The organism is Bacillus sp. FSL W8-0640, from assembly GCF_038007725.1.
Classification (GTDB): Bacteria; Bacillota; Bacilli; order Bacillales; family Bacillaceae_G; genus Bacillus_A; species Bacillus_A cereus.
Genome location: NZ_JBBOXT010000001.1, coordinates 898,959 through 956,629 on the forward strand (window position 1 = coordinate 898,959; position 57,671 = coordinate 956,629).

Sequence of the window (57,671 nt, forward strand, 5' to 3'; positions counted from 1 at the left end):
TGTTGTTTCATTTCATTATGGAACTCCATAGGTACTATTATTTAAGGAAGCATATAGAAGATGGGGGTAGAACACATGAAACCATTTAAAGAGTCTGTATTGAATTTTAAGTATATAATCGTGGTTCTCCTATAGTCAGTAAAGAATGCGGAAAAGAAAAGGGAGAAGCAACATCATGAATATAGAATTACATTTAGATAAAGCAAGGATAGGGAATTATGCAATTTTTTAAAGAAAAGTTTTTACCAAATGGCTCTATTGTTCTCTTAAAAGGAGGGACAAAAAAGGTTGTAATTTACGGAAGAAAACAACTACTTATGGTTGAAGAACCTGTATAACTACATAGGCTGTTTTTATTCAGAAGGATTATAAAACTAATCCACTTAACGAGGGTAGAACAGCTCCTAAGATTGTTGACAAGGGTACTTTTGATAAAAATGAATTTGAAGGTATTGCATACGAATTACCTGACCCCACTAGTCGGTGGTTAGTAGAATATGGACGAAATGCTAAACTTATTAAGTAAGAGAGGAGAACGAGTTAAATGATTAAGCCTTTATACGCCGAAAATATTATAGTGGGTGTAAAATATAAAAATAAGCTCAATTGGTATATAACTGAATCAGATTTATGGTGTTTAGATTATAATCAAGCTGGTTATCCTCCTAGTGAATATCCAGAAGAAAGAAAAGGCATTAGTATTTTAAATGAGACTACAATAGCTAACTTTTTAGAAAGAATAGAAAAATATAAAAGATTTACAGAAGATATTAGGTTAGAATTTTTAAGAGAACTAAGAACTAATAGAGAAGAAGCCTATTATGATTATAATCCATGTTTCCTAATAGATTTTGAGCGTTTAACTTTTTATTCTAATTATCCGGAATCAATATCTTTTGAAGAATATATTCCGAATAACTGGAGAGGTTATTTACAGCGATTTGATGAACAAGTACCCTATGAATATAGATACTGGGAAGATAAGAATAAAAGCTATTTAGTTAGAGAGGATTAGGTCATTGAAGAAAATAAATTAATTATGATAAAAGAAACATTTAAGAATGAAGAAATTGGTGGTGTAAAAGTAGCAGCTATTGCAGCTGGATCGGGGCAGTTAATTGCTAATATAATTCTTAGCATTGCAACACAACAGATGGGTGCGATTGTATTTATGTGTGCATGCACAGTGTTTTCGTTTGGTTTGTTTTATATGATTATAGAACTCCATAAGTATTATTATTTACGGAAGCATATAGAAGATGGAGGGAAAATACGTATAGGCTTTTAAAGAGAATTTGTTGCATTTCAAGTATATAATCGCATTCTTCTTATGGAAGCCATTCACGAGGCTTATAGCAATAAAAGATGTATAAGTGGAAGATTATATTGTGGTAAAACATCTGAAGGAATGGAAATTAGGTTTGTTCTTATTAATGATAAGATTATAGCTGTTTATCCCGTGTATTAAAGAATGTGAGGTACTCAAAAATGAAAGTAACTAATCAGCCCATAGTTAAAAATGTAAGAAAATATAGAGGTAATTGCTAAGAAGCACTCCCCCTAAGTTTCAGATGAAATTAAATGATTGAATATTTACATTTAAATAATCGACTATTTATGCTTTAATATTTATATGTACATAATTGGGATAATTAGGGATTTAAATTTAATATGTTTTAAGAAAGGGGAATGTTTTTTATATGGAAACTCCAGAAAATCAATTTAAACGTGCGCTTAATCCTTGGTTCTCCATTTGGACAAAACCACGTGATACAATGAAAGAAATTTTTATATCCAAACCAAAGAATGTGTTTTTACTCATTTTACTAGGCTCATTCGTACAGACTTTAGATCGAGCATCTTCTAAAAATATGGCGGATTCAATAAGTAGTCCAGTTTCATTAATCTCAATGGTTATATTCGGTACCTTCGTTGCCTTCTTAATTTATTATTTTTTGCTACCAGCGTTATTTAATTGGGTGGCAAAAAAACTTGGTGGACAAGGTACCTTTGAAAAAACACGTTACTCAGTTGCCTATTCTTATATCCCTTACGTTTACTCTCTTATATTAGTTTGGGTGCCTTCATTTTTCTTGTTTGGGATAGAAAACTTTACGAGTGAGACACCGAAAATGGAGAGTAGCATAACTTTAACGATTTTGTTTCTTATTTTTGCCATAATTGATATAGTTATTGGAATTTGGACAATCATTATTTCCTTAAAATGTTTAGGAGAAGCACACCAATTTTCAGCATGGAAAGCATTATTAACAATAATAATATCCTTTATGATTATCATTCTTCCTTTGGTAATAATAGTATTTCTTATAGTAGGGGTTACAACTTTTTAATCATTTATTTGCCTCTTATTTATCCAAATGTTTTCTACGCGCTGTTAGTAATTGTTACAGGGTGAACAACCACATGATTCGGATGTTCCACTTGGCGAAGCGTATGACCTATATGATCAAATTGATCGCCCGTTTTACGGCCTGTTCTTCTTATTATTAGTGTTAACAGGAATTTGTGAAGGCAAACTTGAAAATCAAATATTAAACTATTAAAACCTTAGGAGAGCTGAGTAGATTGTCTTTGTTCGTCTCTTATTTTCCAATTGGAGGCTAATTATTACCAATTGGTTCTGTAGCTCTTATAGAAGAAATTAATCAACCTCTTATGATTTATGGAAGAAAGCAACAACAAGCTGATAATAAATTATGCGATTATGTTTCTTGTCCATATCCTCATGGTAATTTATCAAAAGAATATAATGTGTTTTTTAATCATAATCAAATAATTCATTTATTATTTAAGGGTTTCGAAACAGAGGATGAATTAGAATTAAGAAGTGAATTATCTGAGTTTTAGTGAAAATGGAGAAAATATAATATGGTTTTAGGAATTTCATATTCTGATATTTTTCATATCATAATTATTGTTTTGGTTTTTTTCATTTTTTGGAGATTGAATACTTGGTATAATAAAAAATATAATGTTCCTAAGGTTTTTCAATGGTTTCCTAGAAGATGGGGAAAAAGAAAAGTTTCAGAGCATTTGTCTCAACTAGATAAAAAGTTAGAAGCTGAAGGTAAAGGTATCTGGGTTACAATCTATGCTATAGATTTGTACATTGTAACTATTCCTTGTACAGTAAAAAAATATAAATCTTAATACATATATGTGTATAAAAAAGACCTTTTATTTTAAAATAAAAGGTCTTTTTTATGATGATTGAAATAGTAATTTTAAGTGAATTAAATTTGAAATGTATCAAGAATATTATCTTTTTCTTCTTTGTTAATTCCAATATATTCCATATGGATGTGTGGTGTGCTATGATTAAGAATTTCTTGTAACATAGCAACATCTTTTGTTTGTTTATAGAACCAATAGCCGAAGGTTTTTCGCATGGTGTGAGTACCAATGGATTCTACATTGGCAAAATCTCCGGCTTTTTGCAATTGTCGATAATACGTGTTTTTTCGTCATACAAAAACCCCTACATATAAGTAGAGGTTTTTAAATTATATCTTAATGAATTATGCCTTCTTAGATAAAGTAAATCGAGTTCAGATAAACGAAGATTATAGAATACATCATTTTAACTAGATTTATTATTAACTAATGTATCCCCACTACCAAGCTCCGCCTCAATTTGCGAAGTCTTCGATGACTCATCCATACGCCAATACGTAATAAAGCTGATTGCGATACATCCAGCTACATAAAAGTAGAATAGTGATTCCATCCCAATACTCTTTAGCCATAATGCGATGAACTCAGCTGTTCCGCCAAATATCGCAACTGTTAGTGCATATGGTAAACCTACGCCAAGTGCGCGAATTTCAGTTGGGAAGAGTTCTGCTTTTACAATTGCGTTAATGGAAGTGTAACCAGTAACGATAATGAGACCGACCATCATGAGTAAAAATGCTACGATTGGTTCTGTCGTTTTTTCCATGAAGAAGAAGATCGGCGCTGTTAGTAATGTTCCGAGAATACCGAAAGCCATTAATAGTGGGCGTCGTCCGATTTTATCGGATAGTAGCCCTGCAATCGGTTGAAGTACGACGAAAATAAGTAGTGCGACAAAGTTAATCCAGCTTACAACTTCTTTCGGAAGGCCGACTGTGTTTACCATGAACTTTTGTAAATATGTTGTGTACGTATAAAATGCAACAGTGCCTCCTAATGTTAGGCCGACTACTGTTAATACTGCTTTCGGGTGTTTCATAAGTGCACGAACGGTTCCTGCGCTTTCGCGTTTTTGTGATTTTATGTTTGAGAACTGCTCCGACTCATCCATCGTGCGGCGAAGCCATAATACAGCTACTGCGCCCATCGCTCCAATAATGAATGGAATACGCCATCCCCAAGCTTTCATATCTGGTTCGCTTAGTAATTGCTGAAGAACAATTTGAACACCTAACGCAACCATCTGTCCAGCAACGAGGGTTACATATTGGAAACTTGAATAAAAACCACGGCGTCCACTACTAGCCATTTCAGATAAATACGTTGCGGAAGTTCCATACTCTCCGCCGAGTGACAACCCTTGAAGTAAACGAGCAAGAACTAAAATAATAGGGGCCATAATACCGATACTTTCGTAACTCGGTGTACAGGCAATAATTAAAGAACCACCGGCCATAACTGTAATGGAAAGCGTTAATGCTGCCCGGCGTCCGTGCCGATCCGCATAGCGTCCCATTAATAAACTTCCGATAGGGCGCATTAAAAATCCAACTGCGAAAATAGCTGCTGTGTTCAGTAACTGACTCGTTGGATCTCCTTTAGGAAAGAACTCTGCTGAAAAATAAACGGCGAAAGCAGAGTAAACGTACCAGTCGTACCATTCAATTAAATTACCGACAGAACCTTTAAAGATATTGCCGGCGACTCGGTTTGATTTTACTTGAGCCATACTAATTCCTCCTCTTGCTTATAAATAAAATGATAATTATGAAAGCGTGTTCATCATAGTTGAATTGTACTGTCTGTAGAATAAAATCTCAATATTATGACAATTTTATTCTTTTTGTACTTTATGTACATGGAGAGTTTTAATAGTTGCTTCCTTATTCGTTTTGTCATAATAATAGAAAAAGGAGATTGATAGTTTAGAATATTTTATCAAAGGATATGAAGTATGAAGAAATCACGCAAAGTGTCATTGCAAACGAAAATAGTAAGCTTAATTATTACGTTAATTTTATTTGTTGTTCTCCTATTAGCGGGAATATTTGTTTACATTCAGTCCGTTGATACGAAGCACCAAGTGGAACAGTTAGCGCTGCAAACAGCTAAATCTCTTTCTTTTATGCCAGCTATAAAAGAGGCTTTTCAAAATAACGAACATAAAAGTACTATCCAATCCATTGCGGAACAAGTTCGTGAGCAAGCTGGTGTGGATTATGTAATTGTGGAAGATCGCTATGGGGTTATGTATTCCCATTCTAATTCTGAGTTGATTGGAACAAAGAGTAACAACCCGTATAACTATGAAGCACTCACTTTTGGTGGTTATTATACGCTCGAAGGGAATGGTACAAGCGGTCCAGCTTTAATGGCGAAAGCACCTATTATTGTTCATAACGGAGATTACGATCAAGTAGTAGGCGTTGTGACAGTAGAGTTTTTAATAAAAGGCATTGAATCTAACATATTGAGTAGAACGAAAGAAATTATCCTCTTCTCCTTAGCGGTATTAATAGCCGGCATTGTTGGTGGAATTCTTTTAGCGCGTAGCATTCGTAAAGATACACTTGGTTTAGAGCCGAATGAAATTGCAGCGTTATACCGGGAGCGAAGTGCGATATTACTATCTATAAAAGAAGGAATTATCGCCATTGATCAAAATGGTTTTATTACGATGATGAACACCTCGGCAGAAGAAATGCTTCATGTACATGATAATTATATGCAGCAGCACATTTCAAAAGTTTTACCAGAATTTCATATGGAAAGAGTGCTAGAAAACGATCAAGAAATTGCGTTTCAAGATAAAGTGTTTATTTTAAACATGACGCCGATACTCGAAAATAACAGTACGGTAGGTGTTGTATGTAGTTTTAGAGATAAAACAGAACTGCAAAATCTAGTGAACACAATATCAGAGGTAAGAAAGTATTCAGAGGACTTACGTGCTCAAACGCATGAATTTACAAATAAACTTTTCGTTTTATCAGGATTACTTCAGTTAGGGCATTACAAAGAAGCAATTGAATTTATCCAGCAAGAATCTAATATTCATCAAAGCCAAAATCATATTTTATTCCATCAAATTCACGATGCGAAAGTACAAGCTATTTTATTAGGAAAACTCGCAACAGCTTCTGAAAAGAAAATCGATTTTCATATTGAAGGAGATAGCGCGCTTCATCCGTTACCAGACCATATAAAGGTTTCGCATCTTATTACGATTCTTGGAAACATAATCGACAATGCATTTGATGCGGTGAATGAACGAGAGGAAAAGAGTGTTTCCTTCTTTGTTACGGATATTGGACACGATATTGTATTTGAAGTGATAGATAGCGGGATAGGGATACCGGCAGAAAAAATAACGACCATTTTTCAAAAAGGATTTTCAACGAAAGGAACTGATCGTGGTTACGGGCTAGCAAACGTGAAAGAAATGGTAGATCTACTAGGGGGAACAATTGAAATTCAAAACGAGAAAAATGGGGGAGCTATTTTTACAATTTACCTTCCGAAAACATTGAAAGAGAGTACATAACAAACAGGGGGATGGACATATGTTGAAGGTTGCAATTGCAGAAGATGATTTCCGCGTCGCACAAATTCAAGAGGAATTTTTATTAAAAATAAAGGATGTAAAAGTGATCGGAAAAGCATTGAACGCGAAAGAAACGATGGAACTACTACAAAAGGAAGAAATCGATTTACTTCTATTAGATAACTATTTACCAGACGGAATTGGCACAGACTTATTACCGAAAATTCATGCAGACTTTCCAAACGTTGACGTCATTATGGTTACTGCGGCAAATGAAAATCATATGTTAGAAAAAGCAATTCGAAATGGCGTAAGCAACTACCTTATAAAACCGGTCACGTTAGAAAAATTCGTTCGCACAATTGAAGACTATAAAAGAAAGAAACAATTATTACATAGTAACAATGAAGTGAATCAAGCACTCATCGATAATTTCTTCGGGACTTCGCAAACACAAGACATAAAAAACTTACCGACAGGTGTGGATCCGTTAACACTACAAAAAGTGAAGGGGATTATAAAAGGGTTCGAAGAGGGCATTACAATAGAAGAAATGGGAGAACAAATGGGTGCCTCCAGAACAACCGCAAGAAGATATTTAGAATACTTAGTAGCGACCGGCGAATGCACAGTAGAGTACACATACGGCATTATCGGACGACCAGAACGAAAGTACCGAATAGGACGAGGACTATGAAAAAACGATTATTACTATGTATGTGGATCATGATAGGAGTAATAGCTGGTTGTTCCTCGGAAAAATCCCATATGAATAAAGTGAACATCGACAAAGTAGAAATCGTTGCGCCGAACGTTCAAGGAGCAGGCTGGGACTTAACAGCACGGGCGATGCAAAAAACACTAACAGAAGAAAAAATCTTCATAAAACCAATCACTGTTACAAACAAAGTAGGTGGCAGCGGTGACGTCGGATGGAAATATACGAAACAAAAAGGCGGTCACGTACTGGCGATTAACTCAAGCTTACTCATAACGAACAACCTACTAGGACACAGTAAACTAACATATAAAGACTTCACACCGCTCGCAACACTTGCATCGGACTGGGAAGTCGTTGTTGTATCAAAAGACTCAAACATAGAAAATGCAAATGAACTAATGGAACAACTAAAACAAGACAAGAAAAACTTCAAAATCGGCGTTGCCCCAGGCCTAGGAAACGACGATCACCTATCCTTCGTACAAATAAGCAAAGCATTTGGCATAAACCCTGCCGAACTACAATTCTTCGTCTACGAAAACAAAGAAAAAATCATAAATGCCCTAACGAACAAACAAATAGGCGCCGCAACCATGACCCTATCCGAAGCCGAAAAACAATACAAAGCCGGCAAAATAAAAATACTAGCCGTATCCGCACCAAAACGACTAGACCGCCTACCAGAAATCCCAACATGGAAAGAACAAGGAATCAACGTCATCTTCCAACACTGGAAAGGAATTATGGGCCCGAAAGATATGACGGAGGAAGAGGTTGCTTATTGGGATGGTGTTATTAAGAGGATGGTGGAGAGTGATAGTTGGAAGGGGGTTTTGAGGGAGCGGGGTTGGGAGGGTTTTTATAAGGGGAGTGGGGAGACTAGGGGGTTTTTGGAGGAGAGATATGATTGGTATGGGGGTATAGTTGGTGGAACTAAAGTTGATGAGTAAATTTAGCAACCTCAACTCATGAAATATTGATATCATTCTTAGAATGTTTATTTAGAATTTTAAATAGAGAGTATTTAGTTCAATAAGTTTTTATATATGTTTTTCCTTTTATAATAATAATAAATTATTATGGTTTTATAGTTTAAGATAGAAAGGGAAATCTAAAGAGGAGTATAATTGAACTGAATGATAAAACATTAAAGGTGTAGGACGGGGGAATTATGATGATACATACTTTAGTAAGGGGACAAAAGATAGACGTCACAAAGAATCATCCAGAGATGAAAGGATTATTGGTAGATTTAACTTGGAATGCCCCGATGAATATGGGTGTAGATGCATCAGCTTTTTTAGTAGGTTTTAATGGGAAAATTACTAAAGAAGAGGATTTCGTTTTTTATGGACAATCTTATTCTAGTTGTCGATCTGTTCAATTAAATCAAAATATCACAAATGGAAGTAAACAAAGATTTTCGATAGATTTTACTCATATAAAAGATGAGGTACAAAAGGTTGTATTTTCGATTACAATTCATAATGCTGAAGAGAAGAAACAGGCGCTACGAGATGTTTCCCATATTCAATTGAAAATAAACAACGCACAATCAGGATTAGAAATTATTCATTTTCCTATCACGTATCCATTTACAGATGAAAGTGCCATTATTGTTGGAGAGCTATATCGACATGGAGGAGGATGGAAGTTCAATCCTATTGGAGCTGGCTATTTTGGTGGGTTAGCTGCATTGTGTACAAATTTTGGAATAGAAATCGCAGAGGATGAAAAACAATTTGTTCCTCCTGTAGAGAAGAAAATAGTTCCTACTCCGCCTCCAGTACAAAAAACTATTAATGCAGTGAAGGTTGAATTAAAGAAAAAACAATCTATAAATATACAAAAATCTAAAATGGTAACAGCTACTTTAGAATGGGAAACAAATAAAGATTTAGACTTATACTGTTTTTACGTAACAACTAATGGAGAAATAGGAAAGGTTTATTATAAAAATCTAGGTTCGTCTAAAGTGTCGCCGTATATTGTGTTGGACGGTGATTCGCAAGAACCAGGAAAAGAAACAATTCGTATTTATCGACCAGAAGCTTTAAAATATGTTTTATTTGCTGCGTATAGTGCTGTCGGCAATGGGGTAGGTAGTTTTTATTCTATGAGGGCTAAGGCTGTTGTCGATAATCATATAGGAAGCGTTGTAACAGCACCGTTATTAGAAATAAATGACCATGCTTATTGGGTGTGTATTGCTCATATTGATTTCACGAATTCAAATGAGATGAAAATTTCACATGTAGAAAGTTACTCAAAAGACCATTCAGAGGCTTCACCACTGTTGTACGAGAACGGGAAATTCCGAATGGATGTAGGGCCGATTGAATTTAAAAATGAAGAGGACTATCAGAAGTATTTTAAATAATAGAGTATAAAATCATACATCATATTGTATGATTTTTCTTTTATACATAGTTTGGTAAAATAGTAGTAATTGTAATTAATTGTAACGGTGGGGATGAAAATGTTAGAGAAACTCATTATTGAATTGGCTAAATTAACGAAGCAGGTTGAAGAAATGAATGGTGATAAAACTTATCTGGCTATAAATAAAGATGATGAAGGATTATACGTTGAAGCTAAATTTTCACGTGAGCAATATGAAGAGGAAGCATCACCTTATTTTAAAGTGAGTTTTGAAATTCTTAAGGATGCTTGGAGAAAATTTATCGCTATGCGTACAGTAAAGAGTGAAGATTTTGGACAAGCGGGTGAATGTAATACTTTCTTGGTAGCTTTCTTTTCACAGCTTCCATTTGTGGATGTAAAGGAATCGGGAGCTATTACATTTAAAGAATTCAAAACCGATAATCTACCAAGCGAAAAATACGATAAAGTCATGCTCTTTTTAGAAGAGATCATGAATGGTACATATAATCCAAGTACGTTACGTGAACAAACGGATGAAAATTTATATAGAATGAAATCTAATGCGCGCCAAGATTTAAGATTGTTGGGCTTTTTGAATGAATCTCATGAAATAAATCAGTTGCTATTAAGCGAATGTGTTCAATCGGAAGATAAGAAAAACTACATGGCACAGTTAGTTTTAAAACAAGAATATTTCTGTCATGCTTTATTTGTTCTTGGATTGTTAGAGAAGTATTCAAAGGATGAAAAGAAAGCAGCTCTAGTTGATTTGGGAATGACAATTGTCCGAAATTCATTAGGGGATAATTTGATGGTTGAATCGGTAGCGAGGCGGCGTACGAATAATTTACTAGATTGGCTTGAACAAGTGGGACTAGTTAATGATGAATGGATTTCTGTTGAACAATATGTAAAAGATGATGGGGAAAAGGGCGGTAGTATGAACAGTAATTTGCGTGAAGGATTTTTAAGGGTAATGGACGGTTATCTAGATGCAAAAAAGGGGAGTGCAAAAGGGCATAAATTGGCTGAATTGGTTCGAAAGGACATAACAACAGAAATTAAGTGTTTACCTTTTATGAATGACAGTAAGTACATCGTTACTGGCTCGGTTGGACAAGGGAATTGGGCATCTATTCCGTGGATTGCTATTATGAATAAGGATATTACTAAATCGACTCAGAGGGGATACTATATCGTTTATTTATTTAGTGAAGATATGAAAAGATTGTATCTAACTATAGGACAAGGGGTAAAAGATACGCCTAACGAAGAAATAGAGAAGATTAAGCAAGAAGTTCGTCAACATATATATATGTCTAAAAAGGTGAAGAAAGACGATAATATTTTCCTTGGTACAAGTTCAAGAGCGATGGATTATGCAAATTCAACAGCTGCCTATATTGTATACGATGTGAACAAAATGCCAGTTGAGGTTGAGTTAGTAGAAGATTTAAAAGAAATGCTTCACTACTATGAGGGATTCATTAACTATAAAGAGAAAGGTATTAAGTATGAAGCAAGTTCTGAGAGGAAAGAAGTCCATTTAGATCAGCAATCCATTATTGATCATGTGTCTTCCTATATTCAAAGTAAGGGTTTCTTTTATGAGAAAAAGGATCTTATTAACTTTTTCCTTTCATTAAAGACGAAACCGTTTGTAATTTTATCTGGTATTTCAGGTACAGGGAAAACGAAAATTGTGCAGTGGTTTGCGGAGAGTTTAGGGGCAACAGAAGAGAATGGACAATTTACGCTTATTCCGGTTCGACCTGATTGGAGTGATAGCTCTGATTTACTTGGTTATGTGAACCTTCAAGGGGAGTTTCAAGAAAGACCGTTAATTAACGTTCTTGAAAACGCAGCTGCAAATCCAAATAGGCCGTATTTTGTAGTGTTGGATGAGATGAACTTAGCTCGAGTGGAATACTACTTTAGTGACTTTTTAAGTGTAATTGAAAGTCGTAAGTGGAAAGATGGAAAAATTGTTACGTCACCAGTACTTCCAGAATCAATTACGAATAAGCATATTACAATTCCATCAAATGTATATATTATCGGAACGGTAAATATGGATGAAACGACACATCCGTTAAGTAAGAAAGTATTAGATCGTGCGAATACAATTGAGTTTAATACTGTTAACTTAGATTATTTTAATTTTTTAATGGATGTAGAAGAGAAGGAAGCTGAAATTGCTTCAAATCGCTCTTTAGAAACCGAGTATCTTCATCTAAAAGAATGTTTTAAAGAAAACGAAGATCTTGTGAGAAATATATCGAACGTTTTAATAAAAATAAATAAAATACTTGAATCAGTTGGAGCTCAAGTTGGGTATCGTATACGAGATGAAATTTGCTTCTATATGGCATATAACGAACAAGGGAAGTTATTATCGTTCGATGAGGCGCTTGATTATCAAATATATCAAAAGATTTTACCGCGTCTTGCAGGAAGTGATGGAAGAACGGAAGAGGTATTAAAGCAATTGTATGTATTATGTGCAAATGAAGAATATGATAGTGGTAATAATGACGCTTCATATGCTAAGTATTCTCGTTCAGCTAACAAGCTGTCTCATATGTTAAGGAGGTTCGAGTATGATGGTTTCACCTCTTTCTGGATCTAATAATGAGATAGAGCTAGTTAAGATTGAAACAGAGGAGCTATCATTGACGATTAAGGGAAATCCTTATCATGAAAAATACGAGAGTTTAAAAGAATATCACGCTATGAATGCAGATGAAATGATGTATTTTCATGTAGATGGGAAGACGGAATCCGTTTCTGTATTTGATGCGAGATTGCAGAGGCTAGATGAATGGAACGAACATCCGCCAATCTTTTTTGAAAATAGAAGTTATCAGCTTGTTGTTGTTCCGAAAAATAACAAGCAGCTCTCTTTTTATCATGAACATCCGGGATTTCGAAAACAAGTTAGTTCCATTCAAATGGGTTCACTTCATGTGTTGATGGGGAATCTTTCATTTCCAAATGAAGTAGGAAATACAACGTTTGAAATTAAAGATGATCAAAATACTTTATTAACTGTTACATTTGAAGTTTTCCCGGTAAAACTGGATTATAAGGATGATTACAGAGCCTTATTAGATGAAGTAAATGATGAAATTTATAATTTAGCGTTTCATCTATTGAAAAGAACTTACTTAGGGGCATCTGCAATTTACGCTACAAATCCATCGAAGAGTGAGTTCTATCGTATTTTAAATGATTCCTTTGAGCGATTTATGAGGTCGATTTCTCATATCAAAAGGCAACCGCATCATACGCTTATGACTAGGCATCAACTTGTAAGAGGAGAAAAAATTCGTAAATTGGATTCTGTCGGAATGAACTATTTGCGAAAGCGACCACACTTGCTGCAAGGAGAAAACAGTATACCGACTAAAGGGATTACAGCTTATAAGGAAGTTTCTTATAATACGCTGGAAAATCGATTCGTTAAATGGATGATTCAAAGAGTCATACATAAAATAGATGATTTACTTAAGACGCTAGAGAAAAAGTCTAGATATGCACGTGGTGAAACTGATGAAGATTTGCTAGAGCGTGTAAAAAATATGAAGTATCGAATGAAAAATGAATTGAACGATCCATTTTGGAGAGGAATCGGAAAATTAGATCGCTCAGTCTTTTCACTCGTTATCCAAATGGCAGCAGGCTATAGAGATGCGTATCAAATCTTCTTAATGCTATCGCGAGGTTTAACATTACGAGGACAAATTTTTAAAATGTCTGTAAAAGATGTCGCAAGGTTATACGAATACTGGACGTATTTAAAACTCGGACAAATTCTATCTAAAAAATATATACCGCTTCATCAAGATGTTATTCAAGTTAAACAAGATGGTTTATACGTAACGCTTGATGAAAGTAAAACTGCAAAAAGAACGTTCAAGCATCCAGTCACTGGTGAAGTAATAGAACTGTATTTCCAGAAAAGGAACGGTAGACTGCCAACAGTTACACAAAAGCCAGATACGATGCTCGCTATTGAGAAAAAGGGAAAGAACTATCAATATCAATACATCTTTGATGCGAAATACCGAATTGATTTTGCTGAAAGGTCTCATTATAAAAAGAAGTATGGTACTCCTGGCCCAATAGAAGAAGACATTAATACAATGCACCGCTACAGAGATGCCTTAGTTGTGGAACAAGATGGACCTTTTGAGCGAGCAGCTTACGGAGCGTACGTATTATTCCCATGGAACCAAGAGGAAGCGTACGAAAACCATCCATTTTATAAAAGTATAGAAAAAGTAAATATCGGTGGATTCCCGTTCTTACCAAACGCAACAAGACTAGTCGAACAATTTCTAGATCATCTCATTGAAAAAAGCCCAGAAGAAATTATAAGAGAAGGCATCCTTCCACGAGGAACAAAAGAAGAATGGCACTCCTCATTAGAAGAAAAAGTGTTAGTGGGCAGCGTGAAAACTGAAGCCGACTATGAAACATATAGAAAAGAAGGCTTATACCAGTTACCAGTCACACAGTTAAAAGCAGGATGGCAAGAAGCAAAGTACATAGCATTATATGCACCGAAAAAATGGCACGGAGAAAAAGGCGGAATCCAATACGTAGCCAAAATCAAACACATTCAAATGCAACAAAACGATGAGTATGTACATTTCAAACTAGAGCCATGGAAAAAACTAGACCACCTCATCCGCCCAGTAGGATATGGCATTCAAACATACACAATAACAACTATGTCACTATTAAAAGAAGTACAAGAACTCCCAGAACTCTTTATGAAATCAAAAGAAGAACGAATTCTTTGGAAAACGCTGCGCCGTTTTACGAAGCAAGTTAAGGTGGAACTGGATCATAACAACTTAGATGAGGCTTCTTCTATTAAGAGTTATTATGTGCAGGATGTTCAGATTTGGGTTGATTATGAGAATGGGGTTGTTATGGTGGGGAGAGATGGGCGAGTTAAGGAAGTTCCTTTGGAGTTGGTTGTTGGGAGAGGTTCGGTGTTGTTTAGGGAAGTTTTAGAAGTATTACATGTTGAGGAATAGTGCTTAGATACAAAGGGGATTAAGAAATGGATAAGAGACCTAATTTATTTTCACATGGAACAAGTGAGTTTACGTAAATTGTAGGAATTGTTAACAATGATGGTTGTTCAATAGTAGATGCTATTAAATTATAGATGTAATTGTTAAGTATATTAGATAAATATTAGTTGGATAAAGTGTATTGTTAGCTATGCTCTTATTTTTATTTGTAAATAAAGTTTACGTGAAATTTAAATGATGACCGCGGCCCTATCAAGATAAGAAACATATATTTTACGGTTCGGTAATCTCAAGCGGAAAGGTAGTTATATCAAGGGTTTATGGGGTATTCTGTATTTTCCTATGCAAATCCTGTAACGTAGAAAAATGAAATTTTTTGACCAGAATCTTGATTAAGTTTCAATAAGTTATGACAAGTCTAAAAGTAGTTTTTGACTGATATAGAAATAATATATTAAGAAGGTTGTTTGAATTGAATGAAATTTATATAAAAACTCTTATTTATTTTTTATTGGCGAATCCTGAAGTAGTATTCGCTTGTTTTTTTGTTTATTTTACAATTTTTTTGGGGAATTTGTTTAATAGTAGAGAAAATTTAGTATAATTTTGGTAAATGATTCTATCGATTGAGTCGGAATTATGAATTCAATTTACAGATATTTTAGAGTAATATTGGAGCTATTGTGTTTTTAAGAAAGAATATTTCAAGATTGGGCAAAAGATAGTTTTGAGATAAATTGGCTTTTTGTCGGATAGTGAAGTAGTAAAGAGTAAGCTAGTGAATAAAATGTTAATAGAATAACAGAAGAATAGGAGAAGACTTTATGTATTTAAAAAGTTTAAAAATCTACAACTTTAGAAAATTTGGAATAGATAACAATAAGATAGAATTTGTTGATGCTAAAAGCTTTCAAGAACAAAAAAATAAAAAAGAGATAAACATTGCTCCTACAACCACTTTAATTGTAGGGAAAAATAACTGTGGAAAAACAACTATTATTAAAGCGTTAGATAATCTTATTAATAATAAAGACGCTTTTAAAGCAAATGATTTTAATTTTTTGTACTTAAAAAAACTACTAGATCAGTATGAACAAACAATTCTAAAGTTAGATGATGAATCAAAAGAGAAAATTGAAACACCGTATCTTCAATTTAACATTGGTATTGGAATTGAAGATAATAGTAATGATTTAGTTACCAATCTGGTTCGTTTTATGAAACTAGATGATATTAATAATTCTGAATTAGAAATTGGTATAAAAGTAGAACTGGAAAATGAAGAAGTCTTTATTAGAGATGTGAAAAAACTATTAGAGAAAAATCACAATTCAAGTATTCGGTTTAGTGGCTTTTTGGAATTGATAAATAATTCCGTCTTTAAATTGAACTACTATAATGCAGATAATGATAAAATAGAAAATTTTAACATAAAAAATTTAATTGAATTGAGACCAATTAAAGCAAATAACATTGAGAGTGAAAAATGTCTTTCAAAAGCTTTTAGTAAAATAATTGAATACCGTTACAAGTCCTTATTTGGAGAAGAAGGCAATGACCTTAATTCGAAAATCAGTGATATTAATGAGGAACTTACTAAATTAATTAGTGAAAAACATACACATAGTATAAACGAGTCTTTAGGAGAAATTGAATCAAACGAAAAACTTAAGGTACTTTTAAGGGCAGATTTGAGCTTTCAAAAGGTGATGAATAATTTAATCAAATATGAATATGTCGAACGTGATATGAACATACCTGAGAATCAATTTGGTTTAGGCTATACAAATTTGATGATGATAATAGCAGATTTAATTGATTATATGGAAAAATACCCAGAAAACTCATTTAACAGTAAAGTTAATTTAATTTCAATTGAAGAGCCTGAAACATTTATGCACCCACAAATGCAGGAGTTATTTATAAAAAATATAAATGAAGCGATTGCTTCTTTATTAAAAAGTAAAAATAAGAACGTAAACAGTCAGTTGGTAATTACAACACATTCCTCACATATACTGAACAGTAAAATACATAGTGGCAATACTTTTAATAATATAAATTACGTTACTACAAAAAATAATTATACTCATGTAGTGAATTTGCGTGATGATATAATTATCCCTAAAAGTGAAACCAACGCTCATAAAAGAGAGGATGATCTTAAATTTCTAAAAAAGCATGTTAAGTATAAAGTTTCTGAATTGTTCTTTTCAGATGCCATTATTTTTGTTGAAGGTGTGACGGAAGAAACGCTTCTTAAATATTATATTGATAATAGGGATAAGCTTAATAAAAACTATATATCAGTTTTCAATATTGATGGAGCTCATGGAATAGTTTATCACGATTTAATTAAAGCCTTAAAAGTACCAGCCCTAATAATTACGGATTTAGATATAAAAAGAGCTACTAAAGAAAAGGAAAATTTTAAACAAATCTCTGACTTAAAAGACAGGTTAACAACTAATGAAACAATCAAAAAGTATAATGGAGGTTCTGATAGGTTAGAGGAACTACGACATGAGAAGTTTGAAGTCGAGAATGTGTATATTGCATATCAGGGTAAAATTAAAGGATATTATGCAACAAGCTTTGAAGAGGCATTTATCTTAACCAATTACGAAAATAAAATTTTAAATAGTGTACTAGAAAAAATGAAACCTAAGATTTATGAAGACATCATAGGCGAAAATAAAAATTTAGATAATATTAAGGAAAATTCGTATAAGCTTCAAAAAAAGTTATCGAATAATAAAAGCGATTTTGCTAATGAGCTACTTTACAAGTTTATAACTGAAACTGAAGCACCAGGAGTTCCTTCCCTGCCACAATATATTGATAGTGGACTTTTATGGTTAACCAAAAAATTAGAAGGGGAGAAATAAGAATGAGTTTATCTAAGGTAGCTCTATCTAATAGGGAAGAAGAGCAAAAGTCATTAAATGCAATTTTTTATTCTATTGATAAAAGTGAAAGTATCATTTTTAATGCTGGAGCTGGAGCTGGAAAAACATATGCTCTTATTGAAAGTTTGAAATATGTAATCAGAAATTATGAGAAGAACTTAAAAAAACATAATCAACAAATTATTTGTATCACATATACGAATGTTGCAACTAAAGAAGTAAAAGAAAGACTAGGAAACACAGATTTAGTATTAGTGTCTACAATACATGAAAGAATTTGGGGACTTATTAAAGAGTATCAAAAAGAATTAGTTGAAATACATAAAGAAAAATTGGAAGATGAAATTTCAAATTTAAAACAAAAATTAAAAATAGCTAGAGAATATAGTAAATACCGAGAATTGGAAGATGATTTAAAGGAAAAGTTTGAAAAAATAATGATTGAGAATAAAGAATTATTCTTTCAAAATTATAGTGTTACAGCAGCAGAGTTGAAAAAATCATTTAAAACAATCTTAAATGATTACCCTGATATACTAAAGAATGTTAGCAATTTCAAAAAAATAGTAAACACTATCTACAAATTAGATAGGTATAGAAAATGCTATGAAAATATAATTTCGAATAAAAAAGGGTATAAATCTGTAGAATACAATTCGATTTATAATAATGATCAACTTCATAAAATGCGAATAAGCCACGATACCTTGTTAGATTATGGTTTGAAAATAATTGAGAAATATGACTTGTTAAAGCAGATAATCATTGATAAATATCCTTTTGTTTTTATTGATGAATATCAGGATACCGATGAAAAAGTTGTGTTAATAATGAGTTATTTAGAGCAATATGCAAAAAAAATTAGTCATAACATTTTTATAAGTTATTTTGGCGACACTGCTCAAAATATTTATGATGGTGGAGTAGGAAGTAAAATAACAAAGATTCACTCAGGTTTAAAGTCAATAAATAAAGTATTTAATAGAAGATCTACAAAAGAAGTCATTGAGGTTATAAATAAAATTAGAAATGACAACATTCAGCAAATATCAATTTATGATGATTGTGAAGGGGGCAGTGTAAAGTTTTATACAGGGACTTCAGATAATGTTAAGGACTTACTAGATAAGTATATACATGAATGGAAAATAACTACGAAAAATCAACTACATTGTCTAGTTTTAACTAATAAGATTGTTGCAGAATATAGTGGTTTTAAAAATATATATGAAGCTTTTAAAGAGACAGATAAATATAAAGGTATCAATTATAATCAACTTAATACGGAGCTTTTTAGTAATGATTTGTCTAAGCTTGGTGAAATCCCTAAGTTATTATTTAATATAGTTAGGTTACAAAATAACCTTTTAAATAAAACGACTTCAGTCATGGATATTTCGCCTAAAGAAAGTTTATTTGATGATATGAGTATAGAAGGTTTGAAAAAGTTAATTAAATCATTAAAAGAACACAAAGGGAAAACATTAGGTGAATATATAGAATCAATATCAACTGTCTATTCTCAAGTTAATGACGAGAATTATAAAAAAATAATAGATTGGACTTTTGGTTTTGAAAATATCACATTCGAACTATTTAAAAATTATCTTATAGGAAAGTTATTCAACCAAACATCAGATGATGATATTGATCATGCAAACACAACTATACAAAAAATGCTAAAGGTTGATATTGCTGAGTATGGCTTGTGGTATAAATTTATTATGGATAAACAGGAAGAGAAGGTCATTTATCATACCTATCACGGTACAAAGGGTCGCGAATTTGATAATGTTATTATTATTATGGAAAATGCCTTTGGAAGAAATCGAGATTATTTTAATTTCTTTTTTGAAAATTCCTTGCATTCAGATGGATTGGAAGATGAGAGGGAGCGGAATCTGGAAAAAATAAAGAATTTGTTATATGTTTCTTGTTCTAGAGCTATTAAGAATTTAAGAGTTATATATATTGATGATGTCACTAGTTTCGAAAGTGGAATAAAGGAAATATTTGGGGAGATATATCTTTTTAGTAATAATTAAATGAAGATATTTTTTATGAATTAAAATTATTGTTTGGAATTGTCATAACAAACTCCTAACCCTTTTATAAAGAAACATCTCACTCGCTAGACTTAATTATTAAATTTATATATTATTTTATTATTTAAAGCCTTAATTTTGCTATTGATTAGTCGCTCATAATATTTAATTATGAGCGGTTTTATAAACTCCGAGCAAGAGTTTTGAAAATGAAAATCAGAGACGGAGTTTATTATTCACAATACTGTTCACATGTAATTTTAGGTGTTAAAAAATAATTAAAGTAGTATAAGTAATGGTGATAGTTTAGTTTGTTAACCTTCTATAAGAAAAAAGTCTCTATTGACCTTTTACTTATTCAATAATCGTCCTTGTGAAACAAGAAAAGTTTGTTCTTTGATATAGAAGATAATTGGAGTATCTAGTTCATTATTAGTTATTTTGTATAAGTAAACGTTCTAAATTAGGTGCATAAGCATAATCATGAAATGGGTGATGAGTTGGCTTTTGGATTTTATATTTGGAGGTTAATGATTTTGCTATCATTTCATTCCCCCTAAATATCGTCTTGTTTTGGTGTTCATTTACTTGATAAACAATTTTTTCGATTAGACCTGTTTTTTTATCAAACTCAATTTGTATTACTTTGTATATTTGACCAAATATTTTTATTTTTGGTTGTTTCATTATGCCACTCCTTTCAAATATAGCACATAAAATTACTATTTCATCAAACTATTCATTGGCTATTCAAAAAATTACCTGTCTTACATGCTCTACAAGGAGTTTGGTAGTTGTAGGCTTTTATACTTCAATTTCAATTTTTATTTATATCTGTTTTAAACTCTTTCAGTTTTGATAAGGTAATCAAAACCGAAAGAGTTTATAGTGATTAATTAAATCTCAAACACTAAAATAATTAAAAAGGTATTTTGAAATTTCTTCCTCTTCCCTTTCTATACAAATTAGATCTAATACAACATTATTAAGAAGTTTCTTGAAAAATTCCAATTTCAATCTAGAAAAGAAAACATTGTAAAATTGTTTACACTGCATATGCATGAAATCTGGTGTGTATTGTAGGCTGTTTTAGAATAAGAAGCAGGAACTCAATGTTTTTTCATCTATTTCGGATGAATAGATATGAACCTTGTCTTCTTTATGGAAAATTTAAGGGGAATCAAATGTAATACCCTCTTGATTTCCCTTCATAATAAGAATATTTTGGATATGTTTGTTTAATGAGTTAAGGTTTCATGTAACGAGATTAAACTATTTATAAATTGGCCAATTTTACTATTCATTGCGGGTTTGTCCCATATTGTTAAGTTTTCTCAAGTTTTTACACAGAATACAACTTTTTTGTTTTTGTATGTTTATTTATACAAGAAGGGTTGCTTTTCAGATGAAGAGCAATCCTTTTCTTATGATTGGATGAATAAAAATGGATACAGTAATACAAGATGTAACTTTTTCATCTTTGGATCATATCGATTGCTGTTCACTTTTGGTGAGAAAAATTAGTAAGTTCATGTAGCAAGAAATGATAAAAAAGTACCTCAAAAGGTACTTATGTGTCTTTTGGGGTAAATAAGCTATTGATGTAGTCGTATTGTGATTAACAGTATTGAAGTATAACATTTATAAATAAGCGATCATTTTATTGTATCTTATTGTTTATCTGTGCTTATGATACAATATTGACTATACATTATGAGTAATAAAAGAAGAAATACTGTAGAAATAAAGGATGATTAAAGATGCCATCATTGAATTGGATTGGAAAAGATGCGGTTATCAAGCATCATAAAGAAATACCGTTTCACTTGTTACAGCAGGTAGATAAATACTCATTCGGGGATTTAAGTAGTAATAACTTATTGATAAATGCAGATAACATTATGGCTCTAAAGGCGTTATTACCGCATTATGCAGGAAAAATAAAATGTATCTATATTGATCCCCCTTATAATACGGGTAATGAACATTGGGTTTACAATGACAATGTTAACAGTAAAGAGATAACAGAATGGTTAGGGAAGGTAGTAGGTAAAGAACTTGAAGATCTTTCTCGGCATGATAAATGGTTATGTATGATGTATCCTAGATTGCTATTAGCAAGGGAGTTCCTAACAGAGGATGGAATTATATTCATATCAATTGATGATAATGAGCAACCGCTACTTAGAATAATAATGGATGAGATCTTTCATGCGAAAAACATGCTAGCTAATTTCATTTGGCAGACAGAGGGGAATTTTGATAATCAGGCTAAAGTTAAGATTTGTCATGAATATATTTTAGCCTACTGTAAGGATATATCTTCGTTTCCTGCTCCTCCAGTAATTGATCCAAATATAAAAGATAATAGTAAATTATTTAAACAATATATTCGGAATACAGTTGTTAAAAATGGACCGAAAAACCCAGTTAGTGAAATCGCACTACCTGCAGGATTTCCTGCAGAGTTTAAGAGTGGCGTTATTTCAAAAAGGGATGATGTTTGGCCTCATTACGAAAGCGACCTTATTATTGAAGACTATAAACTTCAAGTAGCAGTTAAGGCAAAGAGTGGTTGGAGTTCAAAAAAGATTCTACAAGAGTTTATTGACTCGGATTTTGAAGTTGTGAAAGATAGTAAGGGGCAAGAAACAAAGTTTGTCCTTACCAAAACTGGAGCAATTGAAGGGATTAAAAAGCGTTCAAGTTCACAAAGTCATGTTATTAGTGTACTAAGAGAAGTGGGGAGTACACAACAAGCAAGTGCGTATTTAGATTCAAATGGAATGAAGTTTGACTATCCAAAGCCAGTAGGTCTAATAAAATATCTCTTATCGATGATCGGGGAGAAGAATTTTACTGTATTAGATTTCTTTGGTGGGAGTGGGACTACGGCCCAAGCTGTTATGGAGTTAAATCATAAGGATAATGGTAATCGTCAATATATTGTTATCGAGTGGGACAATAACGTTTGTTTAAATATTGCTGCGAAAAGGCTTTCTAATGAAATTAATAAAGCCAATGTCGAGGATAGTAACTTAGTGAATTTTGAACAGAAGTTAGGTTTTAAATATTTAACATTAGGTCCAACGCTATTTAATGAACATAATTTAGTTAATGAAAATGTTCAGTTTGAACAGTTAGCTAGACACATTTATTATATGGAGACCGGAAATGCTCTTTCAATAAGTTTAGACAATACCCCAACGAGCTTTCTAGGGGTGGAAAATGGATTAGGAGTTTACTTGTTATATAATAATGAAAATCCAGTAGAAAGTTTACCATTAACAATTGAAAGTTTACGCAGTCTCCCAAAATATGAGGGGCCGAAAGTCGTTTATGGTACTACTTGTAAGTTAAGTAGTACAAGATTACAACAGGAACAAATAACCTTTAAACAAATACCATATGAAGTGAAGGTGAAATAAATGTTTAATTTAAAGGATTATCAACAACGTACACTAGATTCTTTGACAAATTACTTTAACGAATGTAATAAGATTGATGACGCAAATACTGCATTCTATAAAGTGACTAAAAAATCATCTGGTACAGGCGTATCCTATACACCAGTGAAAGGTTTAGAGGGAATACCTTATGTATGCCTTAGAGTACCCACGGGTGGAGGAAAAACCATCATGGCGTGTCACTCAATAGAAATAGTGCGAAATCAACTTCTGCAGACTGATCATTCTGTTGTTTTATGGTTAGTACCGTCTAATGCAATAAAAGAACAAACCATTAATGCATTAAAAGATCCATCTCATCCCTATAGAAGGGCATTAGATGGATCTTTAGGATCTGTAAATGTTTTAGATACTGTAGATGCTCTGTATATTAAAAGGGCAACTTTAGATACAACAACTACTATCATAGTTTCAACTATGCAAGCATTTAGGGTAGAGGATACCCAAGGTAGAAAGGTTTATGAATCGTCTGGATCATTGATGGATCATTTCAGTGGAATTAGTAATGAAATTTTAGAAAGATTAGAGAAAAATGAACAGGGTATTTATAAAAAATCACTAGCAAATGTGTTACATATGAGAAGGCCAATATTAATAGTTGATGAAGCACACAATGCACGTACGGAACTCTCTTTTGATACTTTATCTCGCTTTAATCCATCTTGTATTATAGAATTTACAGCTACACCTGATACTGAAGATAACCCAAGTAACGTCTTATATAGTGTATCGGCTGCTGAACTAAAAGCAGAGGAAATGATTAAGATACCTATCTATCTTGAAACGAGAAGCGATTGGAAAGAAATTATATCTATCTCAGTAGCAAAAAGAAATGCTTTAGAAAAAGTGGCTAGACTTGAGAAACAGAAGACTGGAGAATATATAAGACCAGTTGCTCTAATTCAAGCTCAGCCAAATAGAAAAGGGAGGATTTCTGTTACCGCTGAGGTAATTGAGAAATATCTTTGTGAAGAATTAAAAATTTCTAAGGAAGAAATTGCTGTTGAGACAGGTAATAGAAGAGACTTAGAAGGTGTTAATATTTTATCAGATAGATGCCCAATTAAATATGTAATTACTGTACAAGCTCTAAAAGAGGGATGGGATTGTCCTTTTGCATATGTACTTTGTTCAGTTGCAGAAATGAGGTCTTCAACGGCTATAGAGCAGCTTCTAGGTCGTATAATGAGAATGCCTAAAGCTAAGTTTAAAAAGCAAGCGGAGCTAAATAGAGCATACGCATTTGCTACTTCGCAAAATTTCTTTGAAGCAGCAAATGCATTAACAGATGCACTTGTCCAAAATGGTTTTAACAAACAAGAAGCAAAAGAATTTGTTAGAAGATCTAATAGTGAACAACAAGAGCTTGAGTTGGACGGGGCAGCTGAAGAAGACAATGATCTATATCATTTACTTGGATCTTACAGCGTCAAGCTACCTGAAAGACCCAACTTGGAGAATTTGCCAAACATGATCGCGGAAAAATTAGCTTATGATGAAGAAACTAGTACTATAACAATTTATGGTGAAATAGATGATCAAGATAAGCGGGAGTTAGAAAATTGTTTTGAAACTGATACGGGAAAAAAAGTTATTAAGCAGGTATGTGAAAAGCTTAATAGCTTATCAATGCATAATAGCCTAGCACCGTCAGAAAGAGGAGAGAAATTTGAAGTTCCAGCTTTAGCTATAAAACAAGGGGACTTATTTGAAATATTCGAGGAAACGCATTTCTTAGAACACACTTGGAAATTAACAGACTATGATGCGTTACTTACAAGAGAAGAATATTCAGGAAGTGGTAATTCAGGACAGGTTGGGGAAATTACTGTGACGGATAAAGGAAGGGTACAGGCTAAGTTTGTTACTGAATTGCAACAACAATTACATGCGTTTAATATTGAAACTGGCTGGACAGCCATAGACTTATCCGTATGGCTAGATAGAAATATTTCTCATCCCGACATTTCACCAGCTGAAACAAGCATTTATTTTTCTAGGGTAATTAGAACCTTAATTGATGAGAGAGGAATTAGTTTAGAAAAGTTAGTTATTGATAGATATAAGCTTAAAAATGCAATGGTGAAAAAAATTGATTTGTTTAGGGAAAAAGCAAAGCAAGATAGTTTTCAGCAATGTTTGTTTAATGATTTAGAAGATCAAATTATTGTAACACCAGAAGTTTGTTTTTCTTTTAATCCTATACAATACCCATGTAGTACTTATTATAAAGGCTCTTATAAGTTTCAAAAGCATTTTTATCCACAGGTTGGTGAATTAAATGAAAGAGGAGAAGAGGTAGAATGTGCCCAGTTTATAGACACTCTACCAGAAGTTAAGTTTTGGGTAAGAAACCTAGAAAGAAAGGGGAAATACTCATTTTGGCTTCAAACCTCTACAGATAAATTTTACCCTGATTTTGTATGCTTATTGACTGACGGGAGATATCTAGTTATTGAATATAAAGGTGAAGATCGTTGGAGTAACGACGATTCAAAAGAGAAAAGAGATATAGGCCTTCTTTGGGAATCAAAGAGTAATGGTAAATGTTTATTTATCATGCCTAAGGGAAAGGATATGGATGCAATCAGGGCAAAAATATCAAAAAAATAACTGTGAAGTTTTGGTTGATTTTAATGATATATGAGATTACATAAGTGGAAATTTTTGTTGGCAATTAAGATTTATTAGAGGAACAGAGTGGATTTTTTTGAATGGATAAGGTGCTCTTTTCTATTTTTTTATGTAATTAATTAGTCTTTATTTAGCTTCTATGCAGGTATAAGAGGTAAAAGTTAAAATAATAAGCATTGACCAAAAGGAACAGTTATTGACGAAATCTTGACCAGTAGACAAAAAATTATCCTTTAAGAAAGTATATTGATTGCGCTACATAAAGAAAACCCCTTGATTATCAAGGGGTTTTTCGTATGATCCCGACTGGTCTCGAATCAGCAACCTCCACCCTGTCAAGGTAAAAGCCTTATTTTATCTCTATATTAGTGATACCAAACTTTTTCTATACATTCCCCTTGCACCTCCCCCAACGTCACCCCCTAACCTACAAATCAAAAAGGGGGGACCAAACCACTCATGAAAACCATCACAAAAGAAAAAAGAAACACCATCATCATGCTACTACTCTCAGCCGCAATAGGAATCTTTTCGCCACAATTCATGTACATCACGCTGGCACGTAAAAATGAAGTGTATAAATACCATTTCCGAAAAGCATTCAATTTTCATTTGTTAATCTTTCTTCTATTTAATATTAGTTCGCGTGTTAGTGATGTTTTTTTGGGGGATCGTATGAGGTCGTTCAAGTGATCATTGTTACGTGGAAAGTAATACGAGATGAGCCATATCGTTATTTTATTCGAATTCCGTTGTTTAAAGAAGATAGATATGCGGTGGAAGGAGAATAGGTGATGAAACAAGAAGTGGAGATAAGGGGAAAGCGAATTTTGGTTATGATTGCCGTGTTGTTTATTGCTATTTATATTGTTTTACGAGAAAGAAAGTATGAGTACTTTTATGATGGTATTAGCGGGTATGAAAATCGTTATAGAGGGAATGTTCCTTTTTTATTGCTTATTGTAGGTTTGTTTCAATATTATGGGCAGAATGAGATGAGTTTTTCTCATATGCTTCAGTATGTGAAAGAGAAGTTAGCGGAGTAGGTGATGGTATGGCGTGGATGATTAGTGAGTTCGCCAGTGTTGGGGATGTTACGGTGCGGACGCTTCGTTATTATGACAAGATTAAATTATTAAAACCGAGCGATTATAATGAGGGTGGACATCGATTATATACGAAAGATGATTTGTATGTGCTGCAACAAATTCAATCGTTTAAGCATCTCGGTTTTTCGCTTGGAGAGATTCAAAATATTCTATTACAGCGTGATATAGAGACTAAAGATTTTTTAAGACAAATACATCTTCAAAGGGAATTGCTTTTGGCAGAACAAGAAAGAATTGCGAAGGTGCTTTCGCATATGGATGAGATGACGAAGAAGTTTCAAAAGGAAGAGAGAGTAGATGTTGCTTTGTTTTCTTCATTTTTGCAAACTTTTATATGGGAGAAAGAAAATAAAGAATGGTTAGAGGAATACTTTTCAACTGATAGTGTTCAAACTTTTTATAATAATAAGGAACTAAAAGAAAAGTTTGATCGGCGATTTATGCATGTGATAGGAAAGTTGAAAAAGTATAAGGAAGAGGGGAAGGAGCCAGATAATCTTGATGTTCATGTTGCCTTAAGAGAATTTTTCAAACTGATTAAAGAGATGATGGGATATCTTCATATTTCTCATGAGGAGTTAACGAATATAATTAAACAATCTAAAAGTGGAGTTCCTTTGGCTGAATTTCCAGCACTCTTCACAAGTGAGGAAGAAGAGTATATAAAGAAGGTGGTAGATACATTGGATAAGCCAGAGGTTTTTAATGATAATAGATAAAACTTGTATAAAAATTTTTCAGGTAAAAAATGTAAAAAATCGGATGAAAATAGTACTTGTTTAATAGAAAGAAGGTTCTGGATGTAGAACCTTCTTTTATGTTTAGTAGAGAGTTGGTTATTTGTTTGCCTTATTAAATATTTCGTTATTGTGATAGTCGATAAACTCTTTAGATATGTTATGAACCTTAACGTTTTTTAACATCGAATAATTTAATGGGATGGCTCCGTAATCACATAGAGCATGATGATTAGGGCACAAAACAATAATGTTTTCACTTATATCTGGACCATTATGAGGACTACCTAATGGCTTAATATGATGAGCTTCAGAGTAATGTTTATCTGTAGATAATTCAAGTCTTTCACCACAGATTTGACATGTGTGATTATGTAATCTTTTTAAATCGCGGGTTAAACTTGTATCTCTTAGAATTCTATATACTTCAGTTTTAATTTTTTCAGGTGGAGTTGTGATATCGGTAGCTTCAATTAAGCCTTCTTCATTTCGAAGTGCCCAAGTACCTTCTCCTAATCCATTTACTGAGTAAAATAAATCTTTTTTTTCATTAAAGATTTTAGAATGGGATGAATGTGTTTCGATAGTATTTCTTATAATGCTTCTCCAGGAGTTTGGTAATGGTTCAGTTCTAACTCTTTTTACTTCTTCATAAAGTTCGTCATAATGGCTGACACCATCTAAATTATTAAAAGCTGTTATAATGTCTTCTAACCAAGTTGTCATAATGTATCTCCTATTCTTTTGAAAATATATTAATATAATTTATATATTCTTCCTATTATTGGAATATCCTCTTTTAAGAATGGAAAATTAAAAAATAAATTGGATTTAATTATAACTAGCCCCTCCTAAGCCCCTTACAAGCCCCTACCAAGTAATAAATCACTAAGAAAAAACATAACAAAACAAAAACACCAACAAACACCGTAGTAGGAGTCGAAAAAATTTTTGAAATAACACGCCAAAAACCCTGCCATCCTCCCATATATATTATGAAGGGGCTTTTACTTTTGAACGGAGACGGGAGGAACTTTGATGGCGGTGTATCGTAATGTGCAGGTGAATTTTTGGCAGGATGATTTTGTTTTGGATTTGACGCCGGAGGAGCGGTATTTTTATGTGTATTTGTTAACTTGTTCGAAGACGACGCAGTGTGGGATTTTTCCTTTTCCGAAGCGGTTAGCTGAGATGGAGACGGGTTATAATCGGGAGACTGTTGATAAGCTTGTGCAGCGCTTCATTGATTATGGGAAGATTCTTTATGATGCGGATACGCGGGAGTTATTCGTTTTAAATTGGCTTCGTTATAATCCTGTGACGAATACGAATGTGGAGAAGTGTGTGCTTCGTGAGCTTAAGGGTGTGAAGAATAAGGAGTTTGTACATATGTTTCTTCAGAAGTGCGCTGAGGAAGAGCTAAGTGTTCCGATGCTTTTAGCGCATTTCGGTATGCCTGATGATTTGACTGTGGATGATGTTGAGCCGATTTGTGAGGAGACAGAGGAAGAAGAGGTTGTAGAGGAAGAAACGGGAAGTCGTGTGTTTTCTTTTTATGAGCAACATTTCGGTAGTTTGTCTCCGTTTGCGGTGGAGGAATTGAGTGCGTGGATGGAAGATTTGTCAGAGGAGCTTGTGCTGAAGGCGCTTCAAATTGCATTTGAGAATAATAAGCGGACGGTTGCTTATGTGAAGGGGATTCTGCGTGGGTGGCACGGGAAAGGGTTTACGAAAGTGTGTGAGGTTGAGGCAGATACGGCTAAGTTTCGGAAGAAGGAGTCGTCTGTTAGTACGGGGGAGACGGAGGAGTTTTTGGCGAGGTGTGAGGAGTGGGAGAAGAATGCGCCATCTGAGGAGGAGTTGCAGCGCTTTTTAGCGGAGCGCGGGTGGCGGCCATGAGTATTCAAAATGTGGAGGCGGAGAAGACGGTGTTAGGTTCTCTACTAATTGATGGAGAGCTTATTAAGGAGTGCCGTTTGACGGAGCAGTATTTTTCTATGCCAGTACATAAGTCTATATTTCAGTTAATGCGAAAGATGGAAGGCGAGGGGCAACCGATTGATCTTGTGACTTTCACTTCTAGGTTGGACCCGAATTTTTTGAAGGGCATCGGGGGAATGGAGTATTTTATAGGGTTAATGGATGGTGTGCCTACAACTGCCAACTTCTCTTATTATGAGGGGCTTGTTCGAGGTGCGTGGAAAATGTATCAGGCTGGTGTTCTCGGGCACAAGATGGGGGAGCGTCTTATTGCGGAGAAGAGTGAGAAAGTTATCGGTGAAACGATTACGGCACTTTGTGAGTTAGAGGAGAAAGACTCTGTATGTGAGTTTGATTTGAAGGATGCGTTAGTTGATTTGTATGAGGAGCTTCATCAAGATGTGAAAGAGATTACTGGTATTGAGACTGGTTATACATCGCTAAATAAAATGACGTGCGGATTGCAGGAGGGTGATTTTGTCGTCCTTGGTGCACGCCCTTCTATGGGGAAGACTGCGTTTGCGCTAAATGTTGGACTGCATGCGGCGAAGGCTGGAGCGGCAGTTGGATTGTTTTCGTTAGAGATGAGTAGTAAGCAATTGTTAAAAAGGATGGCGTCTTGCGTGGGCGAAGTGTCAGGAGGTAGGCTGAAAAATCCGAAGCATCGTTTTGCGATAGAGGACTGGGAAAAGGTGAGTAAGGCGTTTGCGGAGATTGGTGAGTTGCCATTTGAGATTTACGACAATGCAGGCGTTACAGTGCAAGATATTTGGATGCAAACTCGTAAGTTAAAGAGGAAGCACGGTGATAAAAAGATTTTAATTATTGTAGATTACTTGCAGCTTATTACGGGCGACCCGAAGCATAAGGGCAATCGATTTCAAGAGATTAGTGAAATTTCTCGTAAGCTTAAGGTATTGGCGCGTGAATTAAATGTTTGTGTAGTAGCATTGTCACAATTATCTCGTTCTGTAGAAGCACGGCAAGATAAGCGTCCACTTTTATCTGATTTAAGAGAGACCGGACAAATTGAGCAAGATGCGGATGTCATTATGCTTATGTACCGCGAAGATTATTACGATAAGGAAACGAAGCAGAAAGAGATGACGGAGATTCATGTGGCGAAGCACCGGAATGGGCCTGTGGGGAGTTTTAAGCTGAGATTTTTGAAAGAGTTTGGGCGGTTTGTGGAGGGGAAATAGTGAAAAGGCTGGAGCATCACTTTGCAAATAAAATAAAGCATAAGTGTTCTATTTCATTCACTTATGCTTTATTTTTTGATTCTTTCAATATGCTTCTCATTTCCCCATAAAGAAAGACTTTCTCTCTGCAGTAATCCATTGCTGCAAATCATCTTGGCTACGTCGGACAAGTCGATTGACTAAAACATCATGCCATACATAATCCTCTAATAAGTATATATGAACGGGGTCATCTGTATAAAAAGCAATATTACGCTCTTCAAGTGATGGTCCATAAATCATCTCTTTAGAATCTATTGATACAATAAACCAATGTTCTGTAGACAAGGTCTCTGTATAAGGTGTTATACGGTGAGCTTCTAGATTTTTAATGGGATTTTCAACATGCAGGGTAATACCTTGTATTGTAACTTTATCAGCTACTTCAGATAGATCTTCTTTTAACGCTTCATACATCTCATCCCACATTGAAATGACAATACGCCGTTCTGCTTTTTTTATTAATGCCTGACAATAGCTAATGATTGTTTTATTGTCTTTTAAAGTAATCACTCGATTATCCGTTTTTTCCTCGGAAGTTTCTAGTTTTTTTAATGAATCACTTATTCCTTCATAAGTAGACTGCCATTCTGATTGCGCCTTCTGTAAAAAGATTTCAACAGGTAGAGGTGAATAGCGAGTGGTGTCATTTATTTCTTCCTTCATGACAATTCCTTTTTCTACAAGGTTACCTAAAATCTCATAAATTCGCGCTCTTGGGACCCCTGAATCCTTACTTACTTGGTAGGCTGTAGCAGGCCCCTGTTTCACAAGAGATACATAAGATTTAGCTTCATATTCATTAAAACCAATTTTTTTAAGCTGTTGTACTATGTAGTCCACTTTTTTCGTCCTCCGATGTTTGCTGTTATATTTCAACGTTACAATAACTCTTTACATTTAGCAAATTGATAGTTACTATTACAATAGTGACTAAAGGGGAGGCTACTAGTATGGATTTGTATTTAGACCCATCCGTATTAATTATTTTGATTGTTTTTGGGTTTGTGGCTGCATTTATTGATTCAGTTGTAGGCGGTGGTGGATTGATTGCCTTACCAGCTTTATTGTTTACAGGGCTGAATCCAGCAAGTGCAGTAGCTACGAATAAACTAGCATCGACAATGGGAAGTGCAACTAGTAATATTGTGTTTTATCGTTCTGGTAATCTTGATTTGAAATCGGCGTTTAAATTAGTTCCGCTCACTTTCATAGGTTCCATAATAGGGGCATGGACCGTTCATTTAATGAATCCAGAAGTACTGAAGCCGTTGATGCTGATTATGCTTGGTGCGGTCGCTATTTATACGATATTCAAAAAGGATTGGGGTAGTATTTCCACTCATAAGAAATTGTCTGGTCGACACGTCATTATTTTTACTTTCTTTGTTTTTGCTATTGGTTTTTATGATGGATTTCTAGGTCCTGGAACAGGTTCGTTTTTAATGTTTTCTCTTTTATTTATTGGGTATGATTTTTTAAAAGCAGCAGGTAATGCGAAGCTTCTTAATTTAGGAAGTAATGTTGGTGCATTGTTAATGTTTATGTATGTAGGGCAAGTAAACTATGCATATGGTTTTATAATGGGGATTGCTCAAATTGCTGGAGGGATTGTTGGCTCCAAATTCGCTATAAAAAAAGGAAGTGGGTATGTTCGTGCCCTTTTCATTACAGTGACTTGTTTGTTGTTAGCGAAAAATCTGTATGACTATGTGCAGTAAGTAATGTAGAAAAGGTTAACTATGTAGGCTACATAAATATAATAATTCCTTGTAACATATTTTAGATGCTACCTTATTCGAAGGCAGCATCTAAAAAAATTAAGGTAAGAGGGTGAAAATAATACAAAAGAATATTTTCGGGGTATGTTTATGTAATTTGGCGAAATAACTATTCCATATTCTTCTTATAATTAACCCGCAACAATCCTTTAAAATCCAACTCAGCAATCAACACACTAACTAATATAAGCGTAGCCCCTAAGTATCCTTTTCCTGTCAGCGTTTCACCTGTGAAGACGAAAGCAAAGCCTGCGGAAAAGACAGGTTCTAATGAAAAAATAAGACCTGTATGGGTAGGCGTCGTGTATTGCTGGGCGATAACTTGCACGATGAATGCGACTGCAGTGCAAAATATGCTTAAGGCTAAGATGATGAGCCATGAGTTGGTTGTGCTAGGCAGTTTTGGCGTTTCGATAATGAATGAAAAAATAAGACTAAATAGGCCGACGAAACCGAGTTGTATGACTCCAAGTGCAATGGAGTTCACATGTTTCGTTACGCTGCCAGTGATGATGACGTGAATCGCATAAAATAAGGCTGACAGTATGCAAAATATATCGCCGTTACCGATCTTGAATTCGCTAGTTAATGTTAATAAGCCGATTCCTATTATCGTTAAAATGATTCCTACTATCACTTTCTTTTCAGGAATGTGTTTTAAAAATATAGCTGATAATATCGGAATGAAAATGACTGTGAGACATAGTAAGAAACCAGCATTAGAAACACTCGTATACTTTGTGCCGAAAGTCGCGAAAATGTAAACGATAAATAAGACAGAAGCGAGTATAAATGCATATTTTACAGTTTTAAAATCGATTTTGAATAAATGTTTGTAAAATATTAAACCTGATAAAAGAAAGGCGATAATAAATCGTAATGCGATTAAGTTGTATTCTTCTATGCCTTCAAGTCCAACCTTTGTAAGTAAGATGGATGCACCCCAGAAGAATGTAACAAGTAGTAGCCCTAAATCCGCTTTTAATTGTAGTTTCATTTCTATTCCCTCGTTATGTATAAATTTTATAATCCCATACCCCTATCCCCATTCTTCATTTTAATATTAATTCTGAATATTTGTAACTTAAATTTATCGACGTTTTATTCCATAAAAAAAAGAGGCTGTTTATAAAACAGCCTCTATGTATCTGAAAATCCGAACCTTGACTAAAGACTACGTAGAATCTCCACCCCTTTTCTTGTTAAATGAATCCCTGCTCTACCTTTTTTTATTTCCACATAACCTTTCATCTTCAGGAAGTTCAATCGGTGTCTAACCTGTGCCTCAGTTAATTTCATTTCGACTTCTTGGCTCTTTTCAGAAATAATTCTTCGTCCGATTGCCTTTCCTTTTTCTTCATAATTCATGATAAGGGTAAGGATGAAAAGTGATTCTTGATCAAGAGCTTTTGAATTTGAAGAAAAGGGTTTAATATTTTCTGCCTGATCGCTATTTGTTTTCTTATGTGGAGGCTTTTGAAAATAATGTTGATTAGGCAAATCATTTTTTGTTATTTGGTTTCCGGTACGGACAGCAAGCATGTAATCTATCGTATTTTTAAGTTCTCTTACATTTCCGTACCATGGATATCCTTGCAGTTCTTCAATTAGTTCTTGATCAATTTTGACTTTAGAGTCCGATAGTGCAACAAAATGTTTAGCTAATAATTCAATGTCATTTCGGCGCGCCCTTAATTCGGGAAGGTGTATAAAGAGTACTTTAAGCCGATGGTATAAGTCTTCTCTAAACACATTTTCTTGAATCATTTTCAGTAGATCCTTATTGGTCGCTGCAATAATCCGGACGTCTATCGGGATAATTTGGCTTCCGCCAACGCGCATAATCTCTTTTTCCTGCAATACTCGAAGTAGTCGTGCTTGAAGTTTCAGGCTAATATCTCCAATCTCATCTAAAAAAATAGTGCCACCATTTGCTTGTTCAAATAGTCCCATTTTCCCGCCCTTTTTTGCTCCGGTAAACGCTCCGTCTTCATAACCAAATAATTCACTCTCGACTAAATCATCCGATAAAGCACTGAAGTTAACGGCAAGAAAAGGGCCGCTATTTCGCTGTGAAGCATTATGAATAGCACTTGCAAATAACTCTTTTCCGGTACCACTCTCACCCTCAATTAATACAGTTAAATCAGTCTTAGCTAACCTTTTGGCAATTTGTTTCGTGTCTTGGATCGTAGAGCTAATCCCAACGATGTTATGAAAATTGTATTTTGCTACATAACCTTTTTTGACAAATTCTTTTCTCAATTTCCGTTCAAATCCGATGGTCTTAAGGGCATTTCTAAAAGTAACAATAATCGATTGATCATTTATATGTAGGCGTTCTACTATTACATCCGAGCCGTTTACAACAAATATTCCGCTTTCTTGTTGCTTATTCGAAAGGATGAAGTTCACTAAATCGATATTATCAATAATGGCATCAATCGGATGACCAATAGCATTTTTACTTTTTATTTTCAGCATGCTTTCCAGAAATTCATTAAAGACAACAATTCTTCCTTCATAATCAATAGCTAGTATGCCATCACCAACACCATCAATAACTTGATGAAGTTGTCGATGAGCTTTAGCTAAATTCTTTGTTAAATCTACTATTTTTCGATAGTATCTCTCAGAAACGTGGTTACCTGATTCCTCCATTAAATGAAATCGATCTAGAATGGACATGATTGTAGTAATATCTATTAATCTATGACCAATATTAATTACTTTTTCTACAAAGTCAGGGATGATTTCAAGTTCGCCAGGTGTAATTGCGAGCTTGATCATTTGTATATTCGTTTTTCCAGGATAGTATGGGACATATTCAATATGGTTCAGCCCCAATTGACGCATCGTTTCAATTGATTCGTATACTGTTTTATGATTATCATTCACATATAGGGCTTGTGTTCCTTCTGGTAAAAATAAAAGCTGGTCTACGTTTTCATAATTTAATGTTCGTTTTGCTATTATTACTTCGCAGTTTTCCCCAATAAAGTCTTTCACCGTTTCTATCGTAAATGTATTAGGTAACACAATTAATGTAGAATGAAATACTTTTGGAATACTTTCTTCTACAGAAAAACTTTCGATATCTATGAGATCACCTACCATCTCCGTTAGTTGTTGATGTAGGGCTTTTCGTGTTTCTTTTAAAACGGTGATCAATACAATGTGGTTGGTTTCAAATTTGTTCATAGAGCACCTCTTTAGTTGAATGGAATTGGTCTAAAGTTGGTTATTAATTGGTCATTATGTAACCAATTAATAACCAATTATAATACATTTCAGCATAGTAAACACCGATAAAACGACAAAATATTTAAAAATATGTAAATAATCACTTTAATTTCAATGTTGGCACGATATTTGCTTATATCAATGGTGTGTAAAGAAATAATGAAATGAGTAGAGTCATAATTTACATATTTAATTCTTTACCACTTGCTAGAAAAGGGAGGTTAAGAGTATACAATTTCAGCAGAGAAAGACAACGAAACCATTTAAATTATGAGGTGAGAGAAAATGAAACCACTAATTGGTGTTACGGGGTATTATATTGATCATAGTGAAATAGGGAAGGAGGGCTTACGAGGGCTACCAGGTCAAGATATGGCTATCTTTTCTTACGACTACATCCGTTCACTTCAACGAGCAGGTGCAACGGTTGTTCTACTTCCAATTGAGGAAGTTGATCAAATTGAGTCCACACTTAATCAATTAGATGGATTGTTATTGGCTGGTGGCGCGGACATCAATCCAGTTTATTACGGTGATATTCCAAAATCATATATAGGTACTGTAGAGGAAGAACGAGATAATTTTGAATTAAATTTGGCAAAGCAGGCTTTAGAAAAAGATATTCCTATTTTAGGAATTTGCCGAGGATTACAGGTGTTAAATGTTGCAGCTGGTGGATCTCTTTATCAAGACTTAGAGCACGAGATGGGGCCAGAATATTTCCATGTTCGAGAACAGTTCCGTAAATGGCAAGGCTCTCATTCTGTAGATCTTCTGGAAGAGGGAAAAATTTATGAGGCTATTGGCCAAAAATCTTTAATGGTTAATTCTTTTCACCATCAAGCAGTGAAAACATTAGGAAAAGATTTCGAGGCGAGCGCATGGTCCTTTGATGGTGTAATAGAGGCTATTGAATCGAAAGCTCATCGTTATGTAGCAGCCGTTCAATGGCATCCAGAAATGATGTCGGAAAAGGATGTCTTGCAGCAGCGTTTATTTAACCAATTTGTAAATGAAATTAGTAAAAAGGTAGTTAAATCCTAGTGTGTTATAAATAAAAGAATTGGTGGATAGCTTGGTATGTCATGGTTGTGGGGAAACCAGACTGCCGGCTGCCCGGAAAAGTAATAATCAGTGGGGGATGAACGAACCCCCCATTGATCAAAGTTTCATTTTATTGCAAAGGGGATTGGTATATGAGTCAAGTATCAGAGAAGGCAGTTTCATTCGAGCCAGAAGAAAAAAAGGAAAGAAAAGAATGGAAAATAAACGTATTTGCAATGTTACTTGTCTTGCTAGTTATTGCGGCTGTTATTACACATATATTGCCGGCCGGAAAATATGAACAGATTGAAAAAAATGGGTATACAACAGTAGATCCAAATTCATTTAAATGGATTGAATCAACGCCACTTGGATTTTTTGATACGGTAAAATCTATTCCTACAGGGATGGTAGAAGCTGCTAATATTATCTTTTTTATTCTTATTATTGGAGGGTTTTTTGGTGTATTAAAGGCATCCGGTACAGTTGAGGCTCTTGTTTCAACGATGGCAAAAAACCTCGCTAACCGTGAAAAGTTAATGATTCCTATTATCATGCTGTTCTTTGCGCTTGGCGGGTCATTAATGGGAATGGCGGAGGAAGCTTTAGTGTATGTACCTCTATTCATCCCGCTAGCTCTTGCGGTTGGATTTGATACGATAACAGGAACTGCGATGGTACTAGTAGGAGCGTCTGTTGGATTTACAACGGCAATTATGAATCCGTTTACAGTTGGGCTTGCGCAAGGGATAGCGGGTCTTCCTATGTATTCGGGGATGGGGTTCCGCCTCGTTTTATTCGTAGTCATATATGTAATTGCTGTTACATTCGTTTATCGTCATGCGATGAAAGTAAAGAGGGATCCTGCAAGTGGAATTTACGGAAAATTCGATACAAACAAGCAAGACAGCCTACTAACAGCGAAAGTAGAGTTAACAAAAAGACATAAATGGATATTAACGGCCTTTTTAATCAACTATATTATTCTTGTATTCGGTGTTATTAAGTACGAGTGGTATATAAAAGAAATTGCAGCCTTATTTATTATTTTAACTATAATCATTGCAATTCTCGGCAAGATATCTCTTGATGATACTGTAGAATCTTTTACACAAGGATCGGCATCTTTAATCGGGGGAGCTTTAATCATTGGTGTATCACGCGCTATTTTAGTTGTATTGAATCAAGGGCATATTATAGACCCGCTACTGTATCAAGTGTCGGAAGGAATGGAACATATTTCTCCTTTTTTAAGTGTTGTTGGAATGTACAACTTCCAAGTAGCGATTCATTTTATTTTAGCATCAGGTAGTGGCCATGCGATGTTGACAATGCCTATCATGGCGCCACTTGCAGATTTATTGGACATTACACGCCAAACAGCAGTATTATCCTTTTCATTCGCCGATGGTATTGGAAATATTATTTTTCCGACAGGTGGTACGCTAATGGCTGGATTAGCAATTGCAGGAATTTCATGGACAAGGTGGGCAAGGTGGATTCTTCCTTTAATTCTAATTGAATACTCAATCGGTTTAATAGCAGTTATAATTGCTCATCTTATTGGTTATGGTCCGTCTTAATAAAAGGTGAATATGCTTTCAATTATAGAAAGTTCGGATTTGAAGAAGATCGCTAAATAATGGTGATAGAAAAGCCCGGTTTAGAAGGGCTTTTTTTCTATGTAAAATTTCATTTGTTTGGTTTACATAATATCTTTACAATCATTTGATAAAATATATGTAACTGCATATTGTGAGGGTGGGTGGTTATCCCTTCTTTCTATTTGGAAGGAAGGGATAATATGGAGTTTTTGTTTGACCTTGTAAAAGAATTTGTAGAAGCGACTGTACGTGAAGTTTCAGCGTGTTTTTTGCGGAAGCAACTTCTGGGTAAGGACAACAAAAAACCCACTCCGCGCCGTAGGAAGCAAAAGGGTGGGTTTCGTAAAAAATAGTAACGTGTAATAACCACCACCCTATACGGTAGCAGTTAAGGAAGAGATTTTAGCGCATCTCTTCTTTTTATTATATGCCAATTTATTCGCTGTCACACTTATATAGTATTCTACCGAAAATATATCATACTCCTATTTTGTGGTCAATTTGATCCCGCTTTAACGGGCAGTAAGACCCCCACCTCAAAATTCAGTGGAAGCAAAGAAGTTAGGTGGGGGATCAACTGTCCGTAAAAGTCCGATTGGTTCAACTAATAATCAGTGGGGGATGAACAAAACCCCCCACTGATTAAAGTTTCACTTTATTGCATGATTGAAAAGGTGTAGTCTTATTCCTCTTCAAACTGAAAAATATCCCTGTTAATAAGTTGGTGGAGATACTTATCCATTTCAGCCGCAGAAACGCTTCTTTCATTTTTAAACCACCATGCGCTTAATGAGGTGATTGCCCCTGAATAAAATTCAATGATTAGATCATTTGGCATCGTATGATTTTTGCGCAGTTGATGTAACGCTTCTATTTCTTGTTTTCTCGTTTCGTGACTTAAATACTGTGTCCGGTTAATAAATTGTTCATCAGACATTTGTGTCTCTAATATTTTACCGATTTCTTCATGGTGTAGAAATTGTTCCATTACTTGAAATGGTTTACTTAATCGATCTGAAACGGGTATTTCAGCAATCATCTTGCTGTATCGTTTAAATCCAAATGCTAATAAAGCATCTTTATCTTCAAAGTGTTTATAAAAGGTTGTTCGGTGTACCATCGCGCGGTCACATATTTGGTTAATTGTGATCGTACTATATTTCTGTTTTGATTGTGTCATTAATTCAAATAAGGAATCCCATAGTAATTTATGTGTACGTCTAATACGTAAATCAATTTGTTTTTCATTATCGTTCATCTACAATTCTCCTTTTTTGTAGATTAAATATACAGTGGCTGAAAATTGATTCTCCCTTTTTAATCTACATATGTATATTATATTACATGTGTTCTGGTGTATTTAAAGTTTTTTAGTAAGAAACAGGAGGAGAATTTGCAAATGAATATGACAACTAAGAGCCCAGCAAGTGGCAAAGTTGATACTTCTAATATGAAACATACCCCTATTTTAATTGCATTACTTTTAGGGGCAATGGTTGCATTATTAAATGAAACATTACTTGGTAATGCGTTAACAGTATTAATGAAAGAATTTGGCGTAACAGCTTCAACGATTCAATGGCTTTCTACAGCTTACATGTTAGTAGTTGGGGTTTTAGTCCCGATTACAGCGTTACTTCAACAATGGCTCACAACGAGGCAAATGTTTTTAATCGCTATGGTAACGTTTTTAGCTGGTACATTAATTGCGGGATTTGCGCCGACATTTTCCGTTTTATTAGTCGGCCGTATCGTCCAAGCGGTAGCGACAGGGTTAATTTCACCGTTATTAATGAATACGATTTTAATCATTTGTCCACCTGAAAAACGTGGTGCCACAATGGGATTAATCGCACTTGTGATGATGGCAGCTCCGGCAATTGGTCCTACATTATCTGGAGTAATCGTAGACTCACTAAATTGGCGCTGGTTATTCTATATTGTTATTCCTGTCGTGATCATTTCCATTATGATTGGAATGAAGTACATTCAAAATGTTTCAGAGTTAACAAGGCCAAAAGTAGATTATCCATCTATCCTTTTATCGACACTCGGATTTGGCGGACTTGTGTATAGCTTTAGTGCATCAGGTGACTTAGGATGGTCCGATGCGAAAGTGTATGGCACTTTACTTGTTGGGCTTATCTCATTATGTATTTTTGTCTTTCGACAATTGAAAATTGAGAATCCAATTTTAGAATTACGCGCATTTAAAGTCCCGATGTTTACATTATCAGTTGGATTAATCGTCATTGTGATGATGTCGTTATTTTCAACGATGACTTTATTACCGATGTTCCTGCAAACAGTTTTACTCGTTACAGCTTTTAAATCAGGAATCATCATGCTTCCGGGAAGTGTTATTAGCGCCATAATGGGACCAATCGCAGGTAAACTATTTGATAAATTTAGTCCGAAAGTTATTATCGTTCCCGGTATTGTGTTAGTGGGGATAGCAATGTTCTTATTTAAAGGCATTACTCCTGATACATCAATGGTACAAATTATTGTTATGCATAGCGTATTAATGGTTGGACTCATGTTTGTCATGACGGCACAAACATACGGTTTAAATCAGTTAACACCAGATTTATATCCGCACGGAACAGCACTGTTTAGTACGTTGCAGCAAGTAGCTGGCGCAATTGGTACGGCTATCTTTATTTCGAAAATGTCTTCAGGAACAGCTAGCTATATGGAAAGCTCCGCAAATCCAATGGACCCAGTAGAGAAGTTAAACGGTTTAACGTCTGGATTCCAAGGTGCATTTGCACTAGGGTTAGTCTTTATCATTGTTGCTTTTATCGTATCGTTGTTTTTAAAAGAAGAGAAAGAGGGAGTAAAGGCAGCGAGGGTTTTACAGAACGAACATTAAGGTTTATATAAAAAAGACATTTTTCCCTAAAAAAGATGTCTTTTTTATATTTTTTTCGTAACACTTGTTTTTGATGTCTTAATACATAAGAATTGGTATGTAAAATATTTGTATTTTTTGAACATGAATAATTATTGAGAATAACGATGCAAAGCCGTGCTAATAACTAAAAGTCCAATAATGAGAGAAAGTGTTCTTATAATAAGTTCTGCCACTAATAGTTCACCAAATGATTTAGTGACATCGTATATAGATCCTGTTATGAGAATAGGTGCAATCATAATTATAATTCCAATTATTATTTGAAGAAGTAGATTGATGTTTTTATTCAAGACAATCACCTCCAAAAAAATAGGGAATGAGAATATGATTTTTTTTGTATTATAAAATGATTATATCGTATTACATTAGACGATATAATCATTTTTAAATAGTAGAAATTAGAGACTCTTCAATAAAAAGGAATTAAATATGGTATTCTTTAGTTAAGATATGTAAACGAAGACGGGGGAAATGAAGATGGATAAGAAGCTAAAGTATTGGCTAGCATCTATTATAGGGGGAGTAGTACTTGCAACTGGTATGACTTATGGAATATTACAGTTTGCTGAAGTCCCGCTTAAGGGGGAGGACCATGTTTTTGCAGAGGTTAATAAAGAAGACATACTATCGAATGAAGCAGAAGTGAAAGGTTCAAATGCACAACTTCACATTACAGTAACTTCTACTGAAGAAGAAGTTATTTCAGCTATGCATAGCATGACTCATCAAAAAGTAAAAGCGTGTGAAGGAAAGGGAGCAACCCCTATGTCCAAAAAGAATGCAGAGAAAGTAAGAAATATTCTAAACGGAAACAATTTCAAGAACAAAGAAGAGCTATTAGCAATTACTGAAAGATGGGCAAATAGAGATTTTAGTAAAATTGTAGAAGAACATAACTATTTTATTAAACTTCAAGGTGGCAAGATAGGTGAAGCTACAGTGATGGATAAGGTAGACGAGCAAGTATTCTGTCTCAATACTTTCGGTGATGATGTAACGGCCGCATTAATTAAATCAGGAGATCTTCAAGCGCTGTAAGGTGTTTTTTCTCTGATATAAAGAAAGCCTCAAGTATTCATATACTTGAGGCTTTTCCAATGGAAAGATAGGAATGGTCCGAATTCTTTACATTAAGAACAAAGTGGAATTACTCCTAAACCAATTAATAAAGCTGCAGCAACTGCTGGAATTGGTACAGGAATTTGAATACCTTCTACAAATAAGAAATATTGACCACTTACTATTTTAAAACAAACTAATTGCATGGCTATTCCTCCCTTCTTTTAGGATTAATACATTATATTAATTTATCTATATATTGATATAGTTAAATTATTTATTTTTAAAAATATAGTTAATATGTGAATAGTCTTCGAAAGGACCTGCTCAATCAATGCGGAAAAACATAAGATGAAACGAATCCATTAAAATACATGAGTGAACCTTAGTTTTCCCCTCTTATCTAAAGGAGGAACTATTATGGGTTATGGTGGTAGTTGTGGCGGTTGTGGCTTTTCTGGAGGCTTTGCTTTATTAGTTGTGTTATTCATTTTATTAATCATCGTTGGAGCTTCTTGCTTCTGCTAAAAACTATTGGAAAAGACACTCATATAGAGTGTCTTTTCTTTCGTGCAAAATGATTCCTGACAATAGCCAACTGTATAAAGTATACGGTATACTTTTGCCTCATTAGACATATAAAAATGTTGGAGGGATGTTATGAAACTAGTAGGGAAGCACATTTATATTCGGCTTTATAAAACTGATGATGCCAACGAGTTAGCTAACTTACATATTAGAAATCGCGAATTTTTTCAACGAGTTTGTCCGTTGCTCCCAGAAGTTTTTTATACAGAAGAACATCAAAAAATACGTCTTGAACAAGCTCTAAAAAAGACAGCTGAAGGGCAAGTATACCCTTTTGGAATCTTTTTAAGAGAAAATGATAAACTGATTGGAGACATTTCATTAACTCAAATTGTTAGGGGAGACCTCCAAAGCTGTTATACGGGATTCACTTTAGATAAGGAGCATAATGCAAAGGGCTATACAACAGAGGCTCTTCAACTTGTTGTAGATTTTGCTTTTAGGGAATTAAAGCTACATAGAATTGAAGCAGGAGCGATGCTTAATAATATAGCATCTATTCGTGTATTAGAAAAAGTGGGGTTTAAAAAAGAAGGTATAGCGAAAGAAAATATAAGGATTAATGGCAAATGGACAGATCATCAAATATTAGCTATTATCAATAGTTTGGATGTGTAAGCTTATTTTGATTCCAATAACGATAATTATGTAAATACGAAACCCCTTCAGCAAGTAAACTGAAGGGGTTTTTTCTAGATACATTGAATCCCGATAAGTGATGTTATGGTAACTAAGTCTTTGTAAGTATTGTCACTATGGTATAATATGGTTAATTATGTTTGTAAAAAGGAGAAATGTTTAATGGGAGTTTTTACAGCATTGTTAGCAACTAGCTCAATTTTATTAGTAGCTTGGGTTGTAGGTGAAAGAGAAAAACAAAATCAATAATAATATTTTATATTTATGGATGAATTAATTATAAAATTAAGAGGGGTTTGGGTATGGGAGACGTATATGGGGGACTAAAATATTTTGGTTTTTTACTTGTATTAGTATTTAGTGTGGGATTTATTATACGTTGGATTTTTCGTGATGTAATTTCGTTAGATCAATTACTTGGTTTAGGTATAGGAATTATTACGTTAATAATGGCGTTTTTTATAAAGAAATACAGTAAAGAGCTAAATACTAATAGTTAATTTATGTTTTCTTTGGATGAGTATCTCGATAGTGAGGAGATACTCATCTTTTCTTATGAGGGATTCAACTTCTTTGTTTATAATACTTCGAATGTATACTTTTATTTTATATTTTGAGAGTATCAGAAGAGTTGGTGTGAACTCAATGTTTAAGGTAATTTGAAAGTAAACTAATATTTAAAAGTTTACTTTCAGGAATAACAAAAAAAGAGTCCTATATTAAGAGGACTTTTTTTCTATTTCCCTTATTTTTTTCCGCAACTGTTTGCCAAGTGAACATGCTCATTAAAAATGTTGTTGTTAATTTGTTTTTCATATTTCTTTAATTCTTCATTGATTTTACTGCCAGTTTTACTTTCAAAACTTTTCTCTAATTCTGCTGCTATATCTCTTAGACTTGTTTGTAATTCATGAAATGCCCCTATGTTTTTTTGAAGAGCATATGTATCTTCTTTTATAATATCTATTGATTTAAACCCTACTTCTGTTTTTAACATCATACGCTGCATTTCTTTTTCAATTTGTTTTTTAGCAGCTTGTAATTCATCAACAACCTGATTTGCTAAATCTCCTGCAGCTCCTGCAGCATTTTCGATTTGTTTTTCTATCTTTTTAATTTCTCCCATAAAATCGATCATATAATTATCCCCTTATTTAATTTGAAAATTTGATGCTAATTGGTTGTCTTTATCTCTTAGTGAATTTGCTGCATCACTAATATCATCTCCGAATCGGCTTAAACTCTTTTGTTCTTTTTTTAAAAGATGGATTAATTCTTCTGCTAGGTTTGCGTCATGGAAATAGTCATTTCCACCTTTTCTAATTTTAGCAATTTGTGAGATGGCTTCATCTACTTCGTGTTCTTCTAATAAATGATATCTTCCACCTGGCCCTGTTTCATGTTTTAATTGATTTTTTAACTTTTGAACTGCTTCAGCTTCGTTTCTTTGAAACTCTTCTATATTTTTTGCGATATCTGATAATCGATTGCTGAGTGTTTGAATTTTTTTTGCTTGTCTTATAATGTCTTCAGGTTCTAATTTTAATATGGGACTTCCATTTGAATGAAAGGATCCCCTAAATGTATCTCTGCCGTGTCCGTCCATAGTTAAACGTGTAAGAAATCCTTCTTTTGTATCGTTCTGTCTCAATGTGTATTGTTTACCAATTAGAGGTGCGCCGAATTGAGTGTGGTTACCAATTGGGTCATTTTCATGTGTATAATCAGTTGCTTTATTTTCCATTTTCCCTTCATTTACTCGTTTTTTTGCTTCAGGACTTAGTATACGATAGGGATTCGGTGCAGCCCATGTAGTTGCATAACAATCTAATTCTGAAGCGATAAGGTCTGCTTCTGCACCACCTTTACTATGTCCAGTGGTATGAAGAGAAGAAGGGTTATATTTTGCTACGATGTCATTTTTTGCCCATTTTAATCCAGTATCAAATGATGTTTCAGAATCAGGTTTTATAGTTTGACTGTTACTTGGAGTAATTACTTTAGAATGTGTTTTAATTCCAAACGTAATCTGATCGATATCTGTTTCGAAATCTGCTAATTGGTTAGGCTCTGTACCGCGAAATGCTAGGATTATATCATCATAATGTGTTGCATTTTCATCATATTTGTCTGCTGGTACTACTGCGATGGCTTGTAATCCATTTTTTACTTTCTCTTTATCTGCATCTATTGATTCTATCACTTTCCATTCTTGCCCATTAACTCCTGTGATTTTTCTTCCTTTGTGTAAATAATAGTCGTCATAAACATGGTCTGATAGTCTAAAATAATCTTCATCTGTTGCAATTGTGTTCTTTTTAAATTCACTCATATGTTCCAACTCATTTCATGGTATATTTTAACTATATTCAAATACAAGGGGATTTTAAATGAAAAAGAAATTGGTAATTATTTTATCCATTATTTGTATTATAGCAGGAGGATATTTTACTATGGAATACTTAAAACAAAAAGAAAAAGAAGAAAAGTTTTGGAAGGCACAAGAGGCACGAGTAGAAAAATACATTCATTACAATATTCAAGATGTACAATCGATTACGTTTACAAAATATGAGGTAAGTCCTATGGGCATTCCTAAATTAAAAGGTTATATAAATAAAGATGAACAATTGTCGTTTATAGCCCATATTAGTACTACCGAGAATTTTGAAGATGATTTTGGATGTTCTGGAGAATTAGATGAAATGATAAAAAAACCTGCAAAATCCGTATCTGAAATTGAAAAAGAGGAGAAGGAAAAGAAACAAGAGTAGTCTTTGCACTACTCTTATTTTCTGTATCCCATTTTAAGAAGAATACATTGGTAGACTTTTTATAAGGAGATTTCCAATGAAGAAAGTAATGATTTTGGTTGTATCTGCTATAGTGCTCATAGCAGGAGGATATTTTACTATGGAATACTTAAAACAAAAAGAAAAAGAAGAAAAGTTTTGGAAGGCACAAGAGGCACGAGTAGAAAAGTATATTCATTACAATATTCAAGATGTAAAATCGATTACATTTAAAGAACACAGTGTAAGTCCAATGGGTGTTCCCAGATTAAAAGGTTATATAAATAATAATGAAGAATTGGATTTTATAGCTTATATTAGTACTACAGAAAATTTCGAAGATGATTTCACACGTTCTGGAGAACTTGGAAAACTAATAAAAGACCCTGAAAAGTCGGTATCTGAAATTGAAAAAGAAGAGAAGGAAAAGAAACAAGAGTAGTCTTTGTGATTACTCTTGTTTTTTATTATAGAAAAATAAAATATTTGAAAGTTTTTAACAATGCATTATAATATATTTAGTAAAATTAACCAAATGCGCATTTTACTCATTATGTACTAAAGGGGAGATGAAAATGGCTGGACAAATTCGTATGTCACCAGAGGAGCTTAAATCGAAAGCGACTCGATATGGACAAAGTGCAAATCAAATTGAGGACATTTTACGTCAACTACAAAACTTACAAAATGAATTAAGAGGAGAATGGGAAGGCCGTGCATTTGAAGGTTTTGACCAACAGTTCAATGAATTAAAGCCAAAAGTACTAAACTTTGCACAGCTATTACAAGAAATTAATATGCAGCTTAATAAAACTGCAGAGGCTGTTGCTTCTCATGATGAAGAATTATCACGTAATTTCGGTTTGAAATAAGAAATGTTGTAATTTCTACATAAAATTCTTGGAAAATGATAGAAAGTAGACTAGTATTCAAAAGTTTACATTCGAAGATACATAATAAAAAACAGTAGTGAATTTTATACACTACTGTTTTTTATTGTTTCTTGCAAGTGAATTATTTATATTCCTGTCTATATAATTTAAACGAATAAATAGCTCCAATAAAAAATACAAAAGCTTCAAATAATATAAAGATTTGACGGAAATTCTCAATATCTTTACCAACTAAAGAAATAAATATAGCATTCATTAGAATTTGAGTAGTAAACATACGAGAAGTAATTTTTAAATAAATAGCATTTGTTCTTTCATCTCGTTTACCAATTTTTTTGTAAATAATAATAAGTGCAATTACTGAACCCAAAAATAGAAGTGCTGTAAGTCCTACAACGATATTGAAATTGCCTGTACTTTCTAACATCCATTTATTTAATAGATCAATCATTATTATCTTCCTTTCCTACATAAGAGAATATTTCGTTCTTCTTTTTCACTATAATAAAAAAAGAAAAAGAAAAAGAAAAAGAAAAAGAAAAAGAAAAAGGAAAACATCGAACTTTCTTACAAACATTCGTGTATTCTTACAGTTTTGTCATTTTGTAAATGTATTCATCGCCTTGCCTTTCACTATTTTCTTTGGAAAACATAGTGAATTACGAGAAAGAGCGCTACAAGATCAACTTCCAAGAAGTAGTGCACTAAACCTCTTAATTAATGCAATTAGTTTGTTTTAAAGTAGTAAGTGGACAATACTTCTTAGTTGTAGAAAGTATCGAGATCCCTGTGCCAATTCCAGCGTTTGCTGCAGCTCTATTAATTGGTTTAGGAATAATCCCGCTTTGTTCTTAATTTAAGGAATTACAAACAGTTCTACCTTTCAATTGATAAGCCCTCAAGTGTATGAATGCTTGGAGGTTTCTTATAAAAAAAAAGACGCCATAAGGCGCCCCCACAATTGGGTAGATAAGACTTTAGTTTTCCAATCTAAAGAAGTTTTGTATCAGCTCTTTGAGAGTATATCATAATATTCGGTTCATTTATTATGCATTTTTACATACCTATTAAAATACCTCTATTTTCCATTTGATAAAATGCAATCCCAATATTGTTAATAATTAAATAAATATTTCTACAAATTGAAAATATTTACAAAAGATACAAAAGTGATACATTTAAGGTGCAAGTTATAAAAAATATTTAAGGGGGATTTATTATGTTTAAGAAATTAGTAGTAGGAACATTAACAACTGGTATCGTATTAACTGGAGGGATTGGGGCAACATCAGCAAGTACAGAAGGTGTAGATAATACTAAAAATTCTGCACCAATTGTCCAACGTACCCAAATACTTAAAGATGATTTCAGTCTGATGAATGGTGAAAGAGAAGTACCGTTCGAGCATGTAAAAAAAGCAGATATGAGAGTTCATATGACAAACAATACTAAAGGTACACTTGACTGGTCTTTAAAAGACTCAAAAGGTAATGTTATTGGTTCTGGATCGTTAGCAGCAGGAAAGGGTTTTACAAATACGTACAATACTCTTCCAAAAGGTAAATATAAGCTTAAAGTTACTCACAGAAATGGTGGTTCTGGATCATTCTATGCAGCTGCTCGTACTTTAGACTAATATACATAGAATCATCTTAAGTATATTAAAGAAGAACAATCGGGGAGTTTGAGGATTAAGGAGTTTTGTTATAATATCATCGCGCTAATGCAAAATCAAAAAAGGCCTACCTAGGAAAATAGGTGGGCTTTTTAATGCAGAAAAAAAGACACCCAAAGGTGTCTTCTGACTTGAATTAACGTTTTAGACCGGACGGTTCGGTCTAAAATAGAGTTAAGATATTAACAAATTAATTTTCTTAATATTCACCTGTAGCATATTCTCTCTTATTCTTTTAGTTAAAAATAATAAATAGCAATCACTGCTAGCGAATTATTAATCATGTGCATTATAATTCCCACATATAAACGCCCGGTTAACTTATAAGTACAACCTAAACCAATTCCCAAAAGGAAATATGGAATTGTTTCTAAAGAAAGAAGACTAACATGCATACCTGCAAAAATAGCTGAAGAAACAAGTACACCTAACCAGGAATTTTTAAAAATTCCATGCTGTATAACACCACGATAGACAATTTCTTCACCAATGGGTGCTACTAGAGCAATAGAAAATGCGAAGACTAAAATGGGTAACGTTACTTGGCTTTCTAATTCAACTTGATTAGATGACTGAAAACTTATAAAGTCTGCTAGTAACAGCGGTAGGGATTTACATACTACAGTTAGTACTAGACCTAAAAGTAAGCTTTTTGGCAAACTCATCGTAAAATTATTTTGATTTGTAAAAGGCTCTTTAGATCTACGATAATAAAAATAAATTATTAGAACAACTAACAAATCAATTGCGTCAAACGAAATGCTCATCCCGCCAAACTGTTCATCACTAATGAAATAAACTAGTGCGATAAGTTGCTTTAAAATCATATAAAACACAAAAATCCCTAACGATATTGCCGACATTTTATTGAATCGACATTGTTTTTTTAATATACCAAACACAAAAAATCCTCCTTGAAATAATTTTAATTCGTAGAACATGATAACAAAGTCTAACTTCTTTTGCACTACTTATATAATAAAAATACAATTTAAATATATCTAAATTATATAATATCAACTTAGAAATATTTAAATAAATGGTAATAGGGGTTATCATTTACTACACCTACGGAAATAGGCGTGCTTTCTATTCATAAAGAAAAGACACCCTAAGGAGCCTTCCTCCGACTTGAATCCTCTTAATTTAAATAATATGGGGCCCGCTAACATATTAAAAAGTACACATTTACGAATCATGTCTGGACCAACTCTATCAATTTGCTATACTTATATTTGGAAGTTTTATACATATAGGTGAAGGAAGGAAATTAGTTGAGGCAAGTACGTGTTGATCCAGATAAAATGGAAGAGAATTTTTCACAGACAGAAAATATGAGCCGAATGATTATGTATGGGGAACTGTTTCTACAGTTGTAGGTGGCACTCCTAAAGTTATTGGTCGAGTATTTGGTAAATATGGAGAGTTAGAGCAAAAAGCGAAGGATTTAGGGAAAGTATCAAAGGTAACTGAAGAGATTGGATGGAGTATGCCAAGAGGTGGCGGCGTCATTGATGGGCGTAAGTATACTGAACATGCGGTTGAAAGAATGGCACCTGATACAATTCAGGTTCGAGCAGAACTTACAAAGCGTGCACGCGAAAGAGCTGAAAGGAATGGTTACACATTCGGATCAAAAGAATACATGGAGGAATTAAAAAAAGTTGATCCACGTGGTGTAACACCAAGTGTAGTAGAAGAAACAATTAAGCATGCTACTAAAAAACCTGGAAATAAACCTGGTCTATGGCAATACGATGGGAAAGATGTTAGAGTCGTATTGAATGATAATGGCGATGTTGTTTCCGTTGTACCTAATAAATCGTGAATATTATAAATAAAGTGGATTGAGCCCATTCACGTAAGGAGTTGTTAAATTGAATATACAATATGATGAATATGAATTATTAGAAATATTCGAGAGTGAACCAGAAGATTATTTTATTCCAGGTGCATATAGGTATAATAAAATAGATAAATTAGGTTTTGAATTAGTAATGATTATGTGTTATTACGAGGAAACTGTTGAATTAAATTTGTATTATAAAAATAAATGCATCTTTGAAACCAAGATGCATTCGGCGAAACGAATCTATACCCGTAATGACTCATTATATGTCCAAGGTGGCGTAGAAAACAAAACAATCGAAGTAAAATTCAAGCCACATTTTACAGTTACAATAAATGAGTTTTAAAAACTTGAAATCAATGTTCGTAAATATTCTGAACATGCTTTAGAAAGAATGGCTCCGGATACAATACAAGTTCGAGCTGAATTAGAGGCACATGCCAAAAGTAGAGGGCTTGTACGTAGTACACAGAAATTTAAAGAATTTGTTAATCCTAGAGGTATCACACCTTCTGTAGTAGATTTTCTGTGCCTTTCCATCGGAAAATCAAGACTGATATAAAAAATGAGTAGAAAAAACAAGGCTCTTACTTCGTGGATACCACTACAAAGTAAGAGCCTTGTTTCATTATATTTGTTCATACAGTTTTCCTTGTAGTCTTCTGTTTTCATCCTTCAATCGCTTATTCTTTATCAATTTTTCGAACAGGTTGCTCCCAAAAGTTTTTTATACAAAATAACATCAAAAAATACGTCTTGAACAAGTATGAAAAAAGAAAGCTGAAGGGCAAGTAATCCTTTTGGAATCTTTTTAAGAGAAAATGATACAATGAAGATAATATTGGGGAATTATGGGGATGATTACGTTGCTTACTTTGATAAAATTTGTAGTTAGTTATGTTGCAAGTCTGTTTGCTTTTATTTTTGGATGGTTCTTAATTTCATATATTTTTAATCCTAGCTTTATTCACCCGGACGTTTTACATGGATTCATAAAAACTATCGTCACTTATGGTAGTATACCAGCTCTCATAGTTTGTTTACTTGGGGAAGTTTTATATAGGAAAATTAAACGATGTCGAGAGTTTCAATTTGGAATTCCTTTATTTATAGGACTAGCAGTTATCTATACACTTATACCATTTCTTTTTCTTTTTACTTTTACTTTTTCACATTTCTTTGACTTCGTTGCACCTGTTATTATGGGTTCCTTAGCGTTTTATTTAGTACGTAGAAAAATATAATTCTCGTTTTGGTGCATTATAATAGCTATCTCTGAATCACCAGTTTCAAAAAGCCTTCATGCAATGATGATTGCATGAAGGCTTTTGATGTTTTCTTATTTTTTTGTATCGTTAACCCATGTAATAATGTCCTGGATGACGTATTCGGGAACGTTAGCAGGGATTTCGTATTCACTAGGAAGACTTAATTCCCCGTCACCCTCCGTGAAGAAATGATTCAATTTCGGATATTTTTTGAACTGAACATTCCCGCGGTTTGAAAGTCCTTTCTGCCATTTTGTATATTCATCTTTTACTGTTACTTGATAATCACGTGCTCCTTGCAGAATGAGTAAAGGCTCTTTTCTTGATTTTGCCTCTTCAACTGGACGCCACCTAGAAACATCATACATAAAATGAGGTGACCCAAAATTGTAGCCAGCTGGAGGATGGTCAGGATTGAAAGTAGGATCCTGAATAAAAGCAGCCTGTCTTTTTAGTTCATCGATTTCTTCCTTTGGTTTCCCAAGGTATTGATACTGATCAATGGAAATTTCAGTCAAAGAGCGTGCAGGTGGTGCGAGTAAGATGCTTCCTCGGACAAGTGAGGAAGGTGCTTTGCTTAGTATACGTGGCATTGTGCCAGCTCCTAGGCTATGTCCAAGAATGAAAATATTATTTGGATCAATGCCTTCCTGCTGCGCTGCTGATTTTGCTGCAAATATAGCATCATCTGTAGTATCACGGTCTAACGTAACAGGTTCTGTACTCATCTTTAATGCATGTTCTAAGGTGCGTTTTTCATAGCGCAACACTGCAATTCCGTTGGATGAAAGGCCCACTGCAATGTCTCGTAAGATTTTTGTTCCCATATATGTGCTATCGCGATCATGGATGCCAGCACCATGAACAAGAACAACTACGGGCAGCTTTTCACCACGCTTATGTTTCGGAATTGTTAATGTGGCTGGTAACGGATAGGTAGAATTTCCAATGACGATTTCACGTTCTTGATAGGAATCAGGTTGATCATAGCTAGGATGGGGGATGGTAAAATATTCCTTGGGTGACCTTTCTCCAACTTCATCTACTTTCCCGCCAGGTGTGAATTTAAGGAGTAGCGGTATGGTAGTTCCTTCGGTAGCTGCTGGAATTTCTACCGTCTGATGGACCAAGTTTCGTTCTTTTATCACGGGGGTTCCCATGCTTTTTATCCTGCTCCAGCCACTTTGTGTCCACCAGTTTTGTAATGTGGTTGCTGTAAACTTGGATTGAAAAGCAGCAGACGTCAACTGTATTGCCTCTGCATACTTACCTTGCTGGAGATATTCAAAAAATAATGATGTACGCTCCGTTAAAGAGACTAGTTTCTTTTCAGCAGATTGTTCCTCATGTGTATCTGCGTGAATAGTTGTTGTAAGCGGGAAAGATGAAACACCTAAAGAAAAGAGTAGGGTAAATGTAAGGACTGATTTTTGTATTTTCTTTTTTTTATTCATGTTTTAACCTCCAATATGTGATGGTAAAAAACAGGTATGGTAATTAGAATTCTGGTACGAAAACTTCAAAATATTTGCAAGCAATCTCCAAAGCTTGGACATACTAATATTATTATTCTAAAAAAATGTAGATTTCTTCTCTTGTTACATGCATATTAATCCCAGAAATAATCTTTTTTCCTTCACTTTATATTTTGATTATACGAAGCAAAGCTCTCGTTTTTCTTACTTGATACTTACAAATTCCTTAAGTAGAGGATATTTTAAAATTTTGGCTGTATGAATATGTAGCGGTACTCCTATGTTAAGAGATAGCTTAAGGACCGAGGATTATATTGTTTTTATAAAGAGTTGATGTTATGTTTGTTTTGTAACATATGGTGTTTTATGCATGTAGGAGGATTTATTGAAGAAATTATTAATATTGTTTTTATTAGCTACATTTTGTCTACAGATTACAGGATGTTCTAATAATATGGGTACACTAAGGGAAAAGGTTGATAGTTAGATATTTTTCATAAAGAAAAGACACCCATATAAGAGTGTCCTTTCTAATAGTTTTTTAGCAGAAGCAACTGCATCCGATAATGATTAATAGTATAAAGAGTACAACAAGCAAAGCAAATCCTCCAGCAAAACCACAGCCTTCTCCGCAACTACCACCATAGCCCATAATAGTTCCTCCTTTAGGTAAGAGGATTAAAACTAAGGTTCATTCATGTATTTTAACGGGTTCACTTTACTTTATGTTTTTAAGAATGAATGGAGCAGGTCCTTTTAAAAATAACGAAAAGACCCCCTAAAGTGCCTTCCTTCAACTTGAACCATCTTAATTTTAATAATATATTGGACTCCTATCCGACGAATACTATTTTACTATGCTAATTTTTTTTGTTCATTGAGGGGTAGCACCACATCGCTATCAAGCTAACAAAATACACCTACCCCCAGAACGGAATTTTGTGCTAATTTGTAATAAAAAGCTCATTTTCTCGTTATGGGGTGGATTTGTTTTCTTAAGTTGGTGGGCATGCGGCAGAACCCCCAATAAATTTAATAGCGTATAATTTTCATGTTTTTTCGGCGAAACATATAATGTATTATTCGGTTCGTTGTAATATATTCTTTACTTTTTGTAAAAAAGATATTACTATTACGTTAATATAACTGTATAATAGAAGAGAGGAATGACATGCTTGAAAATAATATAGTAGTAGGAAGAGCTGAAAAAAGATGGACTCAACAACAATTAGCAGATGCAGTTGGTGTCAGTCGACAAACTATAGTAGCTTTAGAAAAAAATAAATATAACCCTTCTTTGATTTTAGCTTTCAAAATTTCTAATTCACTTGAGAAAGAGATAACCGATGTATTTAAATATAAGGAGGATGAATAATGGTTAATATTGCTACGATTGTAATTTGTGTGTTAGTAGTATTGGTGTTTATTGCAGAAATTTACAAAATTACATTTGAACGTCGGATGGAGTCACAAGATGAGAGAGGGCAAATGTTCATCTTTAAAATTAAGTCATTATCTTATACTGTTCTAACCGTTGGTATATTAATTGGAGTAGCATTAGTAGCAATATTTAAGTTAATAGATAAGGAATATTTTATTTATTATGTAATGCTTGTGTTTTTTATTCAAAGTATAGTATCATCCATTTATTTGGCTATTGTTCGGAAAGTATAAAACGGTTCACTAGATAGCGATGTGGTGCTACCTCTCATATATCATTACCCAATATTTTTCTTCTAGCTCACCTTCTTCAATAACTTTTTTCCAGCCCATATTCTCATAAAACTTTAATGCTTTTTGATTTTTAGAAACACACTTTAATCTTAATGGTGTATTCATCTTTTCTATGGAAGCATGAAGTAACTGTCTTCCAGCCCCCTTACCAAAGAACTCAGGATGTACAAATAAATTGTGTATAAAGTTTTCAGGTAAATATAAAGAAGCAAATCCGAGGATATGATTATCTTCCTCTGCTAGTAGTATATGTTCTCCTTCAGTATGTTTATCAAAATCTTCTATAGTCATTTCATTTCTATCTAGCCAATGAAAACTTTCACGCCGTGATTCTAAATATATCCTTCTTAAATTAGGGTAGTCTAATGCAGTTGCTACTCTAATATTCATTTTCTCACTCTCTCTTCCTTTTTTTAATTGAATAAATCTAACCGTTTCTAGAGTAAACGGTTAAATTTACGAGAGAAATTTATTCACTCGTATCTCTTTAAAACAATGGCTGCATTATGACCTCCGAAACCAAATGAGTTAGATAGACCTATATTTATTTTCACTTGGCGAGCAACAGATGGTACATAATCCAGATCACATAATGGATCAAGATTTTCTAAGTTAATTGTTGGAGGAACTGTCCCTTCCTTTAAGCTCATTGCTAGAGCAATTGCTTCAACTCCACCAGCTGCCCCTAACATATGACCAAGCATAGATTTATTAGCTGTTACCGGAATCTGATAAGCTTGTTTTCCAAACAGTTGCTTAATAGCCATCGTTTCAGAGATGTCCCCCACCTTTGTACTTGTTGCATGGGCACTAATAACATCAACTTCTTCAGGCGATATATTGGCATTTTTTAAAGCTGATCTCATTGCAAGATAAGCACCTTTACCTTCCGGATGTGTAGCTACGATATGGTATGCGTCTGAACTTGCACCATATCCAATGACTTCTGCATAAATCTTTGCCTCTCTATGTAAAGCATGAGATAAAGATTCTAAGATTAGAATTCCAGCTCCTTCTGACATGACAAATCCATCTCGATTTTCATCAAATGGACGACTAGCTTTAGTGGGATTATCGTTTCTTGTTGATAATGCTGTAGCGTTACCAAAACTGGCTATTGATAAGTCTGTTATAGCTGACTCTGTTCCACCCGCAAATATAACGTCAGCTTCCCCAGAACGAATTAGTCTAAAGGCTTCCCCGATAGATGTATTTCCAATTGCACAGGCAGAAACAGGTGACATAGAAGGTCCCATCGCATTCCACTTGATACTAATTTGTGCTGCAGCAGCATTAGACATTATGGCAGGTACTAGAGTTGGGCTGACTCTTCTTGGTCCCTTCTGCCTAAGTGCATCAACATTTTCAATCAAGGTTTCAATCCCTCCAATACCTGAACCCACGTATACGCCTAACCTTTCTACATCTATACGATCGAGGTCTAACTTAGAATCTGACCAAGCTTGTTCAGCTGCAGCCAAAGCAAATTGAGAAAAACGATCTAAACGTCTTGCTTCTTTCTTTCCTAAAACTTCATCTGCATCAAAATCTTGGACGATACCCGCAATTTTTGTTTTATGATTGGTAACATCGAAAGTATCGATATTGACTATACCAGATTCCCCTTTAATTAGATTGTTCCAAAATGTTTTGATGTCGTTTCCTATAGGAGAAACTACGCCCATACCAGTAATCACAACTCTTTCCACTTTGCAATCCCTCCAATCAATAATATACTTGTATTTTACAGTCAATTTATCCTATTACAAGGGGGGGATTTATCCTAGTATAACTACTACTAGGATAAATTGATAAGATAAGGAGTTTTAAAAATGAATAATAAAACAAGGCTTAAAGCTCTGTCGGCATTCTTAAAAGCTAAGCGTGCCCAAATTAGTCCAGAGTCTATTGGTTTGTCTGCCGGAAACCGGAGAAGAACACCTGGGTTACGAAGAGAAGAGGTTGCGCAGTTAGCAGGTGTAAGCACCACTTGGTATACATGGCTAGAGCAAGGAAGAGATATAAAGGTTTCTACAATCGTACTTGATTGTATTTCTAAAGCTTTGCAATTAAATAATGATGAAACAGACTACTT

55 protein-coding genes and 7 pseudogenes (2 of these 62 cut by a window edge) are annotated in these 57,671 nt (G+C 34.0%); 44 read left to right on the forward strand and 18 right to left on the reverse strand.

Annotation, left to right across the window (positions count from 1 at the left end; all coding sequences use genetic code 11):
• The 8 genes and pseudogenes from N2V80_RS04675 to N2V80_RS04710 all read left to right on the forward strand — a co-directional run.
• Positions 1–89, forward strand: a pseudogene (locus N2V80_RS04675) (hypothetical protein) (its annotated part extends 388 nt beyond the left edge of the window); the annotation flags it as partial.
• Positions 90–218: 129 nt separating this feature from the next.
• Positions 219–366: pseudogene (locus tag N2V80_RS04680) on the forward strand (DUF4176 domain-containing protein); the annotation flags it as partial.
• Positions 367–544: 178 nt separating this feature from the next.
• Entirely contained in the window at positions 545–1,015 is a 471-nt protein-coding gene (locus N2V80_RS04685) for a hypothetical protein (protein WP_000595043.1), read from the forward strand.
• Between the two features lie 54 nt (positions 1,016–1,069).
• Positions 1,070–1,288, forward strand: a pseudogene (locus N2V80_RS04690) (hypothetical protein); the annotation flags it as partial.
• A 412-nt stretch (positions 1,289–1,700) separates the two neighbouring features.
• Positions 1,701–2,351 carry a Yip1 family protein gene (locus N2V80_RS04695; protein ID WP_000449722.1) on the forward strand — a complete coding sequence of 217 codons (651 nt, stop codon included), beginning with the start codon at positions 1,701–1,703 and terminating at the stop codon, positions 2,349–2,351.
• Between the two features lie 51 nt (positions 2,352–2,402).
• Entirely contained in the window at positions 2,403–2,564 is a 162-nt protein-coding gene (locus tag N2V80_RS04700) for a hypothetical protein (RefSeq protein WP_043328555.1), read from the forward strand.
• Between the two features lie 112 nt (positions 2,565–2,676).
• Positions 2,677–2,868: a DUF4176 domain-containing protein gene (locus N2V80_RS04705; RefSeq protein WP_061655033.1), complete on the forward strand. Its 192-nt coding sequence runs from the start codon at positions 2,677–2,679 to the stop codon at positions 2,866–2,868.
• 21 nt (positions 2,869–2,889) lie between these two features.
• Positions 2,890–3,171 carry a hypothetical protein gene (locus N2V80_RS04710; RefSeq protein ID WP_000242737.1) on the forward strand — a complete coding sequence of 94 codons (282 nt, stop codon included), beginning with the start codon at positions 2,890–2,892 and terminating at the stop codon, positions 3,169–3,171.
• An 83-nt stretch (positions 3,172–3,254) separates the two neighbouring features.
• On the opposite strand, the pseudogene N2V80_RS04715 reads toward N2V80_RS04710, so the two are convergent.
• Positions 3,255–3,470, reverse strand: a pseudogene (locus tag N2V80_RS04715) (tyrosine-type recombinase/integrase); the annotation flags it as partial.
• Positions 3,471–3,601: 131 nt separating this feature from the next.
• Positions 3,602–4,924, reverse strand: a complete 1,323-nt coding sequence (locus N2V80_RS04720) for an MFS transporter (protein WP_061655035.1) — start codon at positions 4,922–4,924, stop codon at positions 3,602–3,604.
• A 225-nt stretch (positions 4,925–5,149) separates the two neighbouring features.
• On the opposite strand from N2V80_RS04720, the gene N2V80_RS04725 reads away from it, so the two are divergent.
• The 8 genes from N2V80_RS04725 (at position 5,150) to gajB (ending at position 19,847) form a co-directional block, all read left to right on the forward strand.
• Complete coding sequence (locus tag N2V80_RS04725; protein ID WP_061655038.1) at positions 5,150–6,739, forward strand: ATP-binding protein; 1,590 nt, start codon at positions 5,150–5,152, stop codon at positions 6,737–6,739.
• Between the two features lie 19 nt (positions 6,740–6,758).
• A complete protein-coding gene (locus N2V80_RS04730; RefSeq protein ID WP_061655039.1) occupies positions 6,759–7,436 on the forward strand; it encodes a response regulator in 678 nt (225 codons plus the stop codon).
• Entirely contained in the window at positions 7,433–8,410 is a 978-nt protein-coding gene (locus N2V80_RS04735) for a tripartite tricarboxylate transporter substrate binding protein (protein ID WP_061655041.1), read from the forward strand. Before N2V80_RS04730 ends, N2V80_RS04735 begins: the two co-directional genes overlap by 4 nt.
• A 224-nt stretch (positions 8,411–8,634) precedes the next feature.
• Positions 8,635–9,840, forward strand: a complete 1,206-nt coding sequence (locus tag N2V80_RS04740) for a TerD family protein (RefSeq protein WP_061655042.1) — start codon at positions 8,635–8,637, stop codon at positions 9,838–9,840.
• Positions 9,841–9,939: 99 nt separating this feature from the next.
• On the forward strand, positions 9,940–12,474 hold the full coding sequence (locus N2V80_RS04745) for an McrB family protein (protein WP_061655044.1): 2,535 nt from the start codon (positions 9,940–9,942) through the stop codon (positions 12,472–12,474).
• Positions 12,449–14,893: a restriction endonuclease-like protein gene (locus N2V80_RS04750; protein ID WP_061655072.1), complete on the forward strand. Its 2,445-nt coding sequence runs from the start codon at positions 12,449–12,451 to the stop codon at positions 14,891–14,893. Before N2V80_RS04745 ends, N2V80_RS04750 begins: the two co-directional genes overlap by 26 nt.
• A gap of 824 nt (positions 14,894–15,717) precedes the next feature.
• On the forward strand, positions 15,718–17,781 hold the full coding sequence (gajA, locus tag N2V80_RS04755; protein ID WP_061655045.1) for a Gabija anti-phage system endonuclease GajA: 2,064 nt from the start codon (positions 15,718–15,720) through the stop codon (positions 17,779–17,781).
• Between the two features lie 2 nt (positions 17,782–17,783).
• Entirely contained in the window at positions 17,784–19,847 is a 2,064-nt protein-coding gene (gene gajB, locus N2V80_RS04760) for a Gabija anti-phage system protein GajB (protein ID WP_061655047.1), read from the forward strand.
• 432 nt (positions 19,848–20,279) lie between these two features.
• Here the strand turns inward: gajB and N2V80_RS04765 are convergent, their stop codons facing one another.
• Positions 20,280–20,534 (reverse strand): hypothetical protein, encoded by a 255-nt coding sequence (locus tag N2V80_RS04765; RefSeq protein WP_061655049.1) that lies wholly within the window; start codon positions 20,532–20,534, stop codon positions 20,280–20,282.
• A gap of 1,073 nt (positions 20,535–21,607) precedes the next feature.
• Here N2V80_RS04765 and N2V80_RS04770 point away from each other — a divergent pair.
• The 5 genes and pseudogenes from N2V80_RS04770 to N2V80_RS04790 all read left to right on the forward strand — a co-directional run bounded on the left by N2V80_RS04770 (position 21,608) and on the right by N2V80_RS04790 (position 27,776).
• Positions 21,608–23,275 carry a site-specific DNA-methyltransferase gene (locus N2V80_RS04770; protein ID WP_061655050.1) on the forward strand — a complete coding sequence of 556 codons (1,668 nt, stop codon included), beginning with the start codon at positions 21,608–21,610 and terminating at the stop codon, positions 23,273–23,275.
• Positions 23,276–25,927, forward strand: a complete 2,652-nt coding sequence (locus N2V80_RS04775) for a DEAD/DEAH box helicase (protein WP_061655052.1) — start codon at positions 23,276–23,278, stop codon at positions 25,925–25,927.
• A gap of 480 nt (positions 25,928–26,407) precedes the next feature.
• A pseudogene (locus N2V80_RS04780) lies at positions 26,408–26,739 on the forward strand (DUF4870 domain-containing protein).
• Between the two features lie 3 nt (positions 26,740–26,742).
• Entirely contained in the window at positions 26,743–26,994 is a 252-nt protein-coding gene (locus tag N2V80_RS04785; protein WP_061655056.1) for a hypothetical protein, read from the forward strand.
• Positions 26,995–27,002: 8 nt separating this feature from the next.
• Positions 27,003–27,776, forward strand: coding sequence for a MerR family transcriptional regulator (locus tag N2V80_RS04790; protein ID WP_061655058.1), 774 nt, complete (start codon positions 27,003–27,005; stop codon positions 27,774–27,776).
• A gap of 117 nt (positions 27,777–27,893) precedes the next feature.
• Here the strand turns inward: N2V80_RS04790 and N2V80_RS04795 are convergent, their stop codons facing one another.
• Positions 27,894–28,520, reverse strand: a complete 627-nt coding sequence (locus tag N2V80_RS04795) for an HNH endonuclease (RefSeq protein WP_061655059.1) — start codon at positions 28,518–28,520, stop codon at positions 27,894–27,896.
• Between the two features lie 312 nt (positions 28,521–28,832).
• Here N2V80_RS04795 and N2V80_RS04800 point away from each other — a divergent pair, with 312 nt between their 5' ends.
• Both N2V80_RS04800 and dnaB read left to right on the forward strand, forming a co-directional pair.
• Positions 28,833–29,693: a DnaD domain-containing protein gene (locus N2V80_RS04800; RefSeq protein WP_061655060.1), complete on the forward strand. Its 861-nt coding sequence runs from the start codon at positions 28,833–28,835 to the stop codon at positions 29,691–29,693.
• The gene (dnaB, locus tag N2V80_RS04805; RefSeq protein ID WP_061655061.1) at positions 29,690–30,976 is read left to right on the forward strand and encodes a replicative DNA helicase; all 1,287 of its coding nucleotides are present in this window, start codon (positions 29,690–29,692) and stop codon (positions 30,974–30,976) included. Before N2V80_RS04800 ends, dnaB begins: the two co-directional genes overlap by 4 nt.
• A 96-nt stretch (positions 30,977–31,072) precedes the next feature.
• On the opposite strand, the gene N2V80_RS04810 is transcribed toward dnaB, so the two are convergent.
• Positions 31,073–31,858, reverse strand: a complete 786-nt coding sequence (locus N2V80_RS04810; protein WP_061655062.1) for a TrmB family transcriptional regulator — start codon at positions 31,856–31,858, stop codon at positions 31,073–31,075.
• A 110-nt stretch (positions 31,859–31,968) separates the two neighbouring features.
• Between N2V80_RS04810 and N2V80_RS04815 the strand changes: the two genes are divergently transcribed.
• Complete coding sequence (locus N2V80_RS04815) at positions 31,969–32,736, forward strand: TSUP family transporter (protein ID WP_061655063.1); 768 nt, start codon at positions 31,969–31,971, stop codon at positions 32,734–32,736.
• A 169-nt stretch (positions 32,737–32,905) separates the two neighbouring features.
• On the opposite strand, the gene N2V80_RS04820 is transcribed toward N2V80_RS04815, so the two are convergent.
• Both N2V80_RS04820 and N2V80_RS04825 read right to left on the reverse strand, forming a co-directional pair.
• Positions 32,906–33,793 (reverse strand): DMT family transporter, encoded by an 888-nt coding sequence (locus tag N2V80_RS04820; RefSeq protein WP_061655064.1) that lies wholly within the window; start codon positions 33,791–33,793, stop codon positions 32,906–32,908.
• Positions 33,794–33,963: 170 nt separating this feature from the next.
• Positions 33,964–35,997, reverse strand: coding sequence for a sigma 54-interacting transcriptional regulator (locus N2V80_RS04825; protein ID WP_061655065.1), 2,034 nt, complete (start codon positions 35,995–35,997; stop codon positions 33,964–33,966).
• Between the two features lie 327 nt (positions 35,998–36,324).
• Between N2V80_RS04825 and N2V80_RS04830 the strand changes: the two genes are divergently transcribed.
• Positions 36,325–37,083: a gamma-glutamyl-gamma-aminobutyrate hydrolase family protein gene (locus N2V80_RS04830; RefSeq protein ID WP_061655066.1), complete on the forward strand. Its 759-nt coding sequence runs from the start codon at positions 36,325–36,327 to the stop codon at positions 37,081–37,083.
• Between the two features lie 152 nt (positions 37,084–37,235).
• Positions 37,236–38,666: a YfcC family protein gene (locus N2V80_RS04835; protein ID WP_061655067.1), complete on the forward strand. Its 1,431-nt coding sequence runs from the start codon at positions 37,236–37,238 to the stop codon at positions 38,664–38,666.
• A gap of 703 nt (positions 38,667–39,369) precedes the next feature.
• On the opposite strand, the gene N2V80_RS04840 is transcribed toward N2V80_RS04835, so the two are convergent.
• Positions 39,370–39,945 carry a TetR/AcrR family transcriptional regulator gene (locus N2V80_RS04840; RefSeq protein ID WP_000999274.1) on the reverse strand — a complete coding sequence of 192 codons (576 nt, stop codon included), beginning with the start codon at positions 39,943–39,945 and terminating at the stop codon, positions 39,370–39,372.
• A 141-nt stretch (positions 39,946–40,086) separates the two neighbouring features.
• Here N2V80_RS04840 and N2V80_RS04845 point away from each other — a divergent pair, with 141 nt between their 5' ends.
• Positions 40,087–41,562: an MDR family MFS transporter gene (locus N2V80_RS04845; protein ID WP_061655068.1), complete on the forward strand. Its 1,476-nt coding sequence runs from the start codon at positions 40,087–40,089 to the stop codon at positions 41,560–41,562.
• Between the two features lie 131 nt (positions 41,563–41,693).
• On the opposite strand, the gene N2V80_RS04850 is transcribed toward N2V80_RS04845, so the two are convergent.
• The gene (locus N2V80_RS04850; protein WP_001038824.1) at positions 41,694–41,894 is read right to left on the reverse strand and encodes a hypothetical protein; all 201 of its coding nucleotides are present in this window, start codon (positions 41,892–41,894) and stop codon (positions 41,694–41,696) included.
• A 187-nt stretch (positions 41,895–42,081) separates the two neighbouring features.
• On the opposite strand from N2V80_RS04850, the gene N2V80_RS04855 reads away from it, so the two are divergent.
• On the forward strand, positions 42,082–42,642 hold the full coding sequence (locus tag N2V80_RS04855) for a PRK06770 family protein (protein WP_000358637.1): 561 nt from the start codon (positions 42,082–42,084) through the stop codon (positions 42,640–42,642).
• A 92-nt stretch (positions 42,643–42,734) separates the two neighbouring features.
• On the opposite strand, the gene N2V80_RS04860 is transcribed toward N2V80_RS04855, so the two are convergent.
• Positions 42,735–42,869 carry a hypothetical protein gene (locus N2V80_RS04860; protein WP_001177693.1) on the reverse strand — a complete coding sequence of 45 codons (135 nt, stop codon included), beginning with the start codon at positions 42,867–42,869 and terminating at the stop codon, positions 42,735–42,737.
• A 214-nt stretch (positions 42,870–43,083) separates the two neighbouring features.
• Here N2V80_RS04860 and N2V80_RS04865 point away from each other — a divergent pair, with 214 nt between their 5' ends.
• From N2V80_RS04865 to N2V80_RS04880, 4 genes are all read left to right on the forward strand, one after another.
• The gene (locus tag N2V80_RS04865) at positions 43,084–43,191 is read left to right on the forward strand and encodes a YjcZ family sporulation protein (RefSeq protein WP_000540375.1); all 108 of its coding nucleotides are present in this window, start codon (positions 43,084–43,086) and stop codon (positions 43,189–43,191) included.
• A 132-nt stretch (positions 43,192–43,323) separates the two neighbouring features.
• The gene (locus N2V80_RS04870; RefSeq protein ID WP_061655069.1) at positions 43,324–43,869 is read left to right on the forward strand and encodes a GNAT family N-acetyltransferase; all 546 of its coding nucleotides are present in this window, start codon (positions 43,324–43,326) and stop codon (positions 43,867–43,869) included.
• A gap of 147 nt (positions 43,870–44,016) precedes the next feature.
• On the forward strand, positions 44,017–44,139 hold the full coding sequence (locus N2V80_RS04875; RefSeq protein ID WP_001999185.1) for a hypothetical protein: 123 nt from the start codon (positions 44,017–44,019) through the stop codon (positions 44,137–44,139).
• 53 nt (positions 44,140–44,192) lie between these two features.
• Positions 44,193–44,390, forward strand: coding sequence for a hypothetical protein (locus N2V80_RS04880; protein WP_000503141.1), 198 nt, complete (start codon positions 44,193–44,195; stop codon positions 44,388–44,390).
• Between the two features lie 245 nt (positions 44,391–44,635).
• Here the strand turns inward: N2V80_RS04880 and N2V80_RS04885 are convergent, their stop codons facing one another.
• Together N2V80_RS04885 and N2V80_RS04890 are read right to left on the reverse strand one after the other, a co-directional pair.
• Positions 44,636–45,028: a hypothetical protein gene (locus N2V80_RS04885; protein ID WP_061655070.1), complete on the reverse strand. Its 393-nt coding sequence runs from the start codon at positions 45,026–45,028 to the stop codon at positions 44,636–44,638.
• Positions 45,029–45,040: 12 nt separating this feature from the next.
• Complete coding sequence (locus N2V80_RS04890; protein WP_061655071.1) at positions 45,041–46,222, reverse strand: cytoplasmic protein; 1,182 nt, start codon at positions 46,220–46,222, stop codon at positions 45,041–45,043.
• A 58-nt stretch (positions 46,223–46,280) separates the two neighbouring features.
• Here N2V80_RS04890 and N2V80_RS04895 point away from each other — a divergent pair, with 58 nt between their 5' ends.
• The 3 genes from N2V80_RS04895 to N2V80_RS04905 all read left to right on the forward strand — a co-directional run bounded on the left by N2V80_RS04895 (position 46,281) and on the right by N2V80_RS04905 (position 47,554).
• The gene (locus tag N2V80_RS04895; protein ID WP_000728337.1) at positions 46,281–46,664 is read left to right on the forward strand and encodes a DUF1433 domain-containing protein; all 384 of its coding nucleotides are present in this window, start codon (positions 46,281–46,283) and stop codon (positions 46,662–46,664) included.
• Between the two features lie 76 nt (positions 46,665–46,740).
• Positions 46,741–47,124 (forward strand): DUF1433 domain-containing protein, encoded by a 384-nt coding sequence (locus N2V80_RS04900; RefSeq protein WP_000757421.1) that lies wholly within the window; start codon positions 46,741–46,743, stop codon positions 47,122–47,124.
• A gap of 133 nt (positions 47,125–47,257) precedes the next feature.
• Positions 47,258–47,554, forward strand: coding sequence for a WXG100 family type VII secretion target (locus N2V80_RS04905; RefSeq protein WP_033693069.1), 297 nt, complete (start codon positions 47,258–47,260; stop codon positions 47,552–47,554).
• Positions 47,555–47,696: 142 nt separating this feature from the next.
• Here the strand turns inward: N2V80_RS04905 and N2V80_RS04910 are convergent, their stop codons facing one another.
• Positions 47,697–48,026 (reverse strand): hypothetical protein, encoded by a 330-nt coding sequence (locus N2V80_RS04910; RefSeq protein WP_061654792.1) that lies wholly within the window; start codon positions 48,024–48,026, stop codon positions 47,697–47,699.
• A gap of 169 nt (positions 48,027–48,195) precedes the next feature.
• Here N2V80_RS04910 and N2V80_RS30475 point away from each other — a divergent pair.
• The 3 genes and pseudogenes from N2V80_RS30475 to N2V80_RS04920 all read left to right on the forward strand — a co-directional run.
• Positions 48,196–48,312: pseudogene (locus tag N2V80_RS30475) on the forward strand (transposase); the annotation flags it as partial.
• On the forward strand, positions 48,296–48,430 hold the full coding sequence (locus N2V80_RS04915; protein WP_002001621.1) for a hypothetical protein: 135 nt from the start codon (positions 48,296–48,298) through the stop codon (positions 48,428–48,430). The pseudogene N2V80_RS30475 and the gene N2V80_RS04915, both read left to right, overlap by 17 nt.
• Before the next feature lie 364 nt (positions 48,431–48,794).
• Positions 48,795–49,211: a hypothetical protein gene (locus N2V80_RS04920; RefSeq protein ID WP_000473855.1), complete on the forward strand. Its 417-nt coding sequence runs from the start codon at positions 48,795–48,797 to the stop codon at positions 49,209–49,211.
• Positions 49,212–49,489: 278 nt separating this feature from the next.
• Here the strand turns inward: N2V80_RS04920 and N2V80_RS04925 are convergent, their stop codons facing one another.
• A complete protein-coding gene (locus N2V80_RS04925; RefSeq protein ID WP_000467045.1) occupies positions 49,490–50,152 on the reverse strand; it encodes a CPBP family intramembrane glutamic endopeptidase in 663 nt (220 codons plus the stop codon).
• A 401-nt stretch (positions 50,153–50,553) separates the two neighbouring features.
• Between N2V80_RS04925 and N2V80_RS04930 the strand changes: the two are divergent.
• The 3 genes and pseudogenes from N2V80_RS04930 to N2V80_RS04940 form a co-directional block, all read left to right on the forward strand.
• A pseudogene (locus N2V80_RS04930) lies at positions 50,554–51,078 on the forward strand (hypothetical protein); the annotation flags it as partial.
• 49 nt (positions 51,079–51,127) lie between these two features.
• Positions 51,128–51,445, forward strand: coding sequence for a hypothetical protein (locus N2V80_RS04935; protein ID WP_061655467.1), 318 nt, complete (start codon positions 51,128–51,130; stop codon positions 51,443–51,445).
• A 511-nt stretch (positions 51,446–51,956) separates the two neighbouring features.
• Positions 51,957–52,343 carry a hypothetical protein gene (locus tag N2V80_RS04940; protein ID WP_000631597.1) on the forward strand — a complete coding sequence of 129 codons (387 nt, stop codon included), beginning with the start codon at positions 51,957–51,959 and terminating at the stop codon, positions 52,341–52,343.
• Between the two features lie 95 nt (positions 52,344–52,438).
• On the opposite strand, the gene N2V80_RS04945 is transcribed toward N2V80_RS04940, so the two are convergent.
• Both N2V80_RS04945 and N2V80_RS04950 read right to left on the reverse strand, forming a co-directional pair.
• Positions 52,439–53,821: an alpha/beta hydrolase gene (locus N2V80_RS04945; protein WP_061655466.1), complete on the reverse strand. Its 1,383-nt coding sequence runs from the start codon at positions 53,819–53,821 to the stop codon at positions 52,439–52,441.
• A 562-nt stretch (positions 53,822–54,383) separates the two neighbouring features.
• Positions 54,384–54,494 (reverse strand): YjcZ family sporulation protein, encoded by a 111-nt coding sequence (locus tag N2V80_RS04950; RefSeq protein WP_000540371.1) that lies wholly within the window; start codon positions 54,492–54,494, stop codon positions 54,384–54,386.
• Positions 54,495–55,013: 519 nt separating this feature from the next.
• Between N2V80_RS04950 and N2V80_RS04955 the strand changes: the two genes are divergently transcribed.
• Both N2V80_RS04955 and N2V80_RS04960 read left to right on the forward strand, forming a co-directional pair.
• A complete protein-coding gene (locus N2V80_RS04955; RefSeq protein ID WP_000892395.1) occupies positions 55,014–55,217 on the forward strand; it encodes a helix-turn-helix transcriptional regulator in 204 nt (67 codons plus the stop codon).
• The gene (locus tag N2V80_RS04960) at positions 55,217–55,516 is read left to right on the forward strand and encodes a hypothetical protein (RefSeq protein ID WP_000247165.1); all 300 of its coding nucleotides are present in this window, start codon (positions 55,217–55,219) and stop codon (positions 55,514–55,516) included. The genes N2V80_RS04955 and N2V80_RS04960 overlap by 1 nt, the downstream gene beginning before the upstream one ends.
• Before the next feature lie 27 nt (positions 55,517–55,543).
• Here the strand turns inward: N2V80_RS04960 and N2V80_RS04965 are convergent, their stop codons facing one another.
• Both N2V80_RS04965 and fabF read right to left on the reverse strand, forming a co-directional pair.
• Positions 55,544–55,966 carry a GNAT family N-acetyltransferase gene (locus N2V80_RS04965; RefSeq protein ID WP_001026484.1) on the reverse strand — a complete coding sequence of 141 codons (423 nt, stop codon included), beginning with the start codon at positions 55,964–55,966 and terminating at the stop codon, positions 55,544–55,546.
• 83 nt (positions 55,967–56,049) lie between these two features.
• Positions 56,050–57,285 carry a beta-ketoacyl-ACP synthase II gene (fabF, locus tag N2V80_RS04970; RefSeq protein ID WP_000442906.1) on the reverse strand — a complete coding sequence of 412 codons (1,236 nt, stop codon included), beginning with the start codon at positions 57,283–57,285 and terminating at the stop codon, positions 56,050–56,052.
• 123 nt (positions 57,286–57,408) lie between these two features.
• On the opposite strand from fabF, the gene N2V80_RS04975 reads away from it, so the two are divergent.
• Positions 57,409–57,671 carry the 5' portion of a helix-turn-helix transcriptional regulator gene (locus tag N2V80_RS04975; protein ID WP_001060883.1) on the forward strand. It continues 589 nt past the right edge of the window, so 263 of the gene's 852 nt are visible here — the first part of the coding sequence; the start codon lies at positions 57,409–57,411; its stop codon lies off the right edge, out of view.

What these genes read in the sequence shown, in the direction of transcription:
- N2V80_RS04685 (WP_000595043.1), top strand. Translation starts at nt 545, where the DNA reads ATGATTAAGCCTTTATACGCCGAAAATATTATAGTGGGTGTAAAATAT.
- N2V80_RS04695 (WP_000449722.1), top strand. Translation starts at nt 1,701, where the DNA reads ATGGAAACTCCAGAAAATCAATTTAAACGTGCGCTTAATCCTTGGTTC.
- N2V80_RS04705 (WP_061655033.1), top strand. Translation starts at nt 2,677, where the DNA reads ATGATTTATGGAAGAAAGCAACAACAAGCTGATAATAAATTATGCGAT.
- N2V80_RS04710 (WP_000242737.1), top strand. Translation starts at nt 2,890, where the DNA reads ATGGTTTTAGGAATTTCATATTCTGATATTTTTCATATCATAATTATT.
- N2V80_RS04720 (WP_061655035.1), bottom strand. Translation starts at nt 4,924, where the DNA reads ATGGCTCAAGTAAAATCAAACCGAGTCGCCGGCAATATCTTTAAAGGT.
- N2V80_RS04725 (WP_061655038.1), top strand. Translation starts at nt 5,150, where the DNA reads ATGAAGAAATCACGCAAAGTGTCATTGCAAACGAAAATAGTAAGCTTA.
- N2V80_RS04730 (WP_061655039.1), top strand. Translation starts at nt 6,759, where the DNA reads ATGTTGAAGGTTGCAATTGCAGAAGATGATTTCCGCGTCGCACAAATT.
- N2V80_RS04735 (WP_061655041.1), top strand. Translation starts at nt 7,433, where the DNA reads ATGAAAAAACGATTATTACTATGTATGTGGATCATGATAGGAGTAATA.
- N2V80_RS04740 (WP_061655042.1), top strand. Translation starts at nt 8,635, where the DNA reads ATGATACATACTTTAGTAAGGGGACAAAAGATAGACGTCACAAAGAAT.
- N2V80_RS04745 (WP_061655044.1), top strand. Translation starts at nt 9,940, where the DNA reads ATGTTAGAGAAACTCATTATTGAATTGGCTAAATTAACGAAGCAGGTT.
- N2V80_RS04750 (WP_061655072.1), top strand. Translation starts at nt 12,449, where the DNA reads ATGGTTTCACCTCTTTCTGGATCTAATAATGAGATAGAGCTAGTTAAG.
- gajA (WP_061655045.1), top strand. Translation starts at nt 15,718, where the DNA reads ATGTATTTAAAAAGTTTAAAAATCTACAACTTTAGAAAATTTGGAATA.
- gajB (WP_061655047.1), top strand. Translation starts at nt 17,784, where the DNA reads ATGAGTTTATCTAAGGTAGCTCTATCTAATAGGGAAGAAGAGCAAAAG.
- N2V80_RS04765 (WP_061655049.1), bottom strand. Translation starts at nt 20,534, where the DNA reads ATGAAACAACCAAAAATAAAAATATTTGGTCAAATATACAAAGTAATA.
- N2V80_RS04770 (WP_061655050.1), top strand. Translation starts at nt 21,608, where the DNA reads ATGCCATCATTGAATTGGATTGGAAAAGATGCGGTTATCAAGCATCAT.
- N2V80_RS04775 (WP_061655052.1), top strand. Translation starts at nt 23,276, where the DNA reads ATGTTTAATTTAAAGGATTATCAACAACGTACACTAGATTCTTTGACA.
- N2V80_RS04785 (WP_061655056.1), top strand. Translation starts at nt 26,743, where the DNA reads ATGAAACAAGAAGTGGAGATAAGGGGAAAGCGAATTTTGGTTATGATT.
- N2V80_RS04790 (WP_061655058.1), top strand. Translation starts at nt 27,003, where the DNA reads ATGGCGTGGATGATTAGTGAGTTCGCCAGTGTTGGGGATGTTACGGTG.
- N2V80_RS04795 (WP_061655059.1), bottom strand. Translation starts at nt 28,520, where the DNA reads ATGACAACTTGGTTAGAAGACATTATAACAGCTTTTAATAATTTAGAT.
- N2V80_RS04800 (WP_061655060.1), top strand. Translation starts at nt 28,833, where the DNA reads ATGGCGGTGTATCGTAATGTGCAGGTGAATTTTTGGCAGGATGATTTT.
- dnaB (WP_061655061.1), top strand. Translation starts at nt 29,690, where the DNA reads ATGAGTATTCAAAATGTGGAGGCGGAGAAGACGGTGTTAGGTTCTCTA.
- N2V80_RS04815 (WP_061655063.1), top strand. Translation starts at nt 31,969, where the DNA reads ATGGATTTGTATTTAGACCCATCCGTATTAATTATTTTGATTGTTTTT.
- N2V80_RS04820 (WP_061655064.1), bottom strand. Translation starts at nt 33,793, where the DNA reads ATGAAACTACAATTAAAAGCGGATTTAGGGCTACTACTTGTTACATTC.
- N2V80_RS04825 (WP_061655065.1), bottom strand. Translation starts at nt 35,997, where the DNA reads ATGAACAAATTTGAAACCAACCACATTGTATTGATCACCGTTTTAAAA.
- N2V80_RS04830 (WP_061655066.1), top strand. Translation starts at nt 36,325, where the DNA reads ATGAAACCACTAATTGGTGTTACGGGGTATTATATTGATCATAGTGAA.
- N2V80_RS04835 (WP_061655067.1), top strand. Translation starts at nt 37,236, where the DNA reads ATGAGTCAAGTATCAGAGAAGGCAGTTTCATTCGAGCCAGAAGAAAAA.
- N2V80_RS04840 (WP_000999274.1), bottom strand. Translation starts at nt 39,945, where the DNA reads ATGAACGATAATGAAAAACAAATTGATTTACGTATTAGACGTACACAT.
- N2V80_RS04845 (WP_061655068.1), top strand. Translation starts at nt 40,087, where the DNA reads ATGAATATGACAACTAAGAGCCCAGCAAGTGGCAAAGTTGATACTTCT.
- N2V80_RS04855 (WP_000358637.1), top strand. Translation starts at nt 42,082, where the DNA reads ATGGATAAGAAGCTAAAGTATTGGCTAGCATCTATTATAGGGGGAGTA.
- N2V80_RS04860 (WP_001177693.1), bottom strand. Translation starts at nt 42,869, where the DNA reads ATGCAATTAGTTTGTTTTAAAATAGTAAGTGGTCAATATTTCTTATTT.
- N2V80_RS04865 (WP_000540375.1), top strand. Translation starts at nt 43,084, where the DNA reads ATGGGTTATGGTGGTAGTTGTGGCGGTTGTGGCTTTTCTGGAGGCTTT.
- N2V80_RS04870 (WP_061655069.1), top strand. Translation starts at nt 43,324, where the DNA reads ATGAAACTAGTAGGGAAGCACATTTATATTCGGCTTTATAAAACTGAT.
- N2V80_RS04875 (WP_001999185.1), top strand. Translation starts at nt 44,017, where the DNA reads ATGGTTAATTATGTTTGTAAAAAGGAGAAATGTTTAATGGGAGTTTTT.
- N2V80_RS04880 (WP_000503141.1), top strand. Translation starts at nt 44,193, where the DNA reads ATGGGAGACGTATATGGGGGACTAAAATATTTTGGTTTTTTACTTGTA.
- N2V80_RS04885 (WP_061655070.1), bottom strand. Translation starts at nt 45,028, where the DNA reads ATGATCGATTTTATGGGAGAAATTAAAAAGATAGAAAAACAAATCGAA.
- N2V80_RS04890 (WP_061655071.1), bottom strand. Translation starts at nt 46,222, where the DNA reads ATGAGTGAATTTAAAAAGAACACAATTGCAACAGATGAAGATTATTTT.
- N2V80_RS04895 (WP_000728337.1), top strand. Translation starts at nt 46,281, where the DNA reads ATGAAAAAGAAATTGGTAATTATTTTATCCATTATTTGTATTATAGCA.
- N2V80_RS04900 (WP_000757421.1), top strand. Translation starts at nt 46,741, where the DNA reads ATGAAGAAAGTAATGATTTTGGTTGTATCTGCTATAGTGCTCATAGCA.
- N2V80_RS04905 (WP_033693069.1), top strand. Translation starts at nt 47,258, where the DNA reads ATGGCTGGACAAATTCGTATGTCACCAGAGGAGCTTAAATCGAAAGCG.
- N2V80_RS04910 (WP_061654792.1), bottom strand. Translation starts at nt 48,026, where the DNA reads ATGATTGATCTATTAAATAAATGGATGTTAGAAAGTACAGGCAATTTC.
- N2V80_RS04915 (WP_002001621.1), top strand. Translation starts at nt 48,296, where the DNA reads ATGCAATTAGTTTGTTTTAAAGTAGTAAGTGGACAATACTTCTTAGTT.
- N2V80_RS04920 (WP_000473855.1), top strand. Translation starts at nt 48,795, where the DNA reads ATGTTTAAGAAATTAGTAGTAGGAACATTAACAACTGGTATCGTATTA.
- N2V80_RS04940 (WP_000631597.1), top strand. Translation starts at nt 51,957, where the DNA reads ATGATTACGTTGCTTACTTTGATAAAATTTGTAGTTAGTTATGTTGCA.
- N2V80_RS04945 (WP_061655466.1), bottom strand. Translation starts at nt 53,821, where the DNA reads ATGAATAAAAAAAAGAAAATACAAAAATCAGTCCTTACATTTACCCTA.
- N2V80_RS04950 (WP_000540371.1), bottom strand. Translation starts at nt 54,494, where the DNA reads ATGGGCTATGGTGGTAGTTGCGGAGAAGGCTGTGGTTTTGCTGGAGGA.
- N2V80_RS04955 (WP_000892395.1), top strand. Translation starts at nt 55,014, where the DNA reads ATGCTTGAAAATAATATAGTAGTAGGAAGAGCTGAAAAAAGATGGACT.
- N2V80_RS04960 (WP_000247165.1), top strand. Translation starts at nt 55,217, where the DNA reads ATGGTTAATATTGCTACGATTGTAATTTGTGTGTTAGTAGTATTGGTG.
- N2V80_RS04965 (WP_001026484.1), bottom strand. Translation starts at nt 55,966, where the DNA reads ATGAATATTAGAGTAGCAACTGCATTAGACTACCCTAATTTAAGAAGG.